The 55825-nt window shown below is 68.7% G+C and carries 54 protein-coding genes and 1 tRNA gene (1 of these 55 cut by a window edge); 26 read left to right on the top strand and 29 right to left on the bottom strand.

Annotation, left to right across the window (positions count from 1 at the left end):
* The 3 genes from ASF58_RS20400 to pyrF form a co-directional block, all read left to right on the top strand.
* Nucleotides 1–2108: the 3' portion of a xanthine dehydrogenase family protein molybdopterin-binding subunit gene (locus ASF58_RS20400; protein WP_055956907.1), read on the top strand. Its footprint begins 100 nt before the window's first position; only the last 2108 of its 2208 coding nucleotides appear in the window; its start codon lies beyond the left edge, outside the window; the stop codon is at nucleotides 2106–2108.
* Nucleotides 2109–2169: 61 nt separating this feature from the next.
* Complete coding sequence (locus tag ASF58_RS20395) at nucleotides 2170–2814, top strand: uracil-DNA glycosylase family protein (protein WP_055956904.1); 645 nt, start codon at nucleotides 2170–2172, stop codon at nucleotides 2812–2814.
* A gap of 80 nt (nucleotides 2815–2894) precedes the next feature.
* Nucleotides 2895–3590, top strand: a complete 696-nt coding sequence (gene pyrF, locus ASF58_RS20390) for an orotidine-5'-phosphate decarboxylase (RefSeq protein WP_055956899.1) — start codon at nucleotides 2895–2897, stop codon at nucleotides 3588–3590.
* A gap of 12 nt (nucleotides 3591–3602) precedes the next feature.
* Here pyrF and ASF58_RS20385 read toward each other — a convergent pair whose 3' ends face one another.
* From ASF58_RS20385 to ASF58_RS20365, 5 genes are all read right to left on the bottom strand, one after another.
* Nucleotides 3603–4226, bottom strand: a complete 624-nt coding sequence (locus tag ASF58_RS20385; RefSeq protein ID WP_055956896.1) for a TetR/AcrR family transcriptional regulator — start codon at nucleotides 4224–4226, stop codon at nucleotides 3603–3605.
* Nucleotides 4227–4369: 143 nt separating this feature from the next.
* The gene (locus ASF58_RS20380) at nucleotides 4370–4567 is read right to left on the bottom strand and encodes a hypothetical protein (protein WP_055956893.1); all 198 of its coding nucleotides are present in this window, start codon (nucleotides 4565–4567) and stop codon (nucleotides 4370–4372) included.
* 221 nt (nucleotides 4568–4788) lie between these two features.
* Nucleotides 4789–6585 carry an NADPH-dependent assimilatory sulfite reductase hemoprotein subunit gene (locus tag ASF58_RS20375; RefSeq protein ID WP_055956890.1) on the bottom strand — a complete coding sequence of 599 codons (1797 nt, stop codon included), beginning with the start codon at nucleotides 6583–6585 and terminating at the stop codon, nucleotides 4789–4791.
* A gap of 140 nt (nucleotides 6586–6725) precedes the next feature.
* The gene (locus ASF58_RS20370) at nucleotides 6726–8501 is read right to left on the bottom strand and encodes a flavodoxin domain-containing protein (protein ID WP_055956887.1); all 1776 of its coding nucleotides are present in this window, start codon (nucleotides 8499–8501) and stop codon (nucleotides 6726–6728) included.
* A 109-nt stretch (nucleotides 8502–8610) separates the two neighbouring features.
* A complete protein-coding gene (locus ASF58_RS20365) occupies nucleotides 8611–9117 on the bottom strand; it encodes an Lrp/AsnC family transcriptional regulator (RefSeq protein ID WP_055956884.1) in 507 nt (168 codons plus the stop codon).
* Nucleotides 9118–9386: 269 nt separating this feature from the next.
* On the opposite strand from ASF58_RS20365, the gene ASF58_RS20360 reads away from it, so the two are divergent.
* The 6 genes from ASF58_RS20360 (at nucleotide 9387) to ASF58_RS20335 (ending at nucleotide 15648) form a co-directional block, all read left to right on the top strand.
* A complete protein-coding gene (locus tag ASF58_RS20360; RefSeq protein ID WP_055956880.1) occupies nucleotides 9387–10184 on the top strand; it encodes a phosphoadenylyl-sulfate reductase in 798 nt (265 codons plus the stop codon).
* The gene (cysD, locus tag ASF58_RS20355; RefSeq protein ID WP_055956877.1) at nucleotides 10181–11137 is read left to right on the top strand and encodes a sulfate adenylyltransferase subunit CysD; all 957 of its coding nucleotides are present in this window, start codon (nucleotides 10181–10183) and stop codon (nucleotides 11135–11137) included. The genes ASF58_RS20360 and cysD overlap by 4 nt, the downstream gene beginning before the upstream one ends.
* Nucleotide 11138: 1 nt before the next feature.
* Complete coding sequence (gene cysN / locus ASF58_RS20350) at nucleotides 11139–12539, top strand: sulfate adenylyltransferase subunit CysN (RefSeq protein ID WP_055956875.1); 1401 nt, start codon at nucleotides 11139–11141, stop codon at nucleotides 12537–12539.
* Between the two features lie 277 nt (nucleotides 12540–12816).
* Nucleotides 12817–14019 carry a pyridoxal phosphate-dependent aminotransferase gene (locus ASF58_RS20345; RefSeq protein ID WP_055956872.1) on the top strand — a complete coding sequence of 401 codons (1203 nt, stop codon included), beginning with the start codon at nucleotides 12817–12819 and terminating at the stop codon, nucleotides 14017–14019.
* 111 nt (nucleotides 14020–14130) lie between these two features.
* A complete protein-coding gene (locus tag ASF58_RS20340) occupies nucleotides 14131–14982 on the top strand; it encodes an NAD(P)-dependent oxidoreductase (protein WP_055956869.1) in 852 nt (283 codons plus the stop codon).
* Nucleotides 14983–15351: 369 nt separating this feature from the next.
* A complete protein-coding gene (locus tag ASF58_RS20335; protein ID WP_055956865.1) occupies nucleotides 15352–15648 on the top strand; it encodes a hypothetical protein in 297 nt (98 codons plus the stop codon).
* 93 nt (nucleotides 15649–15741) lie between these two features.
* Here ASF58_RS20335 and ASF58_RS20330 read toward each other — a convergent pair whose 3' ends face one another.
* Nucleotides 15742–16317 (bottom strand): type 1 glutamine amidotransferase domain-containing protein, encoded by a 576-nt coding sequence (locus ASF58_RS20330; protein ID WP_055956862.1) that lies wholly within the window; start codon nucleotides 16315–16317, stop codon nucleotides 15742–15744.
* Between the two features lie 168 nt (nucleotides 16318–16485).
* Between ASF58_RS20330 and ASF58_RS20325 the strand changes: the two genes are divergently transcribed.
* On the top strand, nucleotides 16486–16704 hold the full coding sequence (locus ASF58_RS20325) for a hypothetical protein (RefSeq protein WP_055957152.1): 219 nt from the start codon (nucleotides 16486–16488) through the stop codon (nucleotides 16702–16704).
* 5 nt (nucleotides 16705–16709) lie between these two features.
* Here ASF58_RS20325 and ASF58_RS20320 read toward each other — a convergent pair whose 3' ends face one another.
* On the bottom strand, nucleotides 16710–17099 hold the full coding sequence (locus tag ASF58_RS20320) for a hypothetical protein (protein ID WP_055956859.1): 390 nt from the start codon (nucleotides 17097–17099) through the stop codon (nucleotides 16710–16712).
* 289 nt (nucleotides 17100–17388) lie between these two features.
* Between ASF58_RS20320 and ASF58_RS20315 the strand changes: the two genes are divergently transcribed.
* On the top strand, nucleotides 17389–17598 hold the full coding sequence (locus ASF58_RS20315; protein ID WP_055956856.1) for a cold-shock protein: 210 nt from the start codon (nucleotides 17389–17391) through the stop codon (nucleotides 17596–17598).
* Nucleotides 17599–17805: 207 nt separating this feature from the next.
* Nucleotides 17806–18036, top strand: coding sequence for a hypothetical protein (locus ASF58_RS20310; RefSeq protein WP_055956852.1), 231 nt, complete (start codon nucleotides 17806–17808; stop codon nucleotides 18034–18036).
* 133 nt (nucleotides 18037–18169) lie between these two features.
* Here ASF58_RS20310 and ASF58_RS20305 read toward each other — a convergent pair whose 3' ends face one another.
* A complete protein-coding gene (locus ASF58_RS20305) occupies nucleotides 18170–18997 on the bottom strand; it encodes a 3'(2'),5'-bisphosphate nucleotidase CysQ (protein WP_055956848.1) in 828 nt (275 codons plus the stop codon).
* Between the two features lie 316 nt (nucleotides 18998–19313).
* Here ASF58_RS20305 and ASF58_RS20300 point away from each other — a divergent pair, with 316 nt between their 5' ends.
* Nucleotides 19314–19811 (top strand): DUF6101 family protein, encoded by a 498-nt coding sequence (locus ASF58_RS20300; protein WP_244477420.1) that lies wholly within the window; start codon nucleotides 19314–19316, stop codon nucleotides 19809–19811.
* Between the two features lie 28 nt (nucleotides 19812–19839).
* On the opposite strand, the gene ubiA is transcribed toward ASF58_RS20300, so the two are convergent.
* Together ubiA and ASF58_RS20290 are read right to left on the bottom strand one after the other, a co-directional pair.
* On the bottom strand, nucleotides 19840–20793 hold the full coding sequence (ubiA, locus tag ASF58_RS20295) for a 4-hydroxybenzoate octaprenyltransferase (RefSeq protein WP_055956845.1): 954 nt from the start codon (nucleotides 20791–20793) through the stop codon (nucleotides 19840–19842).
* 48 nt (nucleotides 20794–20841) lie between these two features.
* Nucleotides 20842–21312, bottom strand: a complete 471-nt coding sequence (locus ASF58_RS20290) for a hypothetical protein (protein ID WP_055956843.1) — start codon at nucleotides 21310–21312, stop codon at nucleotides 20842–20844.
* Between the two features lie 287 nt (nucleotides 21313–21599).
* Between ASF58_RS20290 and ASF58_RS20285 the strand changes: the two genes are divergently transcribed.
* From ASF58_RS20285 to ASF58_RS20265, 5 genes are all read left to right on the top strand, one after another.
* Nucleotides 21600–22352 (top strand): 16S rRNA (uracil(1498)-N(3))-methyltransferase, encoded by a 753-nt coding sequence (locus ASF58_RS20285; RefSeq protein WP_055956841.1) that lies wholly within the window; start codon nucleotides 21600–21602, stop codon nucleotides 22350–22352.
* 128 nt (nucleotides 22353–22480) lie between these two features.
* Nucleotides 22481–23848 carry a glutamate--cysteine ligase gene (locus ASF58_RS20280; protein WP_055956838.1) on the top strand — a complete coding sequence of 456 codons (1368 nt, stop codon included), beginning with the start codon at nucleotides 22481–22483 and terminating at the stop codon, nucleotides 23846–23848.
* 154 nt (nucleotides 23849–24002) lie between these two features.
* Nucleotides 24003–24398 (top strand): hypothetical protein, encoded by a 396-nt coding sequence (locus ASF58_RS20275; RefSeq protein WP_055956835.1) that lies wholly within the window; start codon nucleotides 24003–24005, stop codon nucleotides 24396–24398.
* 143 nt (nucleotides 24399–24541) lie between these two features.
* Nucleotides 24542–24829: a sulfurtransferase TusA family protein gene (locus ASF58_RS20270; RefSeq protein ID WP_055956831.1), complete on the top strand. Its 288-nt coding sequence runs from the start codon at nucleotides 24542–24544 to the stop codon at nucleotides 24827–24829.
* 72 nt (nucleotides 24830–24901) lie between these two features.
* Nucleotides 24902–25474, top strand: coding sequence for an NUDIX hydrolase (locus tag ASF58_RS20265; protein WP_055956828.1), 573 nt, complete (start codon nucleotides 24902–24904; stop codon nucleotides 25472–25474).
* Between the two features lie 15 nt (nucleotides 25475–25489).
* Here ASF58_RS20265 and ASF58_RS20260 read toward each other — a convergent pair whose 3' ends face one another.
* From ASF58_RS20260 to ASF58_RS20205, 13 genes are all read right to left on the bottom strand, one after another.
* The gene (locus ASF58_RS20260; RefSeq protein ID WP_055956825.1) at nucleotides 25490–26302 is read right to left on the bottom strand and encodes a WecB/TagA/CpsF family glycosyltransferase; all 813 of its coding nucleotides are present in this window, start codon (nucleotides 26300–26302) and stop codon (nucleotides 25490–25492) included.
* Between the two features lie 143 nt (nucleotides 26303–26445).
* Nucleotides 26446–27924, bottom strand: a complete 1479-nt coding sequence (locus ASF58_RS20255) for a GumC family protein (RefSeq protein WP_055956821.1) — start codon at nucleotides 27922–27924, stop codon at nucleotides 26446–26448.
* A 313-nt stretch (nucleotides 27925–28237) separates the two neighbouring features.
* On the bottom strand, nucleotides 28238–29347 hold the full coding sequence (locus ASF58_RS20250; RefSeq protein WP_055956819.1) for a glycosyltransferase: 1110 nt from the start codon (nucleotides 29345–29347) through the stop codon (nucleotides 28238–28240).
* The gene (locus ASF58_RS20245) at nucleotides 29344–31275 is read right to left on the bottom strand and encodes a glycosyltransferase (protein ID WP_244477419.1); all 1932 of its coding nucleotides are present in this window, start codon (nucleotides 31273–31275) and stop codon (nucleotides 29344–29346) included. Before ASF58_RS20245 ends, ASF58_RS20250 begins: the two co-directional genes overlap by 4 nt.
* Before the next feature lie 516 nt (nucleotides 31276–31791).
* Nucleotides 31792–31868: transfer RNA gene (locus ASF58_RS20240), tRNA-Pro, on the bottom strand.
* A 97-nt stretch (nucleotides 31869–31965) separates the two neighbouring features.
* Nucleotides 31966–32685: a 4'-phosphopantetheinyl transferase superfamily protein gene (locus ASF58_RS25375; RefSeq protein WP_162242088.1), complete on the bottom strand. Its 720-nt coding sequence runs from the start codon at nucleotides 32683–32685 to the stop codon at nucleotides 31966–31968.
* A gap of 207 nt (nucleotides 32686–32892) precedes the next feature.
* Nucleotides 32893–33765 carry an RNA polymerase factor sigma-32 gene (locus ASF58_RS20230; RefSeq protein WP_055956812.1) on the bottom strand — a complete coding sequence of 291 codons (873 nt, stop codon included), beginning with the start codon at nucleotides 33763–33765 and terminating at the stop codon, nucleotides 32893–32895.
* Nucleotides 33766–34019: 254 nt separating this feature from the next.
* On the bottom strand, nucleotides 34020–34610 hold the full coding sequence (locus tag ASF58_RS20225; protein WP_055956809.1) for a CarD family transcriptional regulator: 591 nt from the start codon (nucleotides 34608–34610) through the stop codon (nucleotides 34020–34022).
* Nucleotides 34611–35046: 436 nt separating this feature from the next.
* Nucleotides 35047–35385: a ferredoxin FdxA gene (fdxA, locus tag ASF58_RS20220; RefSeq protein ID WP_055956805.1), complete on the bottom strand. Its 339-nt coding sequence runs from the start codon at nucleotides 35383–35385 to the stop codon at nucleotides 35047–35049.
* 234 nt (nucleotides 35386–35619) lie between these two features.
* On the bottom strand, nucleotides 35620–35895 hold the full coding sequence (locus tag ASF58_RS20215; RefSeq protein ID WP_055956802.1) for an RNA-binding S4 domain-containing protein: 276 nt from the start codon (nucleotides 35893–35895) through the stop codon (nucleotides 35620–35622).
* Between the two features lie 6 nt (nucleotides 35896–35901).
* Nucleotides 35902–39312, bottom strand: a complete 3411-nt coding sequence (locus ASF58_RS20210) for a helicase-related protein (RefSeq protein ID WP_055956799.1) — start codon at nucleotides 39310–39312, stop codon at nucleotides 35902–35904.
* Nucleotides 39313–39378: 66 nt separating this feature from the next.
* The gene (locus ASF58_RS25370; protein ID WP_244477429.1) at nucleotides 39379–39675 is read right to left on the bottom strand and encodes a hypothetical protein; all 297 of its coding nucleotides are present in this window, start codon (nucleotides 39673–39675) and stop codon (nucleotides 39379–39381) included.
* A 47-nt stretch (nucleotides 39676–39722) separates the two neighbouring features.
* The gene (locus tag ASF58_RS20205) at nucleotides 39723–40640 is read right to left on the bottom strand and encodes a DUF3108 domain-containing protein (RefSeq protein WP_082513205.1); all 918 of its coding nucleotides are present in this window, start codon (nucleotides 40638–40640) and stop codon (nucleotides 39723–39725) included.
* Between the two features lie 329 nt (nucleotides 40641–40969).
* Here ASF58_RS20205 and rpmB point away from each other — a divergent pair, with 329 nt between their 5' ends.
* The 4 genes from rpmB (at nucleotide 40970) to ASF58_RS20185 (ending at nucleotide 43461) form a co-directional block, all read left to right on the top strand.
* Nucleotides 40970–41275: a 50S ribosomal protein L28 gene (gene rpmB, locus ASF58_RS20200; protein WP_055956796.1), complete on the top strand. Its 306-nt coding sequence runs from the start codon at nucleotides 40970–40972 to the stop codon at nucleotides 41273–41275.
* Nucleotides 41276–41411: 136 nt separating this feature from the next.
* Complete coding sequence (locus tag ASF58_RS20195) at nucleotides 41412–42341, top strand: AEC family transporter (protein ID WP_055956793.1); 930 nt, start codon at nucleotides 41412–41414, stop codon at nucleotides 42339–42341.
* A gap of 72 nt (nucleotides 42342–42413) precedes the next feature.
* On the top strand, nucleotides 42414–42887 hold the full coding sequence (locus ASF58_RS20190) for a nuclear transport factor 2 family protein (RefSeq protein WP_055956790.1): 474 nt from the start codon (nucleotides 42414–42416) through the stop codon (nucleotides 42885–42887).
* 10 nt (nucleotides 42888–42897) lie between these two features.
* A complete protein-coding gene (locus ASF58_RS20185) occupies nucleotides 42898–43461 on the top strand; it encodes a TetR/AcrR family transcriptional regulator (protein WP_055956787.1) in 564 nt (187 codons plus the stop codon).
* Nucleotides 43462–43503: 42 nt separating this feature from the next.
* Here ASF58_RS20185 and ASF58_RS20180 read toward each other — a convergent pair whose 3' ends face one another.
* Nucleotides 43504–44766, bottom strand: coding sequence for a PQQ-dependent sugar dehydrogenase (locus tag ASF58_RS20180; protein WP_244477428.1), 1263 nt, complete (start codon nucleotides 44764–44766; stop codon nucleotides 43504–43506).
* Nucleotides 44767–45116: 350 nt separating this feature from the next.
* Here ASF58_RS20180 and trxA point away from each other — a divergent pair, with 350 nt between their 5' ends.
* Nucleotides 45117–45437, top strand: coding sequence for a thioredoxin (gene trxA / locus ASF58_RS20175; RefSeq protein ID WP_055956782.1), 321 nt, complete (start codon nucleotides 45117–45119; stop codon nucleotides 45435–45437).
* A 198-nt stretch (nucleotides 45438–45635) separates the two neighbouring features.
* Here the strand turns inward: trxA and ASF58_RS20170 are convergent, their stop codons facing one another.
* The 4 genes from ASF58_RS20170 to trpA all read right to left on the bottom strand — a co-directional run bounded on the left by ASF58_RS20170 (nucleotide 45636) and on the right by trpA (nucleotide 49805).
* Nucleotides 45636–46463, bottom strand: coding sequence for a hypothetical protein (locus ASF58_RS20170; protein WP_055956780.1), 828 nt, complete (start codon nucleotides 46461–46463; stop codon nucleotides 45636–45638).
* A gap of 142 nt (nucleotides 46464–46605) precedes the next feature.
* Nucleotides 46606–47931: a folylpolyglutamate synthase/dihydrofolate synthase family protein gene (locus tag ASF58_RS20165; protein ID WP_055956777.1), complete on the bottom strand. Its 1326-nt coding sequence runs from the start codon at nucleotides 47929–47931 to the stop codon at nucleotides 46606–46608.
* 45 nt (nucleotides 47932–47976) lie between these two features.
* Complete coding sequence (accD, locus tag ASF58_RS20160) at nucleotides 47977–48885, bottom strand: acetyl-CoA carboxylase, carboxyltransferase subunit beta (RefSeq protein ID WP_055957143.1); 909 nt, start codon at nucleotides 48883–48885, stop codon at nucleotides 47977–47979.
* Between the two features lie 62 nt (nucleotides 48886–48947).
* The gene (gene trpA / locus ASF58_RS20155; protein ID WP_055956774.1) at nucleotides 48948–49805 is read right to left on the bottom strand and encodes a tryptophan synthase subunit alpha; all 858 of its coding nucleotides are present in this window, start codon (nucleotides 49803–49805) and stop codon (nucleotides 48948–48950) included.
* Nucleotides 49806–50026: 221 nt separating this feature from the next.
* On the opposite strand from trpA, the gene ASF58_RS20150 reads away from it, so the two are divergent.
* From ASF58_RS20150 to gluQRS, 3 genes are read left to right on the top strand one after another with little or no spacing between them, the layout of a single operon-like run.
* Nucleotides 50027–52117 carry an ATP-binding protein gene (locus ASF58_RS20150; protein WP_055956771.1) on the top strand — a complete coding sequence of 697 codons (2091 nt, stop codon included), beginning with the start codon at nucleotides 50027–50029 and terminating at the stop codon, nucleotides 52115–52117.
* A 38-nt stretch (nucleotides 52118–52155) separates the two neighbouring features.
* Entirely contained in the window at nucleotides 52156–52437 is a 282-nt protein-coding gene (locus ASF58_RS20145) for a hypothetical protein (protein WP_055956768.1), read from the top strand.
* Nucleotides 52438–52465: 28 nt separating this feature from the next.
* Nucleotides 52466–53374: a tRNA glutamyl-Q(34) synthetase GluQRS gene (gluQRS, locus tag ASF58_RS20140; protein WP_055956765.1), complete on the top strand. Its 909-nt coding sequence runs from the start codon at nucleotides 52466–52468 to the stop codon at nucleotides 53372–53374.
* Between the two features lie 60 nt (nucleotides 53375–53434).
* Here gluQRS and ASF58_RS20135 read toward each other — a convergent pair whose 3' ends face one another.
* Complete coding sequence (locus tag ASF58_RS20135; RefSeq protein WP_244477427.1) at nucleotides 53435–55375, bottom strand: M23 family metallopeptidase; 1941 nt, start codon at nucleotides 55373–55375, stop codon at nucleotides 53435–53437.
* Nucleotides 55376–55825 lie beyond the last annotated feature (450 nt).

Raw genomic sequence — 55825 nt, 5'->3', positions numbered from 1 at the left:
TCGACCCGGCGAAATTCGCCCAGGCCGCCGCCGGCCCCGACCTCTCGGCCCTGCCGCCGATGCCGAACGCCTTCGTGCGGATCGCCGCCGACGACACCGTGACGGTGGTGATCAAGCACCTGGACATGGGCCAGGGCAACACCACCGGCCTCGCCACCATCCTGGCCGACGAGCTCGATGCGGACTGGGCCACCATCCGCACCACCTTCGCGCCGGCCGACGCCACGCTCTACAACAACTTCGCCTTCGGCCCCGTCCAGGGCACCGGCGGCTCCACCGCCATCGCCAATTCCTGGGTCCAGCTGCGCAAGGCGGGGGCTGCGGCCCGCGCCATGCTGGTCGCGGCGGCGGCGGAGCAGTGGAAGGTCCCGGCCTCGGAGATCACGGTCGAATCCGGCACGGTGCGCCACGCAGCCTCGAACCGGCAGGCCCGGTTCGGCGCGCTGGCGGAAGCCGCCGCGGCCCAGCCGGTGCCGAAGGAGCCGCGCCTCAAGGAGGCGAGCCAATTCACCCTCATCGGCAAGAAGGTCCCGCGGACCGATTCGGTGGCCAAGACCGACGGCACGGCGATCTACTCCCTCGACATCCGCCGTCCCGGGCAGCTGACCGCGGTGGTCGCCCATTCGCCGCGCTTCGGCGGCACCGTGAAGAGCGTCGACGACAAGGCCGCCCGCGCGGTGGCGGGCGTGGTCGACGTGGTCACGATCCCCACCGGCGTCGCCGTGCTGGCCAAGGATACCTGGTCGGCCATGAAGGGCCGCGAGGCGCTCAAGGTCATCTGGGACGACAGTGCGGCCGAGACGCGCTCGTCGGACGCGATCCTGGCCGATCACCGGAAGCGCCTCGAGACGCCGGGCCTCGTCGCCTCGAAGAAGGGCGATGCCGCCGGCGCGATCGCCGGGTCGGCCAAGGTCCTGGAGGCCGAGTTCACCTTCCCGTATCTCGCCCACGCGGCGATGGAGCCCCTGAACGCCACCATCGAGAAGGCCTCGGACGGCACCTACGACGTCTTCGCCGGCTGCCAGCTCCAGACGATCGAGCAGGCCGTGGTGGCGGCCAATCTCGGGGTGACCACCGACAAGGTCCGGCTGCACACGCAGTGGGCCGGCGGCTCCTTCGGCCGGCGCGCGACCCCGAGCGCCGACTACTTCGCCGAGACCGCCTCCATCGTGCGCGCCACCGGCGGCAAGGCGCCCATCCATCTCGTCTGGACCCGCGAGGACGACATGGCGGGTGGCTTCTACCGGCCGATGGTGGTCCATCGCCTCCGTGCCGGCCTCGACGCCAAGGGCGGGATCACGGGCTGGGAGCACCGGACCATCGGCAAGTCGATCATGATCGGCACCGCCTTCGAGACCATGATCGTGAAGGACGGCGTCGACGCCACCACGGTGGAGGGCGCCTCGGACACGCCCTACGCGCTGCCCGCCTATCGCTTCGAGGTCCACAACGCCCGCGAGGGCGTGCCGGTGCTGTGGTGGCGCTCGGTGGGCCACACCCACACCGCCCAGGCGATGGAGGTGTTCATCGACGAGCTCGCCCACGCGGCCGGCGCCGATCCCGTCGCCTACCGCCTCGGTCTGCTCGGGGGCGCCCCGCGCCTCTCCGCCACCCTGAAGCTCGCCGCCGAGAAGGCCGGCTGGGATCCGAAGAAAGTCGCTGACAAGAATCGCGGTCTCGGCGTCGCGGCGCACGAATCCTTCGGCTCCTACGTCGCCATGGTGGCGGACGTGACGGCCGAGGACGCCAAGGTGAAGGTGAACCGCATCGTGGCGGCGGTGGATGTCGGCGTTGCGGTCAATCCGGACGTGATCCGCGCCCAGGTCGAGGGGGCCGTGGGCTTCGCCCTGTCCTCGGTCCTGCGCAACAAGATCACGCTCAAGGACGGCGTGGTGCAGGAGAAGAACTTCGACGCCTACGAGCCGACCCGGATGAGCGAGATGCCGGTGGTCGAGGTCCACATCGTGCCCTCCACCGCCGCGCCCACCGGGATCGGCGAACCCGGCGTGCCCGTGATCGCCCCGGCGATCTCGAACGCGATCTTCGCCGCCACCGGCCAGCGCCTGCGCTCGCTGCCCCTCGACCTCAGCGGCCTGAAGGGCGCCTGAGGCGGAGCGACGACACGGCCCCTCGTCCGTCGCGTCCGGTTTGCCTATCTCGGAGGGCATCATGCGCTCCGAGATCAAGCCGGCCGAGACGGCCTTCGACGCCACCGTGTCGCGCCTGCGCGCCTGCCGGATCTGCCGGGACGCGCCCCTCTACGGCGCGCCCCTGCCACAGGAGCCGCGCCCCATCGTCCAGGGCCTGGCCTCGGCCCGGCTCTGCGTCGCCAGCCAGGCGCCCGGCAACCGGGCCGACAAGAGCGGCATCCCCTTCATGGATCCCTCGGGCACCCGCCTGCGCGATTGGCTCGGCCTCGACGCGGCGGCATTCTACGACGCGCGCCGCCTCGCCATCGTGCCCATGGGCGCCTGCTTTCCGGGCTACGACGCCAAGGGAGGCGACAAGCCCCCGCGTCGGGAATGCGCCGAGCGCTGGCGCGACGAGCTGTTCGCCGGCCTGCCGAACCTCGAACTGATCCTGGTGATCGGGCAATACGCGCAGGCCTGGCATCTCGGCCGCTCCAAGGCCGGGCTCACCGACACGGTGCGGCGCTGGCGCGAGATCCTGGCGAGCCCCGGCGCGCCGCGGGTTCTGCCGCTGCCCCATCCCTCCTGGCGCAACAGCGGGTGGCTCAAGGCCAATCCCTGGTACGAGGCCGAGCTCCTGCCGGTTCTCAAGGCCGAGGTGGCGCGGGCGATGGCGCCCCGTTGAGGGCGGCCCCGCCGGGCAACCTCACCCGTTGACAGGAGCGGCCCCGCGCGGGATCGCTCGCCGCGAAACTGGAGAGTCCCATGACCGCATTGCTGGACCCGCGCGACCGCCTGATCGTCGCCCTCGATGTGGGCACCGTGGACGAGGCCGAGCGCCTGGTGGACCGGATCGGCGATGCGGCGACTTTCTACAAGATCGGCTACCGGCTCGCCTATGCGGGGGGCCTCGCCCTGGTGCCGCGCCTCGCCGCCGCCGGCCACAAGGTCTTCCTCGACCTGAAACTCCATGACATCGGCAATACCGTGGAGGAGGGCGTGCGGGCCCTGACCGACCTCGGCGCCACCTTCCTCACCGTCCACGCCTATCCGCAGACCATGAAGGCGGCGATCCGGGGGCGCGGTGCCAACGGCCCCCGGATCCTCGCCGTCACGGTCCTGACCTCCTACGACGACGGGGATGCGGCCGAGGCCGGCTATGGCCTGCCGGTGGCCGACCTCGTGGCCCGCCGTGCCGGGCAGGCGGCGGAGGCCGGAATCGACGGGATCGTCTGCAGCGCCGCCGAGGCGCAAGCGGTGCGGGCCCGGATCGGGGCGGACCGCGTCATCGTCACCCCGGGCATCCGGCCGGCCGGCGCCGAGGCCGGCGACCAGAAGCGCGTGATGACGCCCGGCGAGGCCCGCCGGATCGGGATCGATCACGTCGTAGTCGGGCGTCCCATCACCCAGGCGGCAGACCCCCGCGCGGTGGCGCAGGGTATCGTCGCGGAGATGCGATAGGGCTCGGGCCCGTCAGTTCGCGTGGCGCAGGCTTCCGAGCAGGAAGGCGATCATCGCGTCGAGGGGCGGGGCACCCGCATCCGGGTAGTGGCTGACCAGGGCAGGATGGCAGTAACGGATGATGGCGGTGTGGATGCAGGCCGCCGCGATCGACGGATCGGCGACATCGAATTCGCCGGCCGCCACGCCCGCCTGCACGAGTTCGCGCAGGACCGAGCCGATCTGATCCACATGGGCGCGGCAGACATCCCAGCTCTCGGTGATGGCCGCTTCCACCATCTCGTGCAGGCGCGGGTTGGCCTGGCAACGTTCGACGCAGGCCTGGTGCATCACCGTGATGACGCCGGCGATGCGCGCCGCGGCGGTCCGGTTCGGAGCGACGGCGGCCTGCGCCACCCGCTGCTCGGTGTCGTCCATGAGGCGCTTGATGACGGCTTCGTGGATCGCCTTCTTCGATTCGAAGAAGCGGTACACGTTGGCCGGGCTCATCCGCAGCGTCTTGGCGATGTCGGCGACGGTGGTCTTCTGATAGCCGACGAGCCGGAACGCCTCTTCCGCCGTCGCGAGAATGCGGCAACGCGTGGTCGGGGCCGCTTCGTCGGGGATGTCGCGGACGATGGCCGCTGCACGGGTCATGGCGATAAACTAGGCTGTTGCCTCGTCGGCGTCAAAAACGGCGCCGCGCCGCGCCGCGCGCCGTCGATGGCCTGACGACGCAGCGCAAAGCCCGGCATCGGACGATGCCGGGATGTTTCGCGTCGGATCCGGATCGGAACGGATCAGGATCCGAACTGGGAGCCGAGCTGCTCCAGGTACTCGGCCAGATCGACGCCGCCGATCCGCTTGCCGTAGTCGAAGCGCATACCCTGGCGGATGTCGACGCTGCTGCTCTTGGTCGTCAGCGTGAAGGGCTTCACGCAGACCCAGGCGCCATCGCGCCGATGTTCGAAGAAATTCAAGATCTCATGCTTGGCCATGAGGGCCTCCCCGGCTGTCTCTGCAGACAACGGGCCGAGGCAGGAACGGTTGCGCTCCCGGTTAACGAAGTTCGAGCTTGGCCGTTAGACTTCGCTGCCCCTGCGCCGCACTGTCCCATGGTGCGACGCAGCGCGTCTGGTCTTGCGGAGATTGCACCCGCGCCCGCGGCCGCCGGAGGGCTTGTCGCCGCCCGGCGCCGGGTGTTGCGCTCGCGCGGGGATCAGGCGGCGCTCTTCAGCGCGCCCGTGCTCTCGTGGAAATCCGGTCCGTTGATGGTCCGGGTCACGTAGCCGTCGCGGATCAGGTAATCGCCGAACCGCTCGCCGGCCTGCTTGTTCCGGGCATAGGCCGCGAAGAGCGGGTCGAGGAGGGTCTTGATCTCGGAGGCACTGACGTCCTCGGCGTAGAGCTTGCCGAGGCGCGAGCCGTCGAAGGCGGCCCCGAGATAGAGGTGGTAGCGCTCGGGGCCGCGGCCGACGAGGCCGATCTCGGCGATGAACGGCCGGGCACAGCCGTTGGGGCAGCCGGTCATCCGGATGGTGATCTCGTCGTCCTGGAGGCCGTGGGAGGCGAGGCTCGCCTCCAGCTCGTCCATCAGGCTCGGCAGGTAGCGCTCGCTCTCGGCCAGCGCCAGGCCGCAGGTGGGCAGGGCGACGCAGGCCATGGAGTTGCGGCGCAGCGCGCTCGCGCCCTTCATCATGCCGTACTGGTCCACCAGGGCCTCGATCTCGGCCCGCTTCGCGGCCGGGACGTTGGCGATGATGACGTTCTGGTTGCCGGTGAGCCGGAAATCGCCCTCGTGGATCTCGGCGATCCGGCGCAGGCCGGTGAGCAGCTGCGGGCCGTTCTCGTAGTCCTTGATCCGGCCCGAGGCGACGTAGAGCGTGAGGTGGTGGCGTCCGTCGTCGCCCTCGGTCCAGCCGTAGCGATCGCCGTTCCCCGTGAAGGCGAAGGGCTTCGGGTCGGCGAGCGGCTTGCCGACGCGCGTCTCCACCTCGGCCCGGAAGGCGGCGAGGCCGTAGCGCTCGATGGTGTACTTCAGGCGGGCGTTCTTGCGGACCTTGCGGTTGCCCCAGTCGCGCTGCACCGTCATCACGGCCTCGGCGACCTTCAGGGCATCCTCCGGCGCGACGAAGCACATCACGTCGGCGGTGCGCGGGAAGGTGTCGGTCTCGCCGTGGGTCATGCCCATGCCGCCGCCGACCGTGACGTTCCAGCCGGTGACCTGGCTCTTCTCGTCCAGGATGGCGATAAAGCCGAGGTCGTGGGCGAAGATGTCCACTTCGTTGGACGGGGGCACCGCCACCACGGTCTTGAACTTCCGGGGCAGGTAGGTCCTGCCGTAGATCGGCTCGATCTCGGCCGCGTCCTCGCCGCCGACCACGCGCTCGCCGTCGAGCCAGATCTCGCGCCAGGCGCTGGTCTTGGGCAGGAGCGAGTCCGAGATGTCCTTGGCGAGCTGGTAGGCGGCCTTGTGGGCCCCGGTCTGGGCCGGGTTCGTGGCCGCCATCACGTTGCGGTTGACGTCGCCGCAGGCCGCGATGGTGTCGAGCAGCGTCGCGTCGATGGCCGCCATCGTGCGCTTCAGGTTCGACTTGATGACGCCGTGGTACTGGAAGGTCTGGCGCGTGGTCGCCCGCAGGGCGCCGCCCGCATAGGTCGTGGCGATGTCGTCGAGGGCCAGCCACTGCTTCGGGGTGACGACGCCGCCGGCGATGCGCAGGCGGATCATGAAGCTGTAGGCCTTCTCGAGCTTCTTCTTGGTGCGCTCGGCCCGGATGTCGCGGTCGTCCTGTAGGTACATCCCGTGGAACTTCACGAGCTGCCCGTCATCCTCCGAGATGGCGCCGGTGGCGTGCTTCAGGAGGCCGTCCGCCAGGGTGCCGCGCAGGTAGCCGCTGGCGATCTTGATGTGTTCGTTGGCGGCAAGACCCGCCGCGCGCGCCGCTTCCGCTTCCGAGATCGGGCGGTCGGTGGGCGGGGTCTCGTAGGTGCGGGGGGTGGTCTTGTCGGCCATGGCGGGATTTCCGGTTCGGGAGCTCTCCTCCCCCCTGTGGGGAGGAGCTGGCGGTGGCGGTGGTGCGGGAGGCGCCGCGAGCGCTCGATCCTGAACCACCCCCACCCTCGGTCCCTCCCCACGCGGGGGAGGGAGGGGTCTCAGTAGACGTCCTGCTGGTAGCGGTGGGCGCGCTCCAGGGCGGCGACGGCGGCCTCGGCCTCGGCGGGGCTGAGCGCCTTCACGTCCTGGTAGGCCTTCACCACGGCGTTGCGCACGTCCTTGGCCATCCGGGTGGCGTCGCCGCAGACGTAGAAGCTGGCGCCGCCGTCGAGCCAGGCGACGACCTCCTTGGCGTGCTGGGTGATCCGGTCCTGCACGTAGATCTTCTCGGGCTGGTCCCGCGAGAAGGCCACGTCGATCTGCGACAGCGACCCGTCCTCCAGGGCCTCCTGCCACTCGAGCTGGTACAGGAAGTCGTGGGTGAACTGCCGGTCGCCGAAGAACAGCCACGCGCGGCCGGGGGCCTCGACGGCGCGGCGCTCCTGCACGAAGGCGCGGAACGGGGCGACGCCGGTGCCGGGGCCGACCATGATGATGTCGGTGGCCGGGTCCTGGGGCAGGCGGAAGTGCCGGTTCGGCTTCAGCTTCACCCGCAGCTTCGCGCCGTTCTTGATGCGGTCGGCCACGTGGGTCGAGGCGACGCCGCCGCGTGCCCGGCCGTGGGTCTCGTAGCGCACGGCCGCGATCACGAGGTGGACCTCGTCGCCCACCTCCTTGCGGGAGGAGGCGATCGAGTAGGCCCGCGGCGGCAGGGGCCGCGTGATGGTGGTGAGGTGCTCGGCCGTCAGCGCCGCCGGGTAGGCGGTGATGAGATCGATGAGGTGGCGGCCCTCGATCCAGGCGCGCAGCTCGCCGCTGTCGATCAGCGTCTGCGCCTCGGCATGGCCCGTCGCCTTGACGAAACGCTCCACGGTGGTGGCCGACAGGGTGGTGATGTCGCGCTCGGCCAGCAGGGCCTGGCGCAGGGCCGCGTCGCCGGACAGGCCGGTGGCGTTGAGGATCTCGTCGACCAGGGCCGGGTCGTTCTCCGGATAGATCTCCAGGGAGTCGCCGGGCTCGTAGGCGGGGGCGCCGTCCTCGAATTCCAGGGCGAGGTGGATCGTCTCCTTGTCGGAGCGCGACGAGTTCAGGTTGACGTGGTCGACCACCTCCACGATCCGGGGCTCGCGGCTGGGCTCGGCGTCCTCGTCCTCGTCGCCGGCGGCGCGGGCGGCGAAGTCCACCGCCACGACGTTGTCGGCGCTCGGCGGCGGGGTGAGGGCCTTGAGGGTGTCCTTGATCCAGGCGGCGGCCGGCGTCTCGAAATCGAGGTCGAGGTCGGCGCGTTCGTGGGCCCGGGTCCCGCCCAGGGCCTCGAAGCGCGCGTCGAGCGCCTTCCCGATGGCACAGAACTCCGCGTAGGAGGTGTCGCCGAGGGACAGCACCCCGAAGGACACGCCGTCGAGGCGCGGCGCGCCATCGGCCATCAGCTCGTTGTAGGCGCGCACGGCCCGGGCCGGCGGTTCGCCCTCGCCCCAGGTCGCCGCGATGGCGACGATGCGCTTCTCCTTGGCGAGGCTGGCGATCTCGAGATCGGCGAAATCGACGATCTTCGGCTTGAAGCCGTTCTTGCGGGCGAGCTTGGCCATGTCGCCGGCGAGCTTCTCGGAGTTGCCCGACTCGCTCGCGAACAGGATCGTCAGCGGCTCGGCGGACTTCGGCGGCGCGGCCGGGACGGCGGCGGCCTGCGGCGTGCCGCTGGCGTCGAGGCCGGCGAGGAAGCCCGCGAGCCAGGCGCGCTGGATCGGGGAGGCGGCGCCGAGGACGGCGTCGAGGCTCGCGCGTTCGGTGTCGCCGAAGGGAGCCGTACGGGGGATGATCGCGTGTCGTGCCATGTGGAAAGCCATGTCGTCCTGAGAGGCCGGCTGTCAACGGGGTTGTCCGTTTTACAGAACGACGTCACGGTAGAAGGAGCTGCCTGCGTGTGCAGGGCAAAAGAGAATTTTATTCCCCGGCCACCACCGACAGCGTCGGCGTGAAGCGTCCGTTGGCGGGCGGGACCGGGAGGGGCAGGGCCGTGGTGGATTTGACCTTTTCCATCGCGAACCGGGAGGTGACGTTCTTGAGGGGCAGGGTCGCGATGAGGTGCTTATAGAACGTATCGTAGGCGCGCATATCGGCGACGACGACGCGGAGCATGTAATCCACGTCCCCGGCCATGCGATAGAACTCGAGTACCTCCGGCATTGCCGAGACAGTCTCGGCGAAACGCTCCAGCCATTCACGCGAGTGATCGGCGGTCTCGATCGAGACGAAGACCGTCAGGCCGAGGCCGAGCTTCACCGGGTCGAGGACGGCGACGCGCCGGTCGATGACGCCGTCGGCTTCCAGCCGCTGGATCCGCTTCCAGCACGGCGTCTGCGACAGGCCGACCTTCTCACCGATGGTGGCGATGGACAGGGTGGCGTCCTGCTGCAGCAGCGCCAGGATCTTCAGGTCGATCGAATCCAAGCTGGCCTCGCGGGTTCGTGAGACGCGGGGATGTGCAGGTCAGCACATCGTGACCGCCCGATGAGAAGGAATTACCTTCGTTGAGCAACAGAATGCCCCTGTGGCCCGTTTCGGCGAAGGGGTCGTCGCACCCGGGGGTTGCCCGGTATCGATAGCCGCCATGCCTTGACAGCGTTCGTTATAGCGAACATTTCAGGTGCCAGACAAGTCACATCGCCACACAAGTCCCATCGCCACGTTCGTCGCCACGTCATATCGCGAAGTCTTTCATGAGCTCTCAACTGGAACACGCGGCGCGGGACCTCGCGTCCGCGATGGCGGACCGCGACCTGAAGGGCCGGATCGCCCTGATCGAGGCGCAGGTGCCGGGGCGTCTGGTGTTCACCACCAGCCTCGGAATCGAGGACCAAGTGCTCACGCACGCGGTCGCGCTGCACAAGGGCCGGACCGAGATCGTCACCCTCGATACCGGCCGGCTCTATCCGGAGACCTACGACACCTGGACCGAGACCGAATCGGCCTACGGCATCCGCATCCGTGCCTATGCGCCTGAGCGCGAGGCCGAGGAGCGCTTCGTGGCCGAGTCCGGCATCAACGGATTCCGCCACTCGGTCGCCGCCCGGCAGGCCTGCTGCGGCTTCCGCAAGGTCGAGCCCCTGGGCCGGGCCCTGGCGGGCGCCGCCGGCTGGCTCACGGGCCTGCGGGCCGGTCAGTCGGCCAACCGGGCCGACACGCCGCTGGCCGAGGCCGACGAGGCCCGCGGCCTCATCAAGATCAATCCCCTGGCCGACTGGTCCCGTGCCGACGTCGAGCGCTTCGTCTCGGACAATTACGTGCCCTACAACGTGCTGCACGATCGCGGCTTCCCCTCGATCGGCTGTGCGCCCTGCACCCGGGCGATCCGCGTCGGCGAGGACGAGCGGGCCGGCCGCTGGTGGTGGGAACAGGCCTCCAAGAAGGAGTGCGGGCTGCACGTCCACGCACCCGAAGAGAACGTCGCCCCCGGCCAGGAAGCGGCGGCGTTCGAAACGACACAAACCTCAAACGCCCTGGAGATGGCCCGATGAGCGCCGCCCCCCTCACCACCCGAACGGGCTCCAGCCCTGCGGCGAGCCGGTCCGCCCGGCTCACCCATCTCCAGCGGCTGGAGGCCGAGAGCATCCACATCATGCGGGAGACGGTCGCCGAGACCGAGAACCCGGTGATGCTCTACTCCATCGGCAAGGACTCGTCGGTGCTGCTGCACCTGGCGCTGAAGGCGTTCGCGCCGGGCCGCCTGCCGTTCCCGCTGATGCACATCGACACCACCTGGAAGTTCCGGGAGATGATCGCCTTCCGAGACCAGCGCGCGAAGGAGCTCGGCCTCGACCTCATCGTGCACACCAACCAGGACGGTCTCGCCCGCGGCATCGGTCCGGTGAGCCACGGCTCGGAGGTGCACACCGACGTGATGAAGACCCAGGCCCTGCGCCAGGCCCTCGACAAGCACAAGTTCGACGCGGCCTTCGGCGGCGCCCGGCGCGACGAGGAGGCCTCGCGCGCCAAGGAGCGCATCGTCTCCCTGCGCACGGCCCAGCACCGTTGGGATCCGAAGCGCCAGCGCGCCGAGCCCTGGCACCTCTACAACATGAAGAAGAAGCGCGGTGAGTCGCTGCGCGTGTTCCCGCTCTCGAACTGGACCGAGCTCGACGTCTGGCTCTACATCGAGCAGGAGCAGATCCCGATCGTGCCGCTCTACTTCGCCAAGCCCCGTCCGGTGGTGGAGCGCGAGGGCCAGCTCATCATGGTCGACGACGACCGGCTGCCGCTGAGCCCCGGCGAGACCCCCCGGCAGGTGTCGGTCCGTTTCCGCACCCTCGGCGACTATCCCCTGACCGGTGCCGTCGAGAGCGACGCCGCGACCCTGCCGGAGATCATCGGCGAGACCCTGGCCGCCCGCACCTCGGAGCGCCAGGGCCGGGTCATCGACAAGGACGGCGCGGGCGCCATGGAGCGCAAGAAGCAGGAGGGCTATTTCTAAGATGACGATCCATCAGTCACCCGAAGCCTTCGGCTACGACGCCTTCCTGACCGCACACCAGAACAAGGAAGTCCTGCGCTTCATCACCTGCGGCTCCGTCGACGACGGCAAGTCGACGCTGATCGGCCGCCTGCTGCACGACACCAAGCAGATCTTCGACGACCAGGTAACGGCCCTGCAGCGCGACTCGCGCAAGCACGGCACGCAGGGCGCCGAGATCGACCTGGCGCTCCTCGTGGACGGCCTGCAGGCCGAGCGCGAGCAGGGCATCACCATCGATGTCGCCTACCGCTTCTTCTCCACGGACAAGCGCTCCTTCATCGTGGCCGACACGCCCGGCCACGAGCAGTACACGCGCAACATGGCCACGGGCGCCTCCACGGCGGACGTGGCGGTGATCCTGGTGGATGCCCGCCAGGGGCTCACCCGGCAGACCCGGCGGCACGCGCTCCTGGTCTCCCTGCTGGGGATCAAGCGCGTGGCGCTCGCGGTGAACAAGATGGACCTCGTCGGCTGGTCGCAGACCAAGTTCGAGGAGATCCTGTCGGCCTTCAACGCCTTCGCCGCCCCCCTCGGCTTCAGCGAGATCCGGGCGATCCCGCTCTCGGCCAAGAACGGCGACAACGTCGTGCTGCCGGGCGCTGCCGCCCCCTGGTACACCGGCACCCCGCTGCTCCAGTACCTCGAGGAGGTTCCGGTGCGCGTCGAGGAGCAGGCGGCGCCCTTCCGCATGGCGGTGCAGTGGGTGAACCGGCCGAACTCGGAGTTCCGGGGCTTTGCCGGCCTCATCGCCAGCGGCCGCGTGGCCCCGGGCGACGCCGTCATCGTCGAGCCCTCGGGCCGGACCTCGAAGATCGCCCGCATCTTCACCGCCGACGGCGATCTGCCCCACGCGGTCGAGGGCCAGTCGGTCACCCTGGTGCTCGCCGACGAGATCGACGCCTCCCGCGGCTCGGTGATCGTCACCGCGGACGCGCCGATGCGGGTGACGGACAGCCTGGATGCCCGCCTGTTCTGGGCGGCCGAGACCGAGCTGCTGCCGGGCGCCACCCTGCTCGCCAAGATCGGGACCGTGACGGTGAACGCCGTCGTCACCGCGATCCGGACCCGGATCGATCCCGAGACCGGCAACCCCGAGCCGGCCGCGCGCCTCACCGCCAACGACATCGCCGACGTGACCCTGACCCTCGACCGGGCCGTGGCGGTGGATGCCTACACGGCCAACCGCGACACCGGCGGCTTCATCCTGATCGACCGCGAAACCACCGACACGGCGGCCCTCGGCCTGATCCAGGCCGATGCGGCGGCGGCCGCGGTCAAGGACGAGCCCGCGGAGGTGCGCGAGACGCGCTCCGGCGGCGGCTTCCTCTCGAAGCTGCGCTGGGTCTTCGGCGGGATCTGACGGGCCCGGACCCGGCCCGAGAGGGCCGGGCAGAAAACCCCATCGACGGTCTCACCGCCGCGGCTCCCCCGGAGTCGCGGCGGTTTTCGTTCGTCGCAAGCGTTCCCTGGGTTGCAAGCCTTCGCCGGTTTGCAAGGTTCGCTGGATCGCAAGCTTCGCTGGGTTGCAGGGGGGAACGCCGCAGCAACGGCAGGTCTCCCTTGCCCGTGCGCGGCGGCGCGACTAGGGTCCGCGCCGCTCGATCCGACCTTCATACACTATACGGGAGTGACCCCCCATGGGCTTTCTGGCCGACGCCTTGTCCCGCGTGAAGCCGTCCGCGACCATCGCGATGACGCAGAAGGCGCGCGAGCTGAAAGCGCAGGGCATGGACGTGATCAGCCTCTCCGTGGGAGAGCCGGATTTCGACACCCCCCAGCACATCAAGGATGCGGCCATCGAGGCGATCCGGCGCGGCGAGACCAAGTATCCGCCCGTCTCCGGCATCGTGCCGCTGCGCGAGGCCATCGCGAAGAAGTTCAAGCGCGAGAACGGACTCGACTACAAGCCGTCCCAGACCATCGTCGGCACCGGCGGCAAGCACGTCATCTACAACGCCCTCCTCGCCACCCTGAACCCGGGCGACGAGGTGGTGATCCCGCGCCCGTACTGGGTCTCCTACCCCGAGATGGTGGTTTTGTGCGGCGGCACCCCGGTCTTCGCCGAGACCGACATGGCGCATGACTTCAAGCTGCAGCCCGAGGAGCTGGAGCGGGTGATCACGCCCAAGACCAAGTGGATCATCCTCAACTCGCCGTCCAACCCCTCGGGCGCCGCCTATGCCCGGGACGAGCTGAAGAAGATCACCGACGTGCTGATGCGCCACCCGCAGGTCTGGGTGCTCACCGACGACATGTACGAGCACCTGACCTACGGCGACTTCGAATTCGTCACCCCGGCTCAGATCGAGCCGGGCCTGTACGAGCGCACGCTGACCATGAACGGCGTCTCGAAGGCCTACGCCATGACCGGCTGGCGCATCGGCTACGCCGCCGGCCCCGAGCCCCTGATCAAGGCGATGGACTTCGTCCAGGGCCAGCAGACCTCCGGCGCCTCGACGATCTCGCAATGGGCCGCGGTCGCCGCCCTGGAGGGGACGCAGGCGCACCTCGCCGAGTTCCGCAAGGCCTTCCACACCCGGCGCGACCTCGTGGTGTCGATGCTGAACCAGACCAAGGGCCTGAAGTGCCCGACGCCCGAGGGCGCCTTCTACGTCTATCCGTCCTGCGCGGAGACGATCGGGCGCAAGACCCCGGCCGGCAAGACCATCGCGACCGACGAGGACTTCGTGGTCGAGCTGCTCCAGGCGGAGGGCGTCGCCGCGGTCCACGGCTCGGCCTTCGGCCTCGGCCCCAACCTGCGCATCTCCTACGCCACCTCCAACGCCGCCCTCGAAGAGGCCTGCACCCGGATCCAGCGCTTCTGCGGCTCCCTGAGCTGACAGCGCCCCGGGTGACGCCCGTTCTCCGGGCCTGCCCCTTGCATCCCTGAGCGACCGCGCCCCGGCCGAGAGCCGCGGCGCGGTCGTTCGCATTTCGGAAGGCGCGGGCTCATGACGACGATCGCCATCCTGGCTGCCGGCGCGATGGGGAGCGCGCTCGCCGCGCGCCTCACCGGGAACGGCGCCGATGTCCTGACGCTCCTCGACGGCCGCAGCGCCGCGACCCGGGCTCGCGCCGACGCCGCCGGCATGACCGAGACCGACGCCCCCGGCCTGATGCGGGCCGACCTCCTGCTCTCCATCGTCCCGCCCGCCGACGCCGAGGCGCTCGCCGTCTCCCTCGCCCCGGTGCTCGCGGCCGCGACCCACAAGCCCGTCTACGTCGATTGCAACGCGGTGAATGTCGAGACGGTCCGACGCATCGCCGGGATCGTCGCGGCCACCGGTGCGGCCTTCCTCGATGGTGCGATCATCGGCCTGCCGCCGAAGCCCGGGACCCCCGGTCCGCGTCTCCACGTGTCGGGCGACGCGGTCGAATCCGCGCGACCTCTCCGCGACCTCGGTGTCGACCTCAGGCTGAATTCCGGTGGTATCGGCGCGGCCTCGGGCCTGAAGATGGCCTATGCGGGCATCAACAAGGGCCTCACCGCCCTGGCCGCCCTCATGGTGCTGGGGGCCGAACGGGCGGGCGCCGGCGAAGCCCTCCGGGCGGAACTCGCCGAAACTGAGCCGGCTCTCCTCGCGCGCTTCGCCCGCGGTTTGCCCGACATGCTTCCCAAGGCCCAGCGCTGGGTCGCCGAGATGCACGAGATCGCCGATTTCCTCGGGGACGATGCCGCCGGGCGTCAGGTCTTCGCCGGCGCGGCGGACCTCTATGCGCGCCTGTCCGGGGCGGACGAGGCCGGCGACGGCGCCCGCCTGACGGCCTTCGCGGCGGCGTGCGGATCGTCGCAGCCGTCATGACGCGGGCGAAGCCGGTTGCCGGCTCAGTCGCCGCCGCCTACATCGGCGGTCCCTGCTGCCGAGGCGCCCGATGGTTTCGCGAACCCTCTCGGGCTTGGCATGGTGGCGGGGCTTGTCGTGACGGGGCGGTGCGGACCAGTTCTCTGCGCGGTCCCTGTGAGGCCTAGTGGGCCGGGTGGCGACAGGCGTGTCAAGGACGCGGGGAACAGGAACCGCAGCCTTGGCGCAAGGCCCACCTCATCGGCCCCGTCCCATCCCGGGACGCTCTCCCGTTGTATCTAAGTCGCGGTCGTTAACGATCCTGGGCAAGTGTGGGCATCGGCCGGGGAACCGGTCGCGTGCCACTGCGTAGTTTCGGGCCTGACCACTATGAGACGCCTCCTGACGGGTGGCATCAAGGCGATCCTCGCGGTCGCTGCGCTCTCCACCGCCGCTCACTGGACCTTGCGCCTGCAGCGCGAGCCGACCCCCTCGCTCCGCGCCCAGGCGGAGCTCCCCGATCCGATCACCACCGGATCGATCACGCCGCGGCCCGCGGACCCGGCCGTGCTTGCCGAGCCGGCTCCGGATTTCGCGAAGACCCTCGATCAGCGCCATCTCTCCGAGCTCTTCGCGGGTGCGACGCCTGAGAAGGCGAAGGTGCAAAAGACGGCCGTCAAGCGCTAGGGCCGCTTCGAAACCGCATCTGCGCCAGCGCTCCGACGGATCGCACGCCCGAGTCCGGGGCGTGCGGCCGTCGGCGACGGGATCGCGGATGGGTCAGGCGGCGGCGCGGCTGCCGTGCTTGCCTTCCTGGATCTCCTCGATGATTTTGGCGCAGAAGGCGTCGAGGTCGCCGGGGTTGCGGCTGGTGATCAGGCCCTTGTCGGTGACGACGGGCTCGTCTCTCCAGTCCGCGCCCGCATTCACCACATCCGTTCGGATCGATGCGAACGAGGTCATCCGGCGTCCCTTCGCGGCGCCAACCTCGATCAGCAGCCAGGGCGCGTGGCAGATGGCGGCGACCACCTTGCCGGAATCCAAGAAGCTGCGGATCAGCGCGAGGGCCTTCGGCTCCACGCGAAGCTTGTCCGGGTTGATCTGGCCACCGGGGAGCACAAGGGCGTCGTAATCCTGCGGAGACACGGACTCGAGATCCTTGTCGACTGCGACGTTCTTGCCCCAATCAGTCTTGTCCCAACCCCGGATGGACTCCCTGGCCGCGCGGGACTGCGGCGCTGCGACGTGAACGGTCGCACCGGCTTCCTTGAGCTTGCTGTGTGGGACCGTGAGTTCGGTCTCCTCGAAACCATCTGTGGCGACGATCAAGACCTTGGCCTGCCTGATGTTAGACATGGATTTTCTCCGAGAGGTTGAGGGTACGGCACTGAACAGGTCCTGTGGGACGCAAGTTCCCCACGGGCTCCCATAGGTCACCGCGGCCGCGGGAACCCACCCGTGCTCGGCCGTGTTGGTCCGCACATCCCTCAGACAGACAGGAGGCTTCGCATGGCCCATCACGAGATGGCCAATCCCGGCCTGCCGATCCCCGAGCCGCTGCCGGGTGGAATTCCCGGTGACCTGCCGACGCCGCCCCCACCGGATGAGCAGCCCGATATCGGACCGACCGGCCCGCGCACACCCTATCCCGTCAACGATCCGGGGATCGACGAGCCGGCCGGCCCTGGCTCGGAGCCGGATTACCTGCCGGGCGGCCCCACCGACCCGGGCGTTCGAATGTAGCGGACTCAGTGATCCCCATGCGACGCGCGCACGTCGCGCGGCGCGCTCAAGATTTCAGAGAGGCTCGTTGCCACGTGACGGGCCTCTTCGTCCGTCAGGCGAAGCTGAAACGGGGGCAGCGCGCCGGCCTGCAAGGCTACGACGGCCTGGCCCTGCTCGTCCGTACCGACCTCGATCGCCGACGAGGTGACGTCGAGCATCGCGATCTCTTCGTCAGACATATCCCCGGACAGGTCGCCGTCGTCGGGTTCATCAATGGCCGTGAGAAGCTGGCCCACCGCCCGCACCAGGGCACGGGCCGCCCGGGCATCCATCACGACTGCCGTGGCCTGATCGTCCTTCTGAAATGAGAGTTGGATGTTCGCCCCTTCGAGGGAAACCGAGATGCCCGCCATGAATCGCCTAACCGCTTGCTCAAGAACTCTTATATGCGGTCGGCCGCGCAAATAACACAGGGGCTGCCCCTGCGGCCGCTGCGAACCAGCGTCGTTTCCGTCGGCCAGAACGCCTTGTTGCGGCCGCATGATCGGACTACATGAGAGATAGCGGGTATCGGTGAGCTGGGATCTTGTACCGCAAGCGTCTCACGTCCTGCTGATTCCGTCAGGCCTACCGAAGAGGATCCGCCGCTTGCGTCGAGCAGACGCAGGCTGTTGATCGACGAACGATACGAGGATCTATTTCGTGAATACCGGCACTGTAAAGTGGTTCAACGAGACCAAGGGCTACGGCTTCATTCAGCCTGACGACGGCGGCAAGGATGTGTTTGTGCACATCTCCGCAGTCGAGCGCGCTGGCATGCGCAACCTCATCGAGGGTCAGAAGATCTCCTATGAGATTCAGACCGACAAGCGCAGCGGCAAGGACTCGGCTGGCAACCTCCAGGCGGCCTGACGCTCCCGGCGCCAGCCCCCGGGCTGGCGTCACCCCGAAGGGCTTCTCACGAAGCCTCCGCCGTCGGCGACCGATACCCTTCTGGGGAGAATGGGTCAGGGATCCGACATCTTCCGCAACCCCAACGACGCCCGCGGCCTATTTGGTCCGATGCGTCCGAGACACTGCACGCGAACCTGCACGTTATTGAAAGTACACAAGAAAAATATGTTGTTTGAATATACCCGACGCCGCGGCGTCCGTTCGCCGGTTACTGATGCGGCGACCTTCAAGGTGGGTCACCTGAAGCAGACCATGGCTCATGAAGCCAAGACCGTCGACCTCAGCCACTTGATCGACACCTCCTACAACTACCATTCGCCGCGTGAACTGCGCTGGCATCTCGCCGAGCGGTTCGGTATGGCCCCAGAGGCGATAGCCCTGCGCGAGCATCACTGATCGAAATGCAGCCCTGATTTTTTCGGGGTGGACCACACGTTGCTTCACTAAGCCGACGTTGCGATCGAGCCCAGCGCCCAGGTGCTGGGCTTTCCTGTTTTCAGAACCCTTCCGCAGCCTTCGCTCCGTGCCCTCAGCGGGGCAACAAGGCCGCCACGACTTCGTCTCGCAGAGCTTGGGATACGGCGACGAGTTCCCCGTGCACCGGATCGGGACGGTTGTAGGTCGTCGGACTGCCCTGCAGGTCACTGACCGTGCCGCCTGCCTCGCGCAGGATGAGGTCCGCACCGGCGAGATCCCAATCTCGCGCATGGGGCGAGACCAATCCAACATCGATCGAGCCCTCGGCTACCCGCGCGACGCGCAGGGCCAAGGACGGAATGCGCTCGACGGAGACGAGATCGGCCTGCTGGCCATTCGTCCCAGCGCCTCGGGCTAGGCGGTCCATCATCGGCTTCGGACCAGTGACCCGTGCCCCCTCAACCGCGCTTTGGCCAGAGACGGCGATGGTCTGGCCGTTGCGGGTGGCACCCGCGCCTGCGATGGCCTCATAGAACGTGTCGGTCACGGGCGCGTGAACGAAACCCAGGATCGGTTGTCCCGCCGACAGCAGTGCAACGGCAATCGACCAGTCGGGATGCCCGGACATGAAGGCGCGGGTCCCATCGATGGGATCGACGATCCAGACGAGACCGGCATCGAGTCGCACCGGATTGTCGCTGGTCTCCTCCGAGAGCCAGGCGGCCCGGGGCAGCATCGCGCTGAGGCGAACCTTCAGGAAGGTGTCGACCGCCACATCGGCTTCCGTCACCGGTGAGCCGCCTGCCTTCGACCAGACCCGCGCGCCCGTCTGTCCGCCTGCCTTGTAGAAGGGCAACGCGAGGGCGGCCGCTTCGCGGATCGTCTCGCGCAGGGCGGGAACGAGGGCGTGTGCGGCTTCCGGGGCAATCGGATCGGACATGCGTCTCCATACGGTTTTGGAGGTCAGGCTGGGCGCTTGTTGAAGAGCCCGTCGCCCCGGCACGGATGCATGGAGGGCGGTGCTTCCTTCGTTGTAGGGTGCTGCGCGGGTTGTCACAAGCAGAGCGGCGCAGATCTCGATACGGACAAATCTCTCAGATCGAAGCAAGGAAGCGTTGAGCATTCCACCTGCTTCACCCTTGTCCATACTCGCTTAACGCTCACTCTTAAGCTGGTCTGAGGAGGTTAGACGTAAATCTGCTTGTCATAGACGGGTGGCCCATAGAGGTTGCCGGCGCCAACAGGGTGTACGATCCATGAACACTTTCGCGAACATGAACGACATGTCGGCGGATGCCACCTTTGTCGGCGCTGCTCCGATCCTGACCCAGTCGCGGCTCCCGGTGATCGACCGCTCGGGCCCGAGCCGGCTCGCCGGCGTGGCCCTCGCTTTCGCCGAGGATGATTCGGATGCCTGCGGCGAGGATCGCTTCGACCTTCTCCTCGTCGACGCCGCCGGTCGGGTCGTCACCCGCCTCGGACCGTTCTGTGAGGACGAGGTGGTGGCGTGCTGGCGCGACGTCGCGGCCAAGTCGGGCCTCCCGCGGATGATCGTCAAGGAAGACGGCGAACTCGCCAGCATCTCGAACCAGCTGGGCCCGGTGGCCCTCGGTCGGACCCGGACCCGGCGCCGTCACGGCCTCCTCAACGGCCGCCGCCCGCGCTTCCTCGTCCGTCGCAAGACCGGCGCGCTGCCGGTTCGCCCCTTGATCCATCGCGGCGAAAGCGAGATCATCTCCGGCGCCCGCTGCTGAGAAGGACTCGCCGGACTTCGAGCGACGTTCAGAGGAGGTGCGTCACCGCGGCATCCGCCGCGAAACCAAGAAACAGGATCAGTCCCGCTTCCCGGTTGGAGCGGAAGAGTGTCAGCGCACCCCGTCCGTCGCGCGTGTCGAGGCGCAGCACCTGTCGCCCGAGATGGGCACCGAACAGGGCGACGCCGAGCAGTCCCACGGGGCCTGCACCCGCCAGGATCGTAGCCAGCGCGATGAATCCGACGCTGGCGCCGTAGCACAGACCGATTGCTCCTCGCATCCGGCGCCCGAAGAAGCGGGCTGAGGAGCGGATACCCGCGATCTCGTCGTCCTCGATATCCTGCACGGCGTAGATCGTGTCGTAGCCGATCACCCAGGCAATGGTGCCCGCGTAGAGAAGCAGGGCCGGTCCATCGAGTCGGCCGAACACCGCGACCCATCCCATCAGCGCGCCCCACGCGAAGGCGAGGCCGAGGACCGCCTGCGGCACCGGCATGACGCGCTTCATGAACGGATAGATCGCCACCGGGACAAGTGAGGCGATGCCGACGCCGATCGCCGTGCCGTTGAACTGGAGCAGCACCGCGAGGCCGATCAGGGCCTGCACCACGAGGAAGACGGTAGCCTGGCGTGCCCGGACCTGCCCCGAGGGCAGCGGGCGCGAGCGCGTGCGCTCCACCTGTGCGTCGAGGTCCCGATCGGCGATGTCGTTGTAGGTCGAGCCCGCACCCCGCATGGCGACGGCGCCGACGAAGAACAGGACCAGATGGACAGGGTCGGGAAAAGCGGCGCCCGACCGGATGGCCGCGAGCGAGGCCGACCACCAGCATGGCATTAGCAGGAGCCACCAGCCAATCGGGCGGTCGATGCGCGCAAGACGCAGATAGGGCCGCGCCCAGCGCGGCGCGATCCGGTCGACCCAATGTCCTGCCACCGCATCGGCGACACGGCGGTCCGCCTGGGGGGGACTCACGCCGTCCATGGACGCATGGGCGCGCTGGGCCGACTCGTCCGGAAAGTCAGCACAGGATCAGAGGGCACCCTGCGGCATCTTCAGGCTGCCCGTAAGGCCGGGGCCACCGAGAAGGCCACCGCCGCCGCCGCCGTTCTGGGCCTGCGCGCGGGCCTGAGCTTCCATCTTAGAGGCCTGGGCCGCGACCGTGCACACCTTGGTCTTGATACCCGACACCTTCAGGTGGTCGGCCTTGAAGCCTTCCGCGAAGGAATCGGGGATCGAGCACCACTCCTTGTTGGCGGTGATCCATTTCAGCCCGGCGGTGCCGTTGGCCTGGAGCTTGCCGAACAAGGTGCAGGCCTCGGCCGGCGTCATCTTCTTCTTTGAGTTCGACGCGGCGTTCGCCTTACCGATCAGGTCCTTGCGGGCCTGGAGGGTCTGCTGGATCTCGCCGCACTCGGCAGCGGCCTGTGCGAAGGCGTGTTCGCTGGAAAGCGCGGTCCCGGCGAGGGCGACGGCCAGCGCCGCGATGGTCTTGAACGACATGCCTTGAGATCCTTTCTCCGCCCATCCTCGATCCGGTCGGGGTAAGCCCGGCGACCGAATGCGGAATAGCCTGATGCGTGCCCGGATGCGCGCAAGATTCTGCGTCCTCCGGTCTTGGTTTTGTTTCGGCATAGGAATGTGGCGCCTTTCAAGCCGCAAACGCCGGGCCGCATTCGAAGGTGGATTTGCGACGCAATATTGCTGCGTGTTGCGGTTTTGCATCGGCCGATGCGGTCCCGGGACCGGACCGTTGACAGCCGACCCCCCCTCACGCGACCACGCCGGGCATGGCCGCATATGACTTCACCGCCCCACGTCTCTTCGTCGAGGCGGACCTCGCTGCCGGAGCGACGCTGCCGCTCGACCGGTCGCAGGCGAACTACCTCCTCAACGTCTTGAGGCGCGGGCCCTCCGATCCGGTGCTCTTGTTCAACGGGCGCGACGGCGAATGGCGGGCCGAAATCACTCCGACCGGACGCAAGAGTGCGGACCTGATCGTGCGGGAGCGCACACGCCAGCAGCCACCACGCGCGGACCTCCATTACCTGTTTGCACCGTTGAAGTCGGCCCGGCTCGATTACATGGCTCAGAAGGCGGTGGAGATGGGTGCCGGAACTCTTCGTCCGGTTTTCACCCGCTACACGCAGGGCGAGCGACTGAACGTCGATCGCCTGCGTGCGAACGCCATCGAGGCGGCCGAGCAATGCGGCATCCTCGACCTGCCCGAGATCCAGGAGGCGGCCAAGCTCCCGGCCGCGCTTTCCGATCTCAACCCCTTGCGGCTGCTGGTGTTCTGCGACGAGGACGCCCCGGTTTCGGATCCGGTTCGAGCTTTGCGCGAGGCTGCGGCCTCAACCGTTGCCCCACCTCTCGCGGTGCTGGTTGGACCCGAGGGTGGGTTCGCACCGGAAGAGCGCGCACTGATTCTGGAACGCCCCAACACGGTCGCCCTCTCCCTCGGTCCGCGCATCCTGCGGGCCGATACGGCGGCGGTGACGGTGCTGGCCCTGGTTCAGGCCGTGCTCGGCGACGCCCGTTGAGGCGTCGCTTGCCCGCGTTGTTCGCGCGGGTCCCCTGGCCTATGAGGCGCGTTGACCCGATCCTAGGGGCCTCGCCGCTGCGGTCCGGCACGCCTCTCCCTTGAACGACCTTCCTGAAGAGGCAGCGCATGGCGCGCGACACGTCCGATACGACGCCCCTGACCACGCGGGACGAGCTCATCGCCTGGTTCGCGGAAGGCGAAAAGCCGCGCGCGCGCTTCGCGATCGGCACCGAACACGAGAAGGTGCCGTTCTACCGCGACGGCAACCGTCCGGTCCCGTATGCGGGTGAGAAGGGCATCCGGGCCCTGCTCGAGGGGCTTAGCCGCGACACGGGCTGGGAGGCGATCGAGGATGCCGGCCACCTGATCGGTCTCGCCGGGGCCGAGGGGGGCGCCATTTCGCTCGAGCCCGGCGGACAGTTCGAACTCTCCGGTGCACCGCTGGCCGACGTGCACGCGACGGCCGCGGAATTGCGGATGCATCTCGAGGCGACGGCGCAGGTCGCAGACGGTCTCGGCATCGGCTTCCTCGATCTCGGCATGAGTCCGAAATGGACGCGGGAGGAGACCCCCGTGATGCCGAAGAGCCGCTACAAGATCATGGCGGGGTACATGCCCAAGGTCGGCAGCCTCGGCCTGGACATGATGCTGCGCACCGCCACCGTGCAGGTGAACCTCGACTTCGCTTCCGAGGCCGACATGGTGGCCAAGATGCGCGTGGCCCTCGCGCTACAGCCGGTGGCGACCGCCCTCTTCGCCAATTCACCCTTCACGGATGGACGCCCCAACGGCTTCCTGTCGCGCCGGTCCGAGATCTGGCGCGACACCGACGGCGACCGTACCGGCATGCTGCCCAGGGCTTTCGAGCCTGGCTTCGGCTACGAGTCCTACGTCGACTGGTTGCTCGACATGCCGATGTACTTCGTCAAGCGGGGCGAGACCTACCATGACGTCTCCGGCGCCTCGTTTCGCGACCTGATGGACGGCCGCCTCGCGGCGCTGCCTGGGGAGCGCGCTACGGTGTCGGACTGGGCCAACCATGCCTCGACCGCGTTCCCCGAGGTGCGGCTCAAGCGCTTCATCGAGATGCGCGGATCCGATGTGGGCAATCCAGCGATGATCGCCGCGCAGGCGGCTTTCTGGGTCGGCTTGCTCTACGACGAGGCCTCCCTGGCGGCGGCCTGGGACATTGCCAAGAACTGGAACGCCTGCGATCGGGAAGGCCTGCGCGCGACGGTCCCCCGCCTCGGTCTGGCCGCCCGCATCGCCGGCCGGTCCCTGGGGGCAGTGGCGGCGGAGGCTCTCACGATCGCCCGCGCGGGCCTCGCTGCACGGGCGCGTCGCGACGCTCAGGGGCGAGACGAGACGCACTTCCTTCAGCCGTTGGAGGCCATCGTCGCCGCCGGACGCTCCCTCGCCGAGGAGCGCCTCGCCGAATACGAGGGGCGCTGGCAGCGCTCCGTGGAGCCCGCCTTCACCGAATGCGTGTTCTGAACAGATCATACCGTGGCAGCAGGGGATACGCGCCTGCGATGTCGCGAATGTGATCGAGGACACCCACCGGCGCGGCTTGACTGTGGCGATCCTGGAACGGATCGCCAAGTTCATCGTTTCAGGAACATCTTATCCTGTGACGGAGAACGCTCGCATGTCACGCATCTTGTCCTTCGCCCTCGCGGGCACCACCGCCATCGGTCTCTCGGCGGGTTCGTTCACGGCCGCTCAGGCTGCTCCGATGCCGGCTCTGAGTGCTGCCCAGGTTGGTGGCGGCGCCACGGTCGAAACCGTGCGTTATCGCGGCTACGGCCGGGGCTATTATGGTGGCTATCGCCGTGGGCCCGGCGTTGGCGGCGCCCTGGCGGCCGGTGCAGCCCTCGGCATCATCGGTGGCGCCATCGCGGCCAGCCAGGCACCGCGCTACGGCTATTACGACCGCGGCTACGTCGGCACCGGTTACGGTTATGGCTACGACGCGCCGGCCTATGGCTATTACGCCGCGCCGTCTTACGGCTATGGCTATCCCGCCTACGGCTACGGCTACTGAGGTCTGACCTCGCCGGGCGCCCTCAGCGCCCGGACCGGCCCTGCCTGGTCCCGCCGACGGTCCAAGCCGTCGGCGGGATCTTTCGTTTCGAGACTGGTAGAGCGGCGGGGACCAGGAAAGCCGGGGGCAAAGATGTGACGTCGATGACGGACGGAGGCAGCGAGACCAGGCATCTCGACCTCACCGGGTTAAAGTGCCCCCTACCGGCTCTGCGGACCCGGAAGGCCTTGCGCCGGATGCCGTCTGGCGCGTTCCTGGTGGTTACCTGCACCGATCCGATGGCGGTCATCGACATTCCCCACATGGTGAGGGAGGAGGGCGACGCCCTTGTCGCGCAGACGCAGGACGCGGATCGGATGACCTTCACGATCCGCCGACGTCTCACAATCCCCGAGACCGTTGCCGAAAACACGCGCTTCACGCCTCATTGATGCGCCAAGCCGCTGTTAGGTCCCTCCCATTCGGTCGCCGCAGCCTCGGCGATCCGACGGGGGGAGAGCAGAATGGCGCCGATTATCCGCGGCACCCGGATCGTGCACGACGGCTGGAGCCGGTTTCTCGTCGCCGAGGTGACGATGGAGGATGGCACACGCCTGGCGCGCGAGATCGAGGATCACGGACGGGCGACCGCAGTACTGCCCTACGATCCGACCCGGCGGGTCGCTCTGCTAGTCGAACAGTTCCGGACCCCGGCCTTCTATGCGGCGGGGGTCACCTCCGTGCTCGAGGTGCCGGCCGGCCTCCTCGATGAGTCCGAGCCCGAGGAAGGGGCACGCCGCGAGGCCTTCGAGGAGACGGGCGTGCGTCTCGGCGTCCTCGAACCGGTCGCCTGCGGCTGGAGCATGCCGGGGATCTCGACCGAGCAGATGGATCTGTTCCTGGCGCCATACGAAGCGCCCGACCGAGTCGGTCCCGGCGGCGGACTGGTCGGCGAGCACGAGGACATCACCGTTCGGGAGCTGGCCCTGAGCGAACTTGCGGCGATGACAGATCGCGGTGAGGTCACCGACATCAAGACCCTGGCGTTGATCCTGACCCTGCGGGTGCGGCATCCGCACCTGTTCGGCGCGGCGTGATCCGTCCGAAACGCTTCAGGGCGTTTCAGGCGCGCGCTGGGCGTTGGGCGCCGGACGCTGCCGGGCGGCTTGGGGAAGCCGACGGGATCTCCGAAACAGCGATCGGCGCAAAACAATCCCGAACAGTCCCCACGAGCGTACGAAGTAGCGGCGGAACAGCCGATGCGGCGCGTGCCAGAACCGGAAGAACCATTCGAGTCCGAAGCGCTGCATGAGGGCAGGCGCGCGGGGCACAAGCCCGGCTGCGACGTTCAGTGCTTCGCCGACGGCAAGGACGACCGGACTCCCGAGGGCGTTCCCTTGGCGGTCCACCCAGATCTCCGAACGTGGCGCACCGACGCCGAAGACGAGCAAGGTCGTTCCGTGCGTCCGCACGGCTGCACAGAGGTCCTCCCCGTAGGCCTCATCGTTCTCGAAGCCGAAGGGCGGCACCGTGAAGGCGACCGACGCGCGCGGTATACCCGCCATCACCAGACGCTCAGTGAGGCGAAGTCCGACGGCCTCCGTCGAGCAGACCATAAAGATCTGCCGACCCGCAGGCCAGGGCGCGGCAAAGGCGGCCGCGATGAGGTCGTGGCCCGTGACCCGCCGCGCCGATCGTTCCCCACAGAGCCGGGCGAGCCAGACGAGGGGCATGCCATCGAGGGTGTGAGCGACCGCGCCCTCGTAGGCTTTCCGGAAAGCCATGTTCTCCGACAACGTCACGATGTGATCGAGGTTCGCGGTGACGATCATGCGCGGACGGGTGGCCGGCTGGCGGGCCGAAGTCGCGAGGATGTCGGTGGCCGATCCAGGCGTGAACGTGATGTCGAATAAGCGAACGCTCATGTCATCGCCTTTGGCACCTGTTCCGTACGCACCTTGAGGATGAACGACGGGAACCCGGGGCTGAACGTCGCGCCACGTGGGAGGGTCGCACGGGGAAGGTTTGCAGAAATCGATCGTGGAGGCAGGGGTGGGCGGAACTGGACTCAGGCATCGACAGCTCGGAAGCTGCGGGCCCCGGTCGAACTGCTCGTCCGGGGCGGACGGGGCACCCGTCGGTCGCGGCGGGCTCCGAGCCAGAGCGCGCCAGCGGCACCGAGACCCAGGCCTACAAGCAAGGCGAGGGGCAGCACCAGCTTCGGGGAGGGCGGCCAGGTTCGGCTCCGCGGCGGCGTCGCGGTCGAGATGACCCGCACGTTGGAACTGTTCAGACGCTCCTGTTCGTTGGTCTCGCGCGAACGGCGCAGAAAGGCCTCGTAGATCGAGCGCCGGGCATCGAGCTCGCGCTCGAGCTCACGCAGGCCCACATTGGCGCGATCGTTACCGGCCGTCTCGGTCTTGGCGCGCTCTAGGCTCCGACGCACCGCGGCCTCGCTTGCCACGGCCCGATCGTAATCTTTCTGCGAGGTGTCGATGATGCGCTCCTTCTCGCGCTGGATGAGGCGCTGGAGATCGCGCTGCTGCGCGTACTGGTCGGCCATGGCCGGATGGCGGTCGCCGAGGCGTTGGGCAAGTTCCGCGGTGTTGCGCGACAGGGTCGCGTATTGCTGCCGCAGGTTCTGCATTTCGAGCGACTGCAGCATTTCCGGAAGGGCGGTCCCGGCCTCGCCGGTGCGCATGTGCCGCGCCTGATCGAGCCGTGCCTTGGCCTCGGCCGTCTTGAGGGTCGCGGTGACGAGCTGTTGGTTGAGATCGCTGAGCTGCTGGTCGCTGAGGAGGCGTCCGCTCGACGTCACCAGCTTGTTCGTCACGCGATACTGCAGAACCTTGCGCTCGGCTTCCTCGACCGATTGGCGCAACGTCGTCAGACGGCCCGTCAGGGCCTCGGAGGCACGACGCGCCGCATCGGTGCGGGCCGCCGCATCCTCCGCAAAATACGCGTCCGCGATGGCGTTGGCGATCCGGGCCGACTTTTCCGGGTCTTGGGTCTGGACATAGACGTCGATGACGAACGTCCGCTCGGCGCGACGCACGCCGAGCTTGAGGCGCAGGTTGTCGAGGGCGAGATTGACCGGCTCGCGGCTCGCCGGCGGCGGATCCATGCCGAGGAGCTCCTTGAGGCTCCGCACCAGCGGGTTTGTCGAGGCCGGGGGAACGAACTCCTCGTCCTCAGTCAGATCGAGGCGGTCGATGACCCGCCGCAGGACGCTGTCGGACTGCATCACCCGCGTCTGGCTCTCGGCGATCGAAACGCCGCTATCCGCCTGGGGCTGCCGGTTGCTGAGGTCGTTCTGGATGACCGGAAGATCGGACGGGTCGACGAGGATCTGCGTCACGGCGGTGTAGGTCGGCGCCACGGCGTTCAGCAGCACCACCGCGAGGATCACGGCGGCGAGCCCGCCGAGCAGGATCACGCCGGTGCCGCGCCATAGGCGACGCAGGATCAGACCGCTGTCGAGCCCACTCGGAACCCTGGTCTCGAGAATTACCGGCTCGCCACGGACCGGGCTTCCGAAGTCGAACATCTGTCTCGTCTCCCGACCTGGTCGCCGCTCGCGCGGTTCTTCTCTTCCGCCTCGAACAACTCTGTTCCAGTTCTGCCGCCCGTCTGTCTCGAAACGGAACAGGCGCCGACTGAAACGGCATCAACATCGTCGTCTGCGCAGGACGTATGCCAGTGGATCTGCTGCGCTGAGCGTCGCGATGGTCGCCCTCGACGATCTCCTCGTAGAAGCCGTGACTCGCAATGATATTGGTAAGAACAGGTTTGCTGACAGGTTGCGATCTGCGTAGTCCGCCGGACCTTCGTCGCTTATCTGTGTACAACTCCAATCGGCTTCATGCTGGGGCACGATTGTAAGGCTGCACCAGCCGATCTTCCGCATCGTCGTAGGCGGCAGCACCCACCTTCAGAAACATTGAGAAACACGCCGCGTCCCCAGCGGCGAGGCGGTTCCAGCGCGCCACATTGGCCCGCGCGGCATCCGGTACGGCCGCGAAGGCGGAGCTCTCGACCCAGGAGAGGATCGCGGCGGCGGCTCCCTTCGGATCGGAGGAGTCGATGTGTAAACCGGAGCCGGCCAGCACCTCGGCGAAGACCGGTCCGTGCGGTGCGGCAACCGGGAGACCGCCGTGCTGGGCCTCGAGGAGTGGCAATCCCAGCCCTTCGGCCTTCGAGGTCGAGAGAAGGAGATGGCATCGCGCCGCGAGGCCGCGCAGAGCCCCGTCGTCGAGATAGCCGTGCAGGGTTAGGAAAGGTGGCGGCGCCGCAAGGAAAGCATGGTCGCCCCAGCCGACCCGGCCGACCAGATGGAGTTCCGCAGCGATCCCACTTGCATTCAGGGCCGCGACGATGGCGAGCGCAGACGGGTAGTCCTTCCGCGGCTCGATGGTCCCGATGCAGAGCAGCCGAAGCGGCGTGCCGGGGGCGGGCGGCGGGGCGGCGGGCAGGCCGGTCAGTCTGAACACATCGCGCACGGCGGGCCTCAGCAGGGCGACCAGGGCATCGCGGGCGCAGTACGCCCGGACTGCCTCCCCGGTGGTGCGCGAGTTGGCGAAGAAGGTGCGCCCGAAGCGTAGTGCGAAGGCGAAGCTCGGCGCCATGTAGAGGCGGCTCTTCCAGCTGAGGTCCTGCGGGCGCGTCAGCAGGAAGGTGTCGTGCACATAGGTGATGCACTGGCGACGACGCAGGACCGAGAGCGGACCCGGGGGGAACCCGGGGAAGAGGAACAGGGCCGCGGGATCGCGCAAGGCCCGCAGGGGCAGGCCGAGATGCTGCGCGGCGATCATGCCGGGGATCCCCCGCGCACGGACCGTGGTGACAGGGTGCGGATGGAGCGTGTCGGGCGTGAACAGGTCGAGGGCGACGCGCTCGATCCCGGTGACATGCCCGCGCAGATGCGTGTGATCGAGATAGAGGCGGCGAGGCCGGTCTGATGGCGCGCTCATCGAACCTCTCCGCGAGTCGCCGGCCGAAGCATCCTGCGCAGCGTCGCGACCGCGTAGAGGATCCGGCGCAGCCAAGGCGGCATGTCACGCCCCACGAGAGCGTGCTTGGTCCGCCGGGCGAGGCGGACCACCCGCGAGGCGTCGCTCGGAATCAGGCCGGTCCGTCCGGGCGCACGATCCTGCGCCATGGCAAAGGTCGACAGCATCTCCGGCGCGAAGCGGATCCGTCCGGTCCCGGCCGCGGCCGGCAGGATACCCCGCGCGACGAACACGTCGTTCAGGCGCATTGCGCAGGCGGCGTGGCTGTTGCGACTCTCCAGGGCGATCCGTCCTAGGGCTCCCAGGCGTTGGCGCTCGGGAGCATCGGCGATCAGCGCACGGAGGGCGTCTTCAAGGGCGCCCGCCTCCAGCGGCACGAGGCGGCCCGAGACCCCGTTCAGGACGGCGGTGGCCAGACCGGTGGCGCGATAGGCGATGGTTGGGGTTCCGCACAGCCCGGCTTCCACGGGTGTCTGTCCGAACGTCTCCTGGCGGCTCGCGGTGACGTAGAGATCACAGGCACCATACCAGGCTGCCAGCGTCGCCTCGTCACCGATCGGACCCGCCGCGATCAGATCCGGAATTCCGAGAGAATCCGGATCGTCGAGCCGCCCGACGACGACGAACCGGAGCCCCGGCCGGACAGCCCGGCGCAGGATCGCGGTCAGCTCGGCCGTTCCCTTGCTGGGCGCGTCCGCGATCACGGCGGCGAACATGACGAGGACGTCATCGGCCGGCAGACCGAGTTCGCGCCGCAGGGCCGCGCGCGAGCGAGGACGGAACACGCCCGTCGGGAAGGCCAGGTCGATGCGATCGACCCGCGTCTCCCGCGGCGCCAAGGCGCGCGCCGCCGATTCCGTCCAGGCGGAGGCGGCGAGCAGGAGGGGTCCGTCGGGTTCGGCCAGGATCGCCTGCTTCTCGGCATAAACGCTGGCAATCCGCTGGGGCAGCAACTGCGGATAGGCGTTGGGCGAAGGACAGCGGGCGTCGCATCCCTCGGGGATGATGGGGCAGCCGGACGGGGAGGCGCAGCGCCCGGTGACGGGGAAGAGGTCGTGCAGCACGGCGGCGACCGGAACGGCTCGGGTGAGCCGCTCCAGGATCGTGGTCCGGCGGGTCGCGCCATGCAGGTTGCCCGCCACGATCAGATCGTAGCGCCCCTGCGACAGGGTGCGCTCCGTCCGCGGGAACCGCTCGACCCATTCGGCCGCCGCCGGCGGCGATTCCGCCGCGAGGCAGTGATCGCTGACGGTGTGGCCGGCGAGGGCGAGCGCATCGCACAGGCGTCGGTGGGCGATCCCGGCGCCGCCGAGAGGACCCTGGTCGGTCAGGCTGGCTACCGAGAGGCCCGAACCCATCGCGGGCGCCGCGTGGCCCGGCGCAGAGTGCAGGAGCACCGGTCGGCCCACCCGTGCGAGCACCGCACCCTGCCGGACGAGCCGCGGCCAGAGGGCGGCAACCGGATGTGCCGCGTCCGGGTCGAGCCCCCCGGCGGCCTGTACGCAGGAGCGCTTGAGCAGAGCCTCGCCGCCGGTGAAGGGGGCGAGCGGCCCGTCCGGAGGCGCGGGATCGACGAGCGTCCCCGGGGGCGCTGCCGGTGCGTCGAGACCGAGCGGTCCCGCATCGAAGACGACCCGTATGCCAACGACGACGTCGGCGCCACTGAGCAGGAATTGCAGGCCGAGGGCGGCAAGTGCGTCGGGGGCCAGAAGGTCGCCCGGCTGGAGGATCAGGAGAGCGTCGTACCCTTCATCCGCAACGATGAGGGGAAACCGAATCGCGCCGTCTGTCCGCAGGATGATGTCGTGTCGGAGATTCGGATAGGCCTGCGCCTCCACGGAGGCCCGGGTGGCGGCGAGTCCGTCGCACGGCTGCTGGACCAGCGTCACGATGCGCAACCGCGGCCACGCGCCATTCGCCAAAGGTCGATCGACGAGAGTGGAACGGGGTGGTCCGAAGGGCCAATCTGCGATGCCGTGCGCACGGGGTCCGAAGCGATCGGCGTCACCGTCCACCGTCAGTTGCGTGACGGATCCGTCCGATAAATCCGTCACGCTTGTCCGATCACCCTTCGCCGATCACGCTCGCCTCGGAATCGTGAGAATGCCGAGGACCGATCTCACCAAGGATGCGAGGGAGAGCTGAATCTTCCGTATGCGCGATGCCGGAGTCCGGCAGATGATCCCCATCCGGCCCGGCGCGCGGTCGTGCCAGTCCAACTGGACATGCACGCGGCGTTTACGCCGACCCAAGAATCGAACCGTCGCAGAGTGAGAGCCGGCGCCCGCCTGAACTCTCGACGTCGCTGGGCGTACAATCGAGCGCTTCGGCCGACGTGTCCTGCGCGAACGAAAAAGTTCTCGAAATTTGAGTGATCTCGGGAAAAGACCAAGTCTTGGTGATGCTGGTCGGAGTGGCAGGATTTGAACCTGCGACCCCCACGTCCCGAACGTGGTGCGCTACCAGACTGCGCTACACTCCGACAACGCCGGCTGTGTGGGCCGGCGAGCGGACGTATAGCGAGCCCTCCTCGGAGCCGCAAGCGCTTCCTTGCGGGAAATCGTCAGTCGGTGCCGTTCTCAGCCCTGAAGGCCCCAGTCCTCCGGGAGGCGATACCGGTGGCAGGACTGACCGGGCAGCGGAAAGGCAACGGCGCCGGCAGCCTCCGGTCCGAGGTCGAAATCGGACAGCGACCACCCGCATCCCACGGGGTCCGCGCCCTCCCAGGCAACGGTCGGCGCCGAGGGGGCACTGGTGCTGACGTCGAAGCCGTCAAGCGCGAGCATCAGGCCCGTGCCCAGTGCCTTCACGACGGCCTCCTTTCGCGTCCAAAGTCGAAAGAACGCATGATTCCGGAGGGCCTTCGGCGTCTGCGTCAGAACTTCGACTTCGTTGCGATGGAAGTGGGCGCGCGCGATCGGGAGCGGATCGTCAATCGGCCTGATCGCTTCTACGTCGACACCGATCGGAGCGGCGCAGGAGATGCCGACCAGGGCAAGGGATCCCGAATGGGACAGGTTGAAGTGCAGGCCTGCGCGTTGATGGGTTGCCAGAACGGGTTTTCCGCCAGCGTCCTGTCCGAAGATCAGATCCTGGGGCTGCCAGCCCCCGTATCGCGCCAAGATCAAACGAAGCGCGACGTGGCTTTCGATGAAGCGCGAACGATCTTCGGCGCGTAGGAAGCGGTCAGCTCGAGCACGCTCCTCGTTCGAGAGCCAAGCGGTCCGTCCAGGCGGGAGGGCCGTACCGAGGGACAGGTCGACGCGCCAGACCGCATTGCCGGCGTTGGCGCCAGGCACAGCACACTCCCAGCGGTGGGGTGCAGGCGTCGCAGCGGGCATGAGGCTGGACGACAAATCTTCCGGAAAGCGGCGATCCATCCTGACGCCTACAAAGCCCCTGTCAGACCCGCCATATGGCGGGCGCCGAGAGGTCTGTACGCCCATCACCACCACCCGCGAAAGCCCATGTCGCGCGGGTCGACGCTTCAACGCGCCGTGGTTTCCTCAGGCGTAGACGTTACCACCCGTCTGGGGAAAACGCTCAGCCAGGGCACGCCGCAGCTTCTCAAGCGCGCGGTTCTCGATCTGACGAACGCGCTCCTTCGAGATGCCGAGGCGATGACCAAGAGCCTCGAGGGTTGCTTGGTCCTCGGCGAGACGGCGCTCCTTGAGGATGCGCAGTTCACGCTCCGACAGAACCGTCAGGGCTTCGTTGAGCCAGATCAGCCGGCGCTCACCATCCACCGTCGCAGAGACGGTTTCATCCGGGAGGGCAGCGCCGTCCACCAAGAAATCCATGCGCTCGGAGGAGGCTTCGCTCTCCTCGCCCACCGGCGCGTTCAGGGACATGTCGGGGCCGGACAGCCGGGCGTCCATCAAGGCCACATCTTCCCGAGACACACCGATGGCCGTGGCGATACGGCGATGAATCTCGTCGCCGACGTGCTCCTCGGTCGACTGCATCAGCCGGGCGCGCAGGCGACGCAGGTTGAAGAACAAGGCCTTCTGGGCCGAACTCGTGCCACCGCGAACGATCGACCAGTTGCGCAGGATGTAATCCTGGATGGAGGCTCGGATCCACCAGGTGGCGTAAGTGGAGAAGCGAACTTCCCGCTCGGGCTCGAAGCGGGCCGCCGCCTCCATCAAGCCGACATGTCCCTCTTGGACGAGGTCGGCCATGGGCAAGCCGTAGTGACGAAAGCGTCCGGCAATGGCGATGACGAGCCGCATATGCGCCGAGATCAGCCCGTGCAGGGCACGTTCGTCGCGCTCGTCCTTCCAGCGCACGGCGAGACCGCGTTCCTCATCCCGCGCAAGGAAGGGCGCCTCCATCGCCGTGCGTATGAATTGCCGCCGTATCCCTGCGATATCCGCCATCCCCGCCTCCGCCTCGATGAAACGTGTGCATCTGACCACAGGGCGTCACCGCCGATCGAAACCGGATAGTGGACCTGTGACTGGCAACGCGACAACACGAGGTCTGTGGGATGGTTCCGCGGTCAGGGTGCTTCACACGGTCTCGTGAGCGCGTAACCCGGAGCGGATGGGGCCAAGAAAAAAGCCCGGCGCGCGGGCGCCGAGCTTTGAAAGCTGTTGGTTCCGGAATGATCCGGAACGCTGGAAGCGGCCGATCAGGCCGCCTCTTCCTGCAGATCGTCGCCTTCGGCTTCACCTTCCACCTCAGCCTCGCCCTTGGCGCGCCGCGGGGACTTGGCAAGGCTCTGCTCGATGAGCTTCAGGGCTTCGGTCTCAGTGATGCGATTCACCGACGAGATTTCCCGCACGACCCGGTCGAGGGCCGACTCGTACAGCTGGCGCTCGCTGTAGGACTGCTCGGGCTGCGCCTCGGAGCGGTAGAGGTCGCGCACCACTTCGGTCACCGACAGGAGGTCGCCCGAATTGATCTTGGCCTCGTATTCCTGCGCGCGGCGCGACCACATGGTCCGCTTGATCCGGGCGCGGCCGGTAAGCAGATCCAGAGCCTTCTTCACGAGATCCGGCTCTGCGAGCTTGCGCATGCCGACGCTGTTGGCCTTGGCGGTCGGGACGCGCAGAACCATCTTGTCCTTCTCGAAGGACACCACGAACAGCTCAAGCTTGTAGCCGGCGATCTCCTGCTCCTCGATGGCGGTGATGCGACCGACACCGTGAGCTGGGTACACGACCGCTTCGCCGGTCTTGAAGCCTTGGCGGCCTGCCGTCGTCTTCTTGGCTGTGGTCATGCGAGAAGCGCCTCCAGAACATTGCGCGGCCTTGAACGCCGCGCCGAACCCTGTAATCCGGGGTGGGTCACCCGGCTCCAGCCCCTTGTCCGAAGGATCTGCATCAGCGACGCACATCCTGCCGGTTCCCGGGCAAGCCGATGATCGCACAACGAGAGAGCGTTCGCCGAAAGCAGCTGAGCCTTCAGCGATCGATCGCATGCGCCCCCAGTCCACAGCTGAGTGTGAGACCCATCCGGTGTTGGCTGGAGGCAGCACGTCGGGCACGAACGACGGCAGGCATCTGTAATAACATAAACCCGCCGACGAATCAAAGGATTGCCGGCGCCGGGCCGTGGGAATGGCGAACGCTCGCCAGCCCTCCACAGCCTCTTCGTTAATGCTTCGGGAGGGCTCGGTGTCGGCGATAGGCCGCACCGAACGCACTTCGCGGCGATCAGTCGCCGGTGCCGGGATTGGCTGAGAAGTGCGCTTCGAACTTACCGGCGACGCCGTCCCAGGTCTTGGCGTCCGCGGGGGCGTCCTTCTTCTGCGTGATGTTCGGCCAAGTCCGCGCGTAATCCGCGTTCACCTTGAGCCAGGTCTCGAGGCTCGGTTCGGTGTCAGGCTTGATCGCCTCGGCGGGGCATTCCGGCTCGCAGACGCCACAATCGATGCACTCGTCGGGGTGGATGACGAGCATGTTCTCGCCTTCGTAGAAGCAGTCCACCGGACAGACCTCGACGCAGTCCATGTACTTGCACTTGATGCAGTTGTCGGTGACGACGTAGGTCATGGGGCCTTCAGTCCTTGATCCGGCCAGCGCCGGGAGCGTCTCGATGCCGATGCATGGTCGCTCGCGCAGATCGTTGCACGGATGCCTTAATGTGGAGTGGCGATGATGCCGGGTCGCATGGGCAAGAGTGAGTCGCGCTGGCTCTAGACCCTGTCCGTGGGACTGACAAGCGCGCTGGCGGACCTCCTGCACGACCGTTCACCCGGTGTCGCGCGGGTGACACGGGTCGGCCGCCTATTCTGGAGCATCCCCCACGACTTCGTAGAGCAGCTGGGCCTCCGGAGCCGGACCCCGCCGCTCGCCGAGATCGAGGATTCGGGCGATCACCGTGGCGTGCGCCGCCGCGACCGTCACGACATCTCCGAGGGCGACGGCCGTGGCGGAGGCGTCGACACGCTTTCCATTCACCCGGACATAGCCGTCGGTGACGAGGCGTGCCGCCAGCGATCGGGTCCGCGCGAAACGCGCGAACCACAGCCATTTGTCGAGCCGCTGACGTCCCGGCTTCATTCCACCTCAGCGCTTGCGGTCGTTCCCGGCTTCGAGTTGCGCCTTCAGCGCGGCGAGCTTGGCAAACGGCGAATCCGGATCCGGAGCCCGCTCGCGTCGCTGCGGACGTGGCTCGTCCCGGGGCGCAGCCCGCGGTTCGTCTCGACGCTCGGGTCGCGTACGGCCTGGCTCGAAGCGTTCGCGGCGCTGCGGCCGCCCCCCATCCGGACGTCCCTCGCCGGGACCACCGCGGCGTCCGCCCTCGGGCCGGTCGCCGGCCGGGCCACCGCGCGGACGGTCACGGCCCTCGCCGCTCCCACCGCCCGGACGGCGTTGGTCGGGGCGTGCCTCGCCCGCGGCACGATTCGGGGCACCGCCGTCACGGCCCTGGCTGCGCGGACGATTCTGGCGCGGGTTGGCATGGCGCTGGTGACGCTGAAGCCGCCAGACTTCGACCGTCGCGACCTCGGCCGGAGGAGCTTCCGACGGCGTTTCGCCGTCAGCGGTCTCGGCCGAAACCGCCGTGGGGGTCGCTTCCGGCTGAGCAGCTACGGCCTCCTCCGGCGGATGCTCCGTCGCCTCGGCGACGGCTGCAGCGTCGGCGACGGGCTGTGGTGCGGTCTCCTCGGCAGAGTCGACCGCACTTTCCTGGGCGGAGCTCTCCTCGAGCAAGTTCGCCGGCGTGGCGCTGTCCTCGACGGCTTCCTCGGGTGCACCGGCGGCGACGGAATCCTCAGTCGAACCCGGCGCGAGCGCCGGCTCAATCATCTCGGCGGATGCCGCGCTCGCGTCGGCCGGAGCCGTGTCGGTCACGCTGTCGGGTGCCGTCTCGCCTGCGGTCTCGGCCGGGGCATTCTCGGCGGTCGCCGGATCGGCGTCGGCCGCCGTCTCGGAAATGGTGGGGTCGGTGCCCGCAGCGGCGGGCACGATGGGCTGGGTTGGTGCCGCCGGGAGCAGCGGCACGGTGATCGCCGGGCCCGGGCGCGTCTCCGAGGCGTAACCGAGGGATTTGAGGATCGAGGCGAAATCCTCGCCGGAGCAGCCGACCAGGGAGGTCATGCCCACCGTCGCCACGAAGGCGTCTCCGTCGGCGGTGCCTACCGGAGCCTCGCCCGGCGTGGTGCCGGGGCGATAGGCGATGGCCGGCCGGATCAGGTCGGCGAGACGCTCGAGGATGTCGACGCGCACGGCGCGCTCGCCGCAGACCCGGAAGCCGGCGGCGCGGTACAGACCCTTGGCGATCTCGGGATCGACCTTGATCGAGGTGCGGCCGGAGCTCGCCAGATGGGCAATCTCGTCGAGGCCGCGCTGGTCGAGGCCGCCGTTTTTCAGGGCCCAGAGCTGGGCCGCGAGGGTGCGGGGCGCGGGCTTCAACAGGGCCGGCAGGAAGATGTGGTAGGCGCCGAAGCGGACACCGTGACGGCGCAACGCGCCGCGGCCTTCCTGATCGAGGGTGCGCATCTCCTGCATCACCTTGGCGCGCTCCAGCACGCCCAGGGCTTCCACCACCTGGAAGCCGATGCCCTTGGCCAGACCGGTGAGGTCCGCCGCGGTCTCGATCTCCATGAGCGGCCCGAGGAGGCGCACCACGTAGGCTTTGAGCCAGGCAACGAGCCGGGCTTCGACCTTGTCGCGCGCCGGGCCGGTCAACTGCTCGTCGGCCAGCAGGCGGACATGCGGCTCGAACAGCTTGTCGCCGGGCGTCAGCTTGGCGACCGGGTCGCCCGTCCAGCGGATGACGCCGTCATGGCTCAGCACCAGGGAGGCGTCGGCAGCCGACGAGAACCGCTCGGCGCGGGCCTCGATCTCGCCACCCAGGGCCTTTTCGGCCGCGGAGCGCAGGGTCTTGGCCTCATGTCCTTCCGCACCGGGATCCGGAACGAACTGGAAGCCATGCAGATGGCCGACATGCTGGCCCTCGACGGTGACGTCCCCGCCGGCGGTGATCTCAGCTTCCAACATCGTATTCTCTCTCAGGCGCCGCATCAGGACGCTGGTGCGCCGATCGACGAAACGGCTCGCGAGGCGTTCGTGCAGGGCGTCGGACAACCTGTCCTCTACCCGACGCGTCTCGCCCTGCCAATGCACCGGATCAATCAGCCAGTCCGGACGGTTCGCCACGAAGGTCCAAGTCCGCCCCTGCGCGATGCGCTGGGAGAGCGCGTCGATGTCGCCGTCGGTGCGGTCGATCATGGCGACGTGCTTCGCGAACCAGTCGTCGGGGATGCGCCCCGCCATCCCGCGCATGAGGAAGCGGTAGAGCTGGGCGACGAGGTCGGCATGGGTCTGCGGATGCACCTTGCGGTAGTCCGGCACGCCGCAGACGTCCCAGAGCCGGCGGACATGGGCCGGCCGGTTCGCGAGGTCGCGGATATCGTCCTCGCGCATCAGAATTTCGAGAGCGGACTGGTCCTCGCCCATGGGAGCGCGGGTCAGGCCCTTCTCCCGCGGGTGTTCGTCCAGACTTTCCTGCAGCGACTTCAGGGAGGAGAAGTCGAGGTCGGGATTACGCCATTGCAGGACGCGCAGGGGCTCGAAGTCGTGGGTCTCCAGCGCCTCGATCATCTCGGGCTCGAAGGGCGCGCACCGGCCGGTGGAGCCGAAGGTACCGTCCGACAGGTGGCGCCCGGCGCGGCCGGCGATCTGCCCCATCTCGGGCGGGGTCAGCTTGCGGAAGCGAGTGCCGTCGTATTTCCAGTTCGCCGCGAAGGCGACGTGGTCCACGTCGAGGTTAAGGCCCATGCCGACTGCGTCGGTGGCGATGAGGTAATCGACGTCGCCGGACTGGTAGAGCTCCACCTGCGCGTTGCGGGTCCTGGGCGAGAGTGCGCCGAGCACCACCGCCGCGCCGCCGCGCTGGCGCCGGATCAGCTCCGCGATCGCGTAGACCTCCTCGGCCGAGAAGGCGACAATGGCCGAGCGTCGGGGCAGGCGACCGAGCTTCTTCTCGCCCGCGAAGGTGAGTTGCGACAGGCGCGGCCGCGTCGTGGTGTGGACGCCGGGAATCAACGACTGCACCAGGGGCAGCATGGTCGAGGAGCCGATGAGCAGGGTCTCTTCGCGCCCACGCTGGTGCAGCAGGCGATCCGTGAAGACATGGCCGCGGTCCATGTCGGCGGCGAGCTGAATCTCGTCGATCGCCACGAAGGCGACGTCGAGGTCGCGCGGCATCGCCTCGATGGTGGAGATCCAGTAGCGCGGCCGGTCCGGCTTGATCTTCTCCTCGCCGGTGACGAGGGCGACCTTGTCGACCCCGACCTTCGCGACGACGCGCAGGTAGACCTCCCGCGCGAGCAGCCGGAGGGGCAGGCCGATCATGCCCGTCGGATGGGCGAGCATGCGCTCGATGGCCAGATGGGTCTTGCCGGTATTGGTCGGCCCGAGCACCGCCGTGACGCCGCGTGCGCGGGCCTGCGGGGAGAGGGAAGGGCGGATCATGAGGTGGGGGCGGTCCCTTCGGCGAGGCCGGCAGGCTCAGGAACGGGGGAGACCGCCGCGGCGCCGTCAGGGTCGGCGCTGCCGTGGCGGCTGCGCCTCATATGGGTCGCCATAGCCCCGCCTGCCATCCCGCGGCGGCATGCCGGGTACGCCGAGGCTCGGGTAAATTCCGATCTCCACGGGGGGCTGGCCCCCCTGCGGTGCGACATCGGCGCAGAGGGTGTCGGGCACCGCCGTGAGGGGGCCGCGGCGGGGTGGACGGTTCTCGATCACCTGGGCCGACGAATAGGCGTCGCCGCCACAATCCGGGCCCGTGGAGAGGCTCGACTGGGCCCTGGCCGCACCGCCCGTGAGGACGATCAGAGCGGCCAGCGCGCAGGGGCGGGTGATTCGCGTGCGTGCGAAGGGTCTCACTGGGCCAAGCTGGCCTGCGTGACGGGGGTGCCCGGCGCCGATGCGGTGGTGCTGCCCTGCTGTCCGCCGGTCTGGGTCCAGCGCGTCGCCTCGATGATGTTGGTGCCCACGGTGGTCCGGACCGCGATGCGCACCGGCAGCAGCACGCGGGTGCCCTCGACCGGCGCGAGCCAGACCGACATTTCGCGATTGTCTTCCATGAACTTCACGCCCGGCCGGTCCGGACGGTGGCCCGCGATCGGCGTGTAGCGTGCGTTGCAGACGAGGACGGGACCGCTGTAGCCGGGCTTGGCCACGCTACGGGTCTCGCCGTAGCTCAGCACGACGTCGAATCGGGTCGCGCCGTCGAAGATCGGCAGGGTCCGGTTGCAGTTGGCCGGGTCCATGGGGTCGGCGCGGCCCTGCACGGGCATCATCAGGGCGCTCGCGGGATCGATGACGCCGCGCTTGTTGGCGGGCGTGATCGGCACCCGATCGCCCATGTCGATGAGGGGCGGGGTGATCTCCGCCTGAGTGACGGTGCCGCGCGCCAGGGCCATGCGCACGGCGATGCCGGAATTGGTGGTCTTGGTGGCGATCGCGAAGGTGCTGGGCTGCGGCGCTGCCGCGATGGCACCGCTGGCGCGGGCGGAGCCCATGCCGCCCGTGACCACGCCGGCGAGGCCCGTGAGGCGCGCCGAGACATCCATCCGATAGCCGGACCCTTCGAAGGCGCCGGCCACCTGCGCGTTGCCGATGGTGAGGCCGGCCAGGGCGATGTCGTAGTCCACGGTGACGGCGGCAGCCGTCTTGGAGGCCGTCCGGGCCGTCTTGGAACGTGCCTCCGCCGAAGGCGCGGTCAGCAGGGCCGCGAGCGTCAGCAGGCTGGCGCCGAGGAGGGAGAGCGGGGCGGGGCGCTTGCGGGTGCCGCACATGTCTGGGGACTCGGGGTTGGCTGTCGATCTCCGGTCGAACGGGCCGGAGACATCTCGCCGGCATCGTCCGTCCTCATGGTTAACACATCGTTGGGAGCCGAACAGTCAGGCTTGCCTGCCCCTTGCCTGCCACTGGTCCGCCGGCCCGCGAAACGGCGCGAAAGATCACCTCGGACCTTGACGCCACGGGGCACAGTCCCCTATAGGCTCGCGCCTTCAATGAGAACGCCGCTCCACCGGGCCTGGCGTGCGAGAAGCCGTTTGCCGCGACGCGGTTCTGGTTTCCCGCCAGCCTGTCGGACACGCGGAACGAGACGGGAAATAGAACAATGTCGCGCCGTTGCGAACTCACGGGCAAAGCCGTGCAGACCGGCCACCTCGTGAGCCACTCGAACCGCAAGACCAAGTGCCGGTTCCTGCCGAACCTGTGCCAGGTCACGCTGCAGTCGGACGCGCTGAAGCGCCGGGTCCGCCTGCGCGTCACCGCGCACGCCCTGCGCTCGGTCGAGCACCGCGGTGGCCTCGACGCGTTCCTGATCAAGGCCCGCGAGATCGAGCTGTCGCAGACGGCCCGCCTCCTCAAGCGCGAGCTTCACAAGAAGCTCGCCGAGGTCGAGACCCCCGCCGCCGCCTGAGGCCTCCGCGGGACCGAATCGCTCCGGTACGTACCGCCGCCGTTCCCCCGCAACGCCTTCGTCCAGGTTCCCGAACGGTCGCCGCACGCTCAGCGCGTACGGCGACCGTTCGCGTTGGAGCACCGGTCCGCCGTCGATGACCGTCCTGTCGCTCGTTACCCCGATCTTCGGGCTGATCCTGGTCGGCTGGATCGCGGCCCTGGCTGGCTTCCTGTCCGACAAGGTCAGCGACGGCCTCTCGGAATACGTCTTCTCCATCGCCGTCCCGGCCCTCATCCTGGCGACGCTGACGCGCCCGGGTCTCACCGGCGAGATCACGCCGTCCTACTGGTTCAGCTACTTCGGTGGCGCCGGGCTGTCCTGGCTGATCGGCTCGCTTCTCAGCCTGCGCCGCGAGGGCGTGGAGCGGCGCGGTGCGATCCTGCACGGCTTCGCCGCCAGCCAATCGAACACCGTCTTCATCGGCGTGCCCATGATCCTCCAGGCCTATGGCGAGGAGGGGGCCTTCCCGCTCTTCATGCTGCTGGCGGTGCATCTGCCGCTGATGATGGGCTGTGCCACCTTCCTGATCGAGGCGGATGGGCAGGCGTCGATCCTCAGGCGCCTGCGCGGACTGGCGCTGGTTCTCCTGCGCAACCCCATCTTCCTGGCGCTCATCGCCGGCCTCACCCTCAAAGGGCTCGGGCTCGCCCCCACCGGTGTGGTCAAGTCCCTGGTCGATGCCCTGGCGGGGACAGCCTCGACCTGCGCGCTCATCGCTCTCGGAGCCGGGCTCGTCCGCTACCGGGTCCTGCACGACCTGCCCAGTGCCATGGTGATCACTGGCCTGAAGCTCGTGATCCATCCCCTCGCGGTCTGGGTCCTGGCCTTCCACGTCTTCACCATGCCGCCGGCCTATGCCGGCGTGGCGACCCTGTTCGCGGCCATGCCCGTGGGGATCAATGCCTATCTGCTGGCCTCGCGCTACAAGACCGAGACCGGGGTGGTCGCCGCCGCAGTGATGCTCTCGACCCTGCTGGCGATCGTCACCACCATCGTCTGGCTCACGATCCTCGGACACGCTTGACGATCCGGATGGGCGTTTGTACCGATCGGTACAGACGCTGCAGCGCCCAGCGTGAATTAGGGAAATGCCGCCATGTCCGAATCGCGTCCGCCACTGCCGCCCTTCACTAGGGAGACCGCGATCCAGAAGGTGCGGGCCGCCGAGAATGGTTGGAATGGGTGTGACCCCGAGAAGGTCGCGCTGGCCTACACGCCGGACAGCCGCTGGCGGAACCGGGCCGAGTTCTTCGCCGGTCGGCCCGCCATCGTGGCCTTCCTGCAGCGCAAGTGGGCTCGCGAACTGGATTATCGTCTGATCAAGGAGATCTGGGCACACGGCGATGATCGGATCGCGGTGCGGTTCGCCTACGAATTCCACGATGCATCCGGGCAGTGGTTTCGCGCCTACGGCAACGAGAATTGGGCCTTCGACGCGAACGGACTGATGCGCGAGCGCCATGCCAGCATCAATGATCTCATCATCACTGAATCCGAGCGCAGGTTTCGGTGGAACCGCGCCGCGCCGCGTCCGGAGGATCATCCGGGCCTGACCGAGCTCGGCCTCTAGGAGACTCGACGTGGGACAGGGTGCGGGCGCTCGGACCGCAGCCATTCCGATCCTGTCCGAGGTCTTCCGGGAGCACGGCTACGAGGGCGCCAGTCTCGCGCTCCTCGGCGCACGCACCGGCCTCGGCAAGGGAAGCCTCTATCACGCCTTCCCGGGGGGCAAGGCGGAGATGGCGGAGGCTGTGCTCACGGCGATCGCAGCGTGGTTCGAGACCCGGATCTACGCGCCGCTTCGGGAGGAGGCCGATCCCCGTGCGGGGATCACCCGGATGCTGTCGGAAACCGACGCCTATTTTCGCTCCGGCGGACGGGCCTGCCTCGTCGGCGCCTTCGCCCTCACCGAGGGACGCGATCGATTCGCTGCGCGCATCGCCGGATACTTCGTGGCCTGGCGTACCGCCCTGGCCATTGCCCTGAGGCAGGTCGGTCACGGCCCGGAGGCAGCGGCTGACCTCGCCGAGGAGGCCGTCGCGGCGATCCAGGGGGGGCTCGTCCTGGCGCGGGCCCTGGACGAGCCCGCGGCCTTCGGTCGAACCCTGGAGCGTCTGCGGCGGCGCCTGATCCCCGATCCCTGAATCCGGCGGCCCTGCTGTCGGGCCGCCGGCCGGGATTGCGGATCAGTTGCCGGGGGTCAGTTTCAGGATCTTGCCGTCCGCGCCCTCGGTCACGGCATAGACCGCACCGTCGCTGCCGACCCGAACGTCCCGGATGCGGGCCTGCAGGGGAATGCGCTCCTCGGTCACGACCTTGTCGCCGTCGAGCTTCACCGCGACGATGCCCTCGCTGACGAGTCCACCGATGAGGAAGGCATCCTTCCAGGCCGGGAAGGCGTCGCCGGTGTAGAGGGCCATTCCCGAAGGCCCGATCACCGGGTCCCAGTAATAGACCGGCTGTGCGGTTCCGCCCGCCTGGGTCTTGCCCTCGCCGATCTTCTCGCCGCTGTATTCCAGGCCGTAGGTGACCTCGGGCCAGCCGTAATTGACGCCCGGGCGGGGCCGGTTGAGTTCATCGCCGCCCTTCGGGCCGTGCTCGGCGGTCCAGAGCCGGCCCTGCGGGTCGAGGGCGGCCGCCTGGACGTTCCGGTGTCCGTAGGACCAGATCTCGGGCTTGGCCTTCTCGCCGCCCGAGAACGGGTTATCCTTGGGCGCATTCCCGTCGGTGTCGATGCGGAACACCTTGCCGAGGCCGCTGGTGAGATCCTGCGCCTGGACGCGGGTGACCTTGTCGGAGCGCTCGCCCACCGTGACGAACAGCTTGCCGTCGGGCGCGAACACGAGGCGTGAACCGAAATGCTTGTCGCCGTCATAGGTGGGCATCTGTCGGAAGATCACCTTGACCTCGTCGAGCCGAGCGACGCCGTTCTCTTCGATCAGCTTGGCACGGAGCACGCTGGTGCCGTTGCCCTTCTCGCGCGGCTCCGAATAGCTGAGATAGATTCGCCGGTCCGCCGGGAAGCTCGGGCTGAGGGCGACATCGAGCAGACCGCCCTGACCCCGTGCGTCGACCTTTGGCACCCCCGGAATCGCCGGACCGGGCGTCCCGTCCTTGGCGACGATCCGCAGCTTGCCGGCCTTCTCGGTCACGAGCATCCGGCCGTCCGGCAGGAACTCCATCGCCCAGGGACTGTCGAGGCCCTTGGCCACCACCTCAGTCTTCACCTGCGTGGCGACTTCGGGCTTCGGAGCCCGAGTCTGGTTCGGCAGGAGCGGTTTGTAAGGCGCGTTCGGCGCTTCCGTCTCCGCCGGGCTGTTGCCGGCGGCTGCGCTCGTGGGGGCCGCGAAGGCATCGCCGCCCACCCGGGGCTGCCTGGGTTCGGTCCCTGCCGATTCCTGCGCATGGACGGCCGTGCCGAGGCTGAGGAGGGCTGCGGTGGCGAGCAGGCGATAGGGGGTGCGCTTCACGTCGGGTGTTCCTCCATGCCGGTCGCGGGACCGGCTTCGGATCGAGCCCCGTCGGCCGGCCGAGCGGCCCGCCGGGGCAGGGACGAGAGGGACATGGGGCGACGGACACGCTTTGACGAGGGTTGGGTCAATGGGGATCACCCGAGCGGGACCGGCGAGGGGCCGTGGACAATGCTTGTTCCGGAGGGAGGTCAGCCCCGCTTACGGTGCAGGATGCCTTGACCGTTCCCCATGGCATCGCCAAGTCTGGTCGACAGCGCACAGTCTCGCGGTGCGATGACGGCGAAGAGGTGGTTCCGCAGGCGCGGTACCGGAAAGGAAGTTTCCCCATGGCGACGGTGAAAGTGACCGACGCGAGCTTCGAGCAGGACGTTCTCCAGTCCGCGGAGCCGGTCGTAGTGGATTTCTGGGCCGAGTGGTGCGGTCCCTGCCGCCAGATCGGCCCGGCTCTCGAGGAGATCTCGGCCGATCTCCAGGGCAAGGTGAAGATCGCGAAGGTCAACGTCGACGAGAACCCGGGAATCGCCGCCCAGTACGGCATCCGGTCGATCCCCACGCTGCTGATCTTCAAGGACGGCCAGCTCGCGAGCCAGAAGGTCGGCGCAGCGCCCAAGGGCGATCTGTCCCGCTGGATCCAGGCCAGCGCCTGAGTCACCCGGCTTGCGAGGTCGCCGACACGGCGGTCTCGGTTTGGGTCTGAGAAGGAAAAAGCCCGGCGTGATGCCGGGCTTTTTCGTGGGCGGAGATTCCGCCTGCATGTGCGTTCGCGCCTTGCCGCATGAGGCACCAAACGGAAGAAGCCCGGCCTGGCGGCCGGGCTTCTCCGTTTCGAGACCCGTAATGTCGGCTTAGTACGAGCCGAACTTGTAGTTCAGGCCGGCGCGGACGACGGCGAACTCGGTGTTGCGCACCTGGGTGCCGCCGCTGACCAGGACGACGCCCGGGCTGGCGGTGGTGATGACGGCGCCGGCGTTGTTGATGGCGAAGGCGCCGTTGTTGCGGTTGCCCTGGTCGAGGTTCACGTACAGACCTTCGACCTTCAGCGTGACGGCCGAAGAGCGGAAGAAGTTCAGGAACGAGTCGGTGGGGAGCGCGTACTCAATACCACCGCCAGCGGCCCAGCCGGTCTGGAAGTCGTCACGGCTGCGGTTCGGCAGACCGAAGTCGCGGCCGCCGCCCGAACCGTAGGCGAAGCCGCCGGTGCCGTAGAACAGGACGCGGTCGAAGGCGTAGCCGAGACGACCACGGACGGTGCCGAAGTAGTCGAGGCCCGAGATGCCGGCCGGGTTGAAGACCTGCTGGGCGGCCAGCGGGCCGGTGTGGGCGTCGGCTTCGATACCGACGACCACGCCCGAGCCCGGGGTGAACTGGTAGTTGTAGCCGACCTGGCCGCCGCCGACGAAGCCGTCGTTGCTCTGACCGTTGCCGAAAGCGACCACAGCGGTGGTGCCCGGCAGGACCAGGGTGCTGGCGCCGTTGACGCCGATGACGGTCGCCTGGTTGTTGCTGGAGGCGTCGAAGCCGTAACCAGCGTTGAAACCGGCGTAGAAGCCGGTCCAGGTGAACACCGGCACCGGCACGAACACCGGCGGCGCAGCGCGACGCGGAAGGTCAGCGGCCGAGGCAGCTGCAGTGAGGGCCGTGAAGGCCGCGAAAGACGTAAGAAGCTTTTTCATTATTTGATCCCCAGCGATATGCCCGATCGATGGAGAACCTACTGCAGTTTCCACAGCCAAGATGTAGCGCCAGGGTCACACAGCAGAGCTGACGTGGTCGTGATCGAACCCCGAAAAGTGAAGGAAAATCAGATGGGAGAAATCAGATGGGAGGAGTCCCGTTCGCCGTGAGGACAGCACCCACCAAGTAGAGCGAACCGCAGATGAGGATGCGTGGCGGCTGCTCGAACGCGATATCGGCCAAGCTCTCGAGCGCGGCCTCCACGCTCGGCGCCGTCTGCGCGTTCAGACCGACATCCGTCGCGATGCTTGCGACCTCGTCCGCGGGTCTGGCCGCCATCTGCCCGGCGATCGGAACCGCGATGAGCACCCGCGCCAGACCGATGAAATTGCGCAGGAAGCCTTCCGCGTCCTTGGTGCCCAGCAGCCCGACGATGAGGACCAGCGGCACGTCCGAGCGCTCGCCGAGATCCGCCATGGCGGCGGCCAGGATGCGCCCGCCGTCGATGTTGTGGCCGCCGTCGAGCCAGAGCTCGGCGCCCTGCGGCACGAGGTCGGACAGGCGCCCGCGGTTCAAGCGCTGCAGGCGCCCGGGCCACTCGACGGTGTTGAGACCGGCCTCGATGGCCGCGGTGCCGATATCGCCGAAGCCGGCCGCGCGTAGGGCCGCGATCGCCGTGCTCGCGTTGGTGAACTGATGCCGGCCGTTCAAGCGCGGCTTCGGCAGGTCGAACAGGTCGAGATCGTCCTGATAGACGAGACGCCCGCGCTCGGCATGCACCGAGAAGTCCTGGTTCCCGACGCGGATCGGCGTGGCCCCGGCGGCCTCGGCGAGGCGGCAGAGCACCGAATCGGCCTCGGCGTAGTCCTGTGCGGCGATGATCGCCGGGCAGCCCTTCTTGAAGATCCCGGCCTTCTCCGTGGCCACGGCCTCGACGGTGTCGCCGAGGTATTCCGCGTGGTCGCGCCCGATCGGCGTCACCACCGCGGCTGCGGGATTGTCGATCACGTTCGTGGCGTCCACCCGGCCGCCGAGGCCGACCTCCAGGAGCAACACGTCCGCGGGCTGCTCGGAGAACAGCAACAGGGCGGCGGCCGTCGTGATCTCGAACACCGTGATCGGCTCGCCCTCGTTGGCGGCCTCGCAGCGGGCGAAGGCATCGGCGAGCTGGTCCTCGGGCACGAAGTGCCCGCCGCCAATCGCGCCGATGCGGATGCGCTCATGGAAGCGCACGAGATGGGGCGAGGTGTAGACGTGGGCCGCCAGCCCCGCCGCCTCGAGGATCGCCCGCATGAAGGCGATGGTCGAGCCCTTCCCGTTGGTCCCGGCGACGTGGATCACCGGCGGAAGCTTGCGCTCGGGATGTCCGAGCCGGGCAAGCAGGCGCTCGATCCGCCCGAGCGACAGGTCGATCGTGCGCGGGTGGAGGGCGAGGAAGCGCGCCATCAGCGCGTCGGAGGAATCCATGATCGAACGTCGTGTCGCGAAGGGGAGGGGGCGGGGTGTGGCGCCTCAGGCGGGCTCCGGGACCGGAGCGGCCGTCCGGGTCGGCTGTGCTCCGGGCTCCTGGTTCATAAGGAGACCGCACAGGTTGGCGATCGTGTCCTTGAGGGCGTGCCGGTGCACGACCTGATCGACCATGCCGTGGTCGCGCAGGTATTCCGCGCGCTGGAATCCGTCGGGCAGCTTTTCGCGGATCGTCTGCTCGATGACGCGGGGGCCGGCAAAGCAGATCAGCGCACCGGGCTCGGCGAGATGGACGTCGCCCAGCATGGCGTAGGAGGCGGTGACGCCGCCGGTCGTCGGATTGGAGAGCACGACGATGTACGGGAGCTTGGCCGCGTTGAGCCGGCGCACCGCCACGGTGGTGCGGGGCATCTGCATCAGCGAGAGAATGCCCTCCTGCATGCGGGCGCCGCCGGAGGCGGAGAACAGGACGTAGGGGGTCCGCTTGTCGAGCGCCGTCTCGGCGCCGCGCACGAAGGCTTCGCCGGCCGCCATGCCGAGCGATCCGGCCATGAAGGCGAAATCCTGCACCGCCAGCGTCATCGGCAGGCCGGAGACCCGGCCGAAGCCGACCTTGAAGGCGTCGGCCATTCCGGTCTTGGCCCGGGCGTCCTTCAGCCGATCGACGTAGCGCTTCTCGTCGCGGAACTTGAGGGGGTCCGCGGCGACCTCCGGCAGGGGAACGTCGATCCAGGTGCCCTCGTCGAACATCATCTTGAGGCGCGCCTGGGCGCTCATCTTCAGATGGTGCTCGGAACCCGGGATGACCCAATGGTTGCTCTCCACCTCCTTGTGGAAGACCATCTGGCCCGTGTCGGGACATTTGACCCAGAGGTTCTCCGGGGTCTCGCGCTTGAACAGGGTCTTGATCTTGGGGCGAACAACCTCCGAGATCCAGTTCATCGGTTCAACCATCATGCGACGGCGTCCTTGTGCGGGTTCGAAGCGAGCGAGCCGGAAGGTCTCTGCAAATTGCGTCAGGCGCGGGGCGAGGAGCGAACGCCCTCGGCCAACTCGCGCACTAGGGCGCTGACGGCCTCGACCGTCCCGCCCTGCGACGCGCCCTCTGCGTCGAGGGTCGCCCGCATGGCATCGACCAGGGCCGAGCCGACCACCACTCCGTCGGCGCCGCGGGCGATCGCGGCGGCATCCGCGCCGGTGCGCACACCGAAGCCCACCACGATCGGCAGGTCGGTGTGGCGGCGGATCCGGCCCACGGCTTCGGCAACCCGGTCGAAGTTCGGCTTGGCCGTTCCGGTGATACCCGTGATCGAGACGTAGTAGACGAAGCCTGCCGTGTTCGCGAGGACGGCCGGGAGGCGCTTCTCGTCGGTGGTCGGTGTGGCGAGTCGGATAAAGGCCAAGCCCTTGTCGAGCGTCGGCAGGCAGAGCTCATCGTCCTCCTCCGGCGGAAGGTCGACGATGATCAGGCCATCGATGCCGGCCGCGAGGGCATCGTCCAGGAAGCGCGCGACACCGTAGGCATGGATGGGGTTGTAGTATCCCATGAGGATCACCGGCGTCTCGGCATTGCCTTCGCGGAAGCGCCGGACGAGGTCGAGAGTCCGCACCACGCCCTGTCCGTGCCTGAGCGCGCGCAGGCCCGCCGCCTGGATCGCCGGACCGTCGGCCATGGGATCGGTGAAGGGCAGTCCGAACTCGACGATGTCGGCTCCCGAGGCCGGCAGGGCCTGCAGCACCTTCAGGGAGGTCTCGGCATCCGGGTCGCCGGCCATGACGTAGGTGACCAGCGCCGCGCGCTTCTCGGCGCGGCAGCGCGCGAAGGTGGCGGCGATCCGCGCCTGACCGGGATTTGCCGAACTCGTAGCCGTCATGACACTCACGTCTCGCGTTCCTCGGAGCCGCCGGGGGCGCGGCCCGGGATCAAGCCGCCGCGCCTACACCATCGCGACCGGCCCGTGAAGCGTGCGGCACGTCGCGTCAATCCCAGGGGTGTCCGGCAACGAACCTTTAACAGCCTTTCGAAAGCCGGCCTTCAACCTCGGGCGGCATGGTCGAAGCCCAGCGGGGTCCCGACCCGCCAGGGGCTGGCCGCATGACTCTGCCCGACATCGTCCTCGTCGTCCTCCCGGCCGGCCTCGCGTTCCTGGCAGGCTGGCTCCTGCGCGCGCGCACCCGTCAGCCCATGGTCGGCCTCCAGCTTATGGGGAAGGAGGGGGCGCGCACCGAGCAGCTGGAGGACCGGATCTGGCGCCTCTCGGAGAGCGAGGAGCGCTACCGGGCCCTGGTGGAAGCCACAACGGAGATCATCGTCCAGCAGGATTCCCAGGGCCGGATCACCTTCGCCAACGAGGGCTTCGGCCGCCTCGTCGGAGCCGCGCCCCTGTCGCTTCTCGGCACGGCCCGCCAGCCGGAGGTGCTGGAGACCGGTGAGATCGTGCGGCAGGCGAACGGCGTCCGCCGGATCGAGATGCGGCTCGCCCCGGCTTCGGGGACGCCACGCTGGTACGCCTTCATCGAGATGCCGGTGCCGGGCAGCAACGGCGAAACCCAGTGGCTGCGCGCCGGTGCCGACATCACCGAGCGGGTCGAATCCGCCCGCTCCCTGGACGAGGCTCTCAACCGGGCCGAGGCGGCCAACGTCGCCAAGTCGCGCTTCCTCGCCACCGTGAGCCACGAGTTCCGCACGCCGCTGAACGGGATTCTCGGCATGGCCGACCTCGTCCTCGAGACCGGGCTCGATCCGGAGCAGCGCACCTACGTCGAGGCCATCGGCACCTCGGGCAAGGCGTTGCTGACCCTGATCGACGGCATCCTCGACTTCTCGCGGATCGAGGCCGGGCGCCTCGACCTCGCCGCCGAGCCCTTCGATCCGGCCGAGATCGCCGAGGGCGTCGTGGAATTGCTGGCGCCCCGGGCCCAGGACAAGGGGATCGAGATCGCGGTCGATGTCGCCGACGATGTCCCGCGTTTCGTGATCGGTGACGCGGACCGGGTCCGGCAGATCCTCGTGAACCTCGCCGGCAACGCCATCAAGTTCACGGGGACCGGTGGCGTCGGGGTCGAACTGACCCACGGTGACGGTCATCTGCGCATCGCCATCTCGGATACGGGTCCGGGCATCCCGGAAGATCGCATCCCGCGCCTGTTCGAGGAATTCGAGCAAGGCGACGACAGTGCGAGCCGCCGGCACGAGGGAACCGGGCTCGGCCTCGCCATCACGCGCCGCCTCGTCACCCGAATGGGTGGCCATGTCGCGGCGACGTCGCGCCTCGGCACGGGCAGCACCTTCACCGTCGCCCTCCCGCTCGGCATCGCCGAGGCGGAGCGGGAGCGCCCGCCCGGCCTCGCTGGGCGTAGAGTCCTTATCGTTGCGGCTTCGCCGTTCCAGGCGCCCTACCTCGCGCGCCGGCTGACGCGGTCCGGGGCCTCCGCCCTGGTGGTGCCGGACCTCGCGGCGGGGCTCGCGGCGTTGCCGGGGGCAGCCTTCGACGCCCTGCTGGCGGATCGCACGCTCGGGGACGCCGCCGTGCGAAGCCTCTCCGGGGAGGCGCGGCGTCACGGCGTGCGCTGCTGCCTGGTGCTGCTCTCACCCTTCGATCGACGCGATTTCGGCGCGCCAGCCGCGTCCGGGTTCGACAGCTACCTCGTGAAGCCGGTACGCGCCCGTTCGCTGTTCGATCGCCTGCTCGCGCCGTCCTCTCCCCGCAGCGAGCGCCCGGCGCCGTTGGAGGCGATTCGGCATCCGGATCTTCTTCGCCCGGAGCCGGAGACGCCGCGCACCCCGATCGCCACCGGACCGCGCGTGCTCCTGGCCGAGGACAACCCGATCAACGCCCTGCTGGCGACCAAGGCCCTGGAGCGCCTCGGAGCGATCGTCGTCCTGGCGCGGGACGGGGAGGAAGCGCTCGCCCGCATCCGCGAGGCGTCCGACGCGGTGCCCTTCGACCTCGCCCTCCTGGACATCCGCATGCCCGGCCTCGACGGGCTCGAGACCGCGCGACGGATTCGGGCCGGCGAGAGCGGAGTGCACGCGTCCGCCCTCCGGCTCGTCGCGCTCACCGCCAATGCGGGCCGCGACGACGAGCGTGAGGCCCGAGCGGCCGGCTTCGATCATTTTCTCGCCAAGCCCCTGGATCTGCAGGCCCTACCGGACTTGCTGGCCCGTCGTGCGGCGGCCGCATGAGCGTTGACACGCCGGTTCTCCCGCGCGAACACCGCGCCATGGCCGATGACCTGATTTCCGATGCGCCGACGCGCAACCATGACCGCCGCGTCGCCTGGGGCGTGGTCGCCCTCACGGCCGCGACGGTGCTGATCGGAGCCGCCATACCGGCGCCGTCGCACCCCAAGGCAAGCGTCGCGCCGAGCGAGGACACGGCCTGCGCCGAGTGGGGCGACGGCTGTCGCGTCTGCCAGCGCGTCGAGGGGGGCATCCATTGCTCCCTCCCGGGGATCGCCTGCGTGGCGAAGGAACAGAGTTGCCTTCGCCGCGTCGGCGGCTGATCGAACGACGGTCGGAAGGGGTCCGTCGGTGAAGGCCCCGATATTCCGCTTCGCCCCCAGCCCGAACGGCCGCCTGCATCTCGGACATGCGGCCTGCGCCCTCCTGAACGACGCCCTCGCGCGGGGGACCGGCGGCCGCTTGCTGCTGCGGATCGAGGATATCGATCCGGTCCGGTCGCGCCCCGAACTGATCCAGGGGCTCCGCGACGACCTCGCCTGGTTGGGCTTGCGGTTCGCGTCCCCGGAGCGCCGCCAATCCGAGCATTTCGACGCCTACCGGCGTCAGGTCTCCGCCTTGGCCCAGCGCGGCCTGGCTTATCCATGCTTCTGCTCGCGCGGCGTGATCGCCGCGGCGGCGGAGGCCGGGTCTGCCGACGGCGGCACGGCGTTGAACCGCGACCCCGATGGAGCGCCGCTCTATCCGGGCACCTGCCGGGCCCTGCCCAGGGGCGTCGCCGATGCGCGACGGGCCGCCGGAGAACCGCATACCTGGCGGCTCGATACGGCCAGGGCCCTGGCCGCGGCACCCGGCCCGCACAGGGTGCGCGCCTTCGCCGTCGCGGCGGGGGAGGGGAGGGGGCCTGTCCGCAAAATCGGGACCGAATGGGACGAGGCTGCCGATCCAGCGCGCTGGGGGGATCCGGTCATCGCCCGTCGCGACGTGCCGACGAGCTATCACCTCGCCGTCGTGATGGACGATGCCCTCCAGGGCATCAGCCACGTGGTCCGCGGCGCGGACCTGCGCGCCAGCACCGACCTGCACGTCCTTCTGCAGGCCCTGATCGAGGCGCCGTCGCCGCGCTACCATCACCATGATCTGCTGCTGGACGCTTCGGGCGAGAAGCTCGCGAAATCCCGCGGCTCGCAATCCCTCGCCGACCTGCGCGCGTCCGGCGAGAGCCCGGCGGACATACGGACCCGCCTCGGATTCGCCTGAACGACGGCGATCAGCCCAGGGACGCAGCCGGCATCGAGAACCCGAACGCAGGGGCGCGAATCAGCGCATCGCGTCGCGCTGGGCCATGGCGGAGGCCGTGCGCGACTTCTGCATCGTGCCCTCGATCTGCTCGCGTTGGCGGGTGAATTCCGCGAGCATCCGCCCGTCGAGTTCGCGCCCGCGAGGGACGCGGATCTTCATCGGGTCGACGAAGTGCCCGTTGATGATGACCTCGTAGTGGAGGTGGGCGCCGGTGGAGAGGCCGGTCGAGCCGACATAGCCGATCACCTGGCCTTGGCGCACCTTGGCGCCGGCGGTGACGCCGCGGGCGAAGCGGGACATGTGATTGTAGGTCGTGACGTAGCCGTTGATGTGCTGCAGTTCCACCCGGCGGCCGTAGCCGGAATCCCAATCCGCCTTCAGCACCGTCGCGTTGCCGGCCGCCACGATGGGCGTGCCGATCGGGTTCGCCCAGTCGACGCCGGTATGCAGCTTCGCGTAGCCGAGGACCGGGTGGCGCCGATAGCCGAAGCCCGAGCGCATGATGCCGTCGGCGATGGGCTTGCGGATGAGGAACTTCTTGAGCGATCGGCCCTGCTCGTCGAGGTAGTCGATCGTTCCGTCGTCGGGGGACTGGAAGCGGAAGACCTTGCGGGCCTCGCCACCGAGATTGAGCGAGGCGTAGAGCAGTTCCGGTCGCTCGGTGGAGCCCTGCGCACCCTCGTCGTCGAAGGTATAGAAGACGTCGAGGCTGTCGCCCTGCGAGATCCGGCGCTGGAAATCCACGTCGTAGCCGAAGATCTTGACCAGGTCGTCGACGGCACCGCGGGGCAGGTCGTGCCGGGCCGCCGTCTCGTAGAGGCTCTGATACAGGCGCGGACCCGTGCCTCCCTCCTCCTCGCCGTCCTCGGAGGCGTCCGCCACGGCCGGTGCCGTCCGCGAGGGAGCGTCTTCGGTCGGCGGCGCGACGGAGACGAAGGTGCCGCGATCGTTGATCGCCGCGATCCCCTCGATGCCGCTCTCGCCGTAGAGCACCACGCGGGTGACCTGACGCGGATCGCCGGGCCGCGGCCCTGGCGCGACCTGGACCCGGAACTGCTGACCTTCGGAGAGGTCTGCCGTCCGTGTGCGCCCGCCGAGGGCGGCCACGATACCGCGAATCTGTTCGTCGCTGGCGCGGGCCGTGTTCTTGAGGGCGGCCTCCAGCGTCTCGCCGCGCTTGAGGGCGAGGTCGCGCTCCTCGACGAGAGGCGGCTCGGCCCCGACACCGCTCTTGGCCAGGCTGGTGACGTTCTCGGGCACCACCAGAACGTCGATGGATTTGAAGGGCGAGCCCTCGTCGCCGAGGCGCGACGCCGGATCGAAGCGCGACCCCGCCATTCCCTGCTGCAGGGTCCGCGACAGCATGATCTGGGGCGCGATCGGGATCGCGGCGCGGCGGCCCGCCTCGACCGAGAGGCGGCGCTCCTCCTCGATCTGCGCCGCCACGTCGTCGTCGGACAGGGCAGGGGCGCCGGGCTCGACGTCGATGCCGGCGAGATCGCGCTTGATTACGGAGACCTCGGCGCCTGGCGCATCCGCCAGGCCCGGCTCGGGCGCGCGCTCCAGGGGTTCGTCCGTGCTGAGCTTCATGGGATCGAAGCGCGGCATCTCGGTCGCGAACACGCCCGTCGTCATCGACAGTGCGGTCGAGACGCGCATGAAGGGACGCACCTTGATGATCTCGCGGTCACCCAGCCGCACCGTCACGGGCGAGCGGAAGCTCTGCTTGGCCGAGGCGATCATCAGATTTCGGACCAGCCGGTCGCTCTTGCGGGCGACATTGGCCGTGCCGTCGCTGAGAGCGGGCCGGACCGCGGTCGAGGCCCGTTCCGGAATCGCCGCGAAGGAGGCCTCGCTCTCCAGCGAGACATGGATCGCCGCACCGATCAGGGCCGCACCGGTCAGGCCCGTGAGCGCGCTGGCACAGAGCCAGCGCAGGTTGACGTCACGCCGGTCGATCCGCGCCGCATCGGGCCCGAGAAGGTCGAGGGCCGGAAGACTGCCGTTCGGCGAACGCCCCGGGACGCGTCCCTCCGCTGGGCCGTCCCGCTCCCCGATCTTCAGACGGCCGCGCTTCACGATGAGGTTCCTGTTCTCTGACAACCGCCCGCGCAGGTTTCCCGCGCACGGCGCCGCCCAGCGGCCAGCCACCGATGTCGTGGCCCAGCATGTCGAGATTGAGGCACGTTTCGGCGCGCGCGTCACCGCAGGAGGGGAGGGCGCACGTGACACTCGCAGCAAAGTTTTCCGCGCGCCGTCCGCGGTGAATTTTTTTCGTTTCCGGCGGTTGACGGGTTGGGGCATGATCCGTATACCCCGGTTCATCGGCGGGCGGCCAACGGGGTTGGCGGCTTGCTTTTGCATCTCCTGACGATTTGGCGGGGTTTGGCCTGGTATTCTGGGCGGGCT

It is taken from the genome of Methylobacterium sp. Leaf125, assembly GCF_001423085.1.
In the GTDB taxonomy this organism is placed as follows: Bacteria; Pseudomonadota; Alphaproteobacteria; order Rhizobiales; family Beijerinckiaceae; genus Methylobacterium.
The sequence above is the reverse complement of the archived record's forward strand: the minus strand, read 5'-3'. Positions and strand labels throughout refer to the sequence as shown.

Coding starts and splice junctions, on each gene's coding strand:
- ASF58_RS20190 (WP_055956790.1), top strand. CDS start 42,414: ATGTCCGAATCGCGTCCGCCACTGCCGCCCTTCACTAGGGAGACCGCG.
- ASF58_RS20330 (WP_055956862.1), bottom strand. CDS start 16,317: ATGTCTAACATCAGGCAGGCCAAGGTCTTGATCGTCGCCACAGATGGT.
- ASF58_RS20360 (WP_055956880.1), top strand. CDS start 9,387: ATGAGCTCTCAACTGGAACACGCGGCGCGGGACCTCGCGTCCGCGATG.
- ASF58_RS20260 (WP_055956825.1), bottom strand. CDS start 26,302: ATGAGCGTTCGCTTATTCGACATCACGTTCACGCCTGGATCGGCCACC.
- ASF58_RS20205 (WP_082513205.1), bottom strand. CDS start 40,640: ATGTGCGGCACCCGCAAGCGCCCCGCCCCGCTCTCCCTCCTCGGCGCC.
- rpmB (WP_055956796.1), top strand. CDS start 40,970: ATGTCGCGCCGTTGCGAACTCACGGGCAAAGCCGTGCAGACCGGCCAC.
- ASF58_RS20270 (WP_055956831.1), top strand. CDS start 24,542: ATGACGGACGGAGGCAGCGAGACCAGGCATCTCGACCTCACCGGGTTA.
- ASF58_RS20255 (WP_055956821.1), bottom strand. CDS start 27,924: ATGTTCGACTTCGGAAGCCCGGTCCGTGGCGAGCCGGTAATTCTCGAG.
- ASF58_RS20145 (WP_055956768.1), top strand. CDS start 52,156: ATGGCCGATGACCTGATTTCCGATGCGCCGACGCGCAACCATGACCGC.
- ASF58_RS20370 (WP_055956887.1), bottom strand. CDS start 8,501: ATGGCACGACACGCGATCATCCCCCGTACGGCTCCCTTCGGCGACACC.
- ASF58_RS20345 (WP_055956872.1), top strand. CDS start 12,817: ATGGGCTTTCTGGCCGACGCCTTGTCCCGCGTGAAGCCGTCCGCGACC.
- ASF58_RS20335 (WP_055956865.1), top strand. CDS start 15,352: ATGAGACGCCTCCTGACGGGTGGCATCAAGGCGATCCTCGCGGTCGCT.
- ASF58_RS20385 (WP_055956896.1), bottom strand. CDS start 4,226: ATGACCCGTGCAGCGGCCATCGTCCGCGACATCCCCGACGAAGCGGCC.
- cysD (WP_055956877.1), top strand. CDS start 10,181: ATGAGCGCCGCCCCCCTCACCACCCGAACGGGCTCCAGCCCTGCGGCG.
- ASF58_RS20250 (WP_055956819.1), bottom strand. CDS start 29,347: ATGAGCGCGCCATCAGACCGGCCTCGCCGCCTCTATCTCGATCACACG.
- ASF58_RS20265 (WP_055956828.1), top strand. CDS start 24,902: ATGGCGCCGATTATCCGCGGCACCCGGATCGTGCACGACGGCTGGAGC.
- ASF58_RS20395 (WP_055956904.1), top strand. CDS start 2,170: ATGCGCTCCGAGATCAAGCCGGCCGAGACGGCCTTCGACGCCACCGTG.
- ASF58_RS20210 (WP_055956799.1), bottom strand. CDS start 39,312: ATGATCCGCCCTTCCCTCTCCCCGCAGGCCCGCGCACGCGGCGTCACG.
- ASF58_RS20230 (WP_055956812.1), bottom strand. CDS start 33,765: ATGGCGGATATCGCAGGGATACGGCGGCAATTCATACGCACGGCGATG.
- ASF58_RS20170 (WP_055956780.1), bottom strand. CDS start 46,463: ATGAAAAAGCTTCTTACGTCTTTCGCGGCCTTCACGGCCCTCACTGCA.
- ASF58_RS20380 (WP_055956893.1), bottom strand. CDS start 4,567: ATGGCCAAGCATGAGATCTTGAATTTCTTCGAACATCGGCGCGATGGC.
- fdxA (WP_055956805.1), bottom strand. CDS start 35,385: ATGACCTACGTCGTCACCGACAACTGCATCAAGTGCAAGTACATGGAC.
- ASF58_RS20150 (WP_055956771.1), top strand. CDS start 50,027: ATGACTCTGCCCGACATCGTCCTCGTCGTCCTCCCGGCCGGCCTCGCG.
- ASF58_RS20300 (WP_244477420.1), top strand. CDS start 19,314: ATGAACACTTTCGCGAACATGAACGACATGTCGGCGGATGCCACCTTT.
- ASF58_RS20310 (WP_055956852.1), top strand. CDS start 17,806: ATGTTGTTTGAATATACCCGACGCCGCGGCGTCCGTTCGCCGGTTACT.
- ubiA (WP_055956845.1), bottom strand. CDS start 20,793: ATGGACGGCGTGAGTCCCCCCCAGGCGGACCGCCGTGTCGCCGATGCG.
- ASF58_RS20215 (WP_055956802.1), bottom strand. CDS start 35,895: ATGAAGCCGGGACGTCAGCGGCTCGACAAATGGCTGTGGTTCGCGCGT.
- ASF58_RS20320 (WP_055956859.1), bottom strand. CDS start 17,099: ATGGCGGGCATCTCGGTTTCCCTCGAAGGGGCGAACATCCAACTCTCA.
- ASF58_RS20290 (WP_055956843.1), bottom strand. CDS start 21,312: ATGTCGTTCAAGACCATCGCGGCGCTGGCCGTCGCCCTCGCCGGGACC.
- ASF58_RS20305 (WP_055956848.1), bottom strand. CDS start 18,997: ATGTCCGATCCGATTGCCCCGGAAGCCGCACACGCCCTCGTTCCCGCC.
- trpA (WP_055956774.1), bottom strand. CDS start 49,805: ATGACGGCTACGAGTTCGGCAAATCCCGGTCAGGCGCGGATCGCCGCC.
- cysN (WP_055956875.1), top strand. CDS start 11,139: ATGACGATCCATCAGTCACCCGAAGCCTTCGGCTACGACGCCTTCCTG.
- ASF58_RS20325 (WP_055957152.1), top strand. CDS start 16,486: ATGGCCAATCCCGGCCTGCCGATCCCCGAGCCGCTGCCGGGTGGAATT.
- accD (WP_055957143.1), bottom strand. CDS start 48,885: ATGGTTGAACCGATGAACTGGATCTCGGAGGTTGTTCGCCCCAAGATC.
- ASF58_RS20285 (WP_055956841.1), top strand. CDS start 21,600: ATGGCCGCATATGACTTCACCGCCCCACGTCTCTTCGTCGAGGCGGAC.
- ASF58_RS20340 (WP_055956869.1), top strand. CDS start 14,131: ATGACGACGATCGCCATCCTGGCTGCCGGCGCGATGGGGAGCGCGCTC.
- ASF58_RS20225 (WP_055956809.1), bottom strand. CDS start 34,610: ATGACCACAGCCAAGAAGACGACGGCAGGCCGCCAAGGCTTCAAGACC.
- ASF58_RS20195 (WP_055956793.1), top strand. CDS start 41,412: ATGACCGTCCTGTCGCTCGTTACCCCGATCTTCGGGCTGATCCTGGTC.
- ASF58_RS20275 (WP_055956835.1), top strand. CDS start 24,003: ATGTCACGCATCTTGTCCTTCGCCCTCGCGGGCACCACCGCCATCGGT.
- pyrF (WP_055956899.1), top strand. CDS start 2,895: ATGACCGCATTGCTGGACCCGCGCGACCGCCTGATCGTCGCCCTCGAT.
- trxA (WP_055956782.1), top strand. CDS start 45,117: ATGGCGACGGTGAAAGTGACCGACGCGAGCTTCGAGCAGGACGTTCTC.
- ASF58_RS20165 (WP_055956777.1), bottom strand. CDS start 47,931: ATGGATTCCTCCGACGCGCTGATGGCGCGCTTCCTCGCCCTCCACCCG.
- ASF58_RS20375 (WP_055956890.1), bottom strand. CDS start 6,585: ATGGCCGACAAGACCACCCCCCGCACCTACGAGACCCCGCCCACCGAC.
- ASF58_RS20280 (WP_055956838.1), top strand. CDS start 22,481: ATGGCGCGCGACACGTCCGATACGACGCCCCTGACCACGCGGGACGAG.